Origin of the sequence: Coleofasciculus sp. G3-WIS-01, from assembly GCF_040223135.1 — a bacterium.
Lineage (GTDB): Bacteria > Cyanobacteriota > Cyanobacteriia > Cyanobacteriales > Coleofasciculaceae > Coleofasciculus.
The window spans coordinates 1-40,576 of record NZ_JAVJZI010000264.1 but is presented as its reverse complement, the minus strand read 5'-3'; the positions used below and the strand labels follow the sequence as shown (position 1 = coordinate 40,576).

At 45.2% G+C, this 40,576-nt stretch carries 33 protein-coding genes; 23 read left to right on the top strand and 10 right to left on the bottom strand.

Annotation, left to right across the window (positions count from 1 at the left end; genetic code table 11):
* Positions 1-214 precede the first annotated feature (214 nt).
* The 3 genes from RIM23_RS28365 (at position 215) to psb34 (ending at position 2,919) form a co-directional block, all read left to right on the top strand.
* On the top strand, positions 215-574 hold the full coding sequence (locus RIM23_RS28365; RefSeq protein ID WP_446371522.1) for a hypothetical protein: 360 nt from the start codon (positions 215-217) through the stop codon (positions 572-574).
* 57 nt (positions 575-631) lie between these two features.
* Complete coding sequence (gene thiO / locus RIM23_RS28360) at positions 632-2,575, top strand: glycine oxidase ThiO (RefSeq protein ID WP_446371520.1); 1,944 nt, start codon at positions 632-634, stop codon at positions 2,573-2,575.
* 164 nt (positions 2,576-2,739) lie between these two features.
* Positions 2,740-2,919 carry a photosystem II assembly protein Psb34 gene (psb34, locus tag RIM23_RS28355; protein ID WP_446371518.1) on the top strand — a complete coding sequence of 60 codons (180 nt, stop codon included), beginning with the start codon at positions 2,740-2,742 and terminating at the stop codon, positions 2,917-2,919.
* A 138-nt stretch (positions 2,920-3,057) separates the two neighbouring features.
* Here psb34 and RIM23_RS28350 read toward each other — a convergent pair whose 3' ends face one another.
* On the bottom strand, positions 3,058-3,855 hold the full coding sequence (locus RIM23_RS28350; protein WP_446371516.1) for a tetratricopeptide repeat protein: 798 nt from the start codon (positions 3,853-3,855) through the stop codon (positions 3,058-3,060).
* A gap of 196 nt (positions 3,856-4,051) precedes the next feature.
* Here RIM23_RS28350 and psbP point away from each other — a divergent pair, with 196 nt between their 5' ends.
* From psbP to RIM23_RS28310, 8 genes are all read left to right on the top strand, one after another.
* Positions 4,052-4,591, top strand: coding sequence for a photosystem II reaction center PsbP (gene psbP / locus RIM23_RS28345; RefSeq protein ID WP_446359029.1), 540 nt, complete (start codon positions 4,052-4,054; stop codon positions 4,589-4,591).
* 54 nt (positions 4,592-4,645) lie between these two features.
* Complete coding sequence (locus RIM23_RS28340; RefSeq protein ID WP_446371514.1) at positions 4,646-5,230, top strand: Maf family protein; 585 nt, start codon at positions 4,646-4,648, stop codon at positions 5,228-5,230.
* Positions 5,231-5,508: 278 nt separating this feature from the next.
* Positions 5,509-5,934 (top strand): hypothetical protein, encoded by a 426-nt coding sequence (locus tag RIM23_RS28335; RefSeq protein WP_446371512.1) that lies wholly within the window; start codon positions 5,509-5,511, stop codon positions 5,932-5,934.
* Between the two features lie 71 nt (positions 5,935-6,005).
* On the top strand, positions 6,006-7,490 hold the full coding sequence (locus tag RIM23_RS28330) for a hypothetical protein (protein WP_446371510.1): 1,485 nt from the start codon (positions 6,006-6,008) through the stop codon (positions 7,488-7,490).
* A 65-nt stretch (positions 7,491-7,555) separates the two neighbouring features.
* A complete protein-coding gene (locus RIM23_RS28325) occupies positions 7,556-7,702 on the top strand; it encodes a hypothetical protein (RefSeq protein ID WP_446371508.1) in 147 nt (48 codons plus the stop codon).
* A gap of 31 nt (positions 7,703-7,733) precedes the next feature.
* Positions 7,734-8,534, top strand: coding sequence for a hypothetical protein (locus tag RIM23_RS28320; protein ID WP_446371506.1), 801 nt, complete (start codon positions 7,734-7,736; stop codon positions 8,532-8,534).
* 66 nt (positions 8,535-8,600) lie between these two features.
* A complete protein-coding gene (locus tag RIM23_RS28315) occupies positions 8,601-9,353 on the top strand; it encodes a hypothetical protein (protein ID WP_446371504.1) in 753 nt (250 codons plus the stop codon).
* 82 nt (positions 9,354-9,435) lie between these two features.
* Positions 9,436-9,873 (top strand): hypothetical protein, encoded by a 438-nt coding sequence (locus RIM23_RS28310; RefSeq protein ID WP_446371502.1) that lies wholly within the window; start codon positions 9,436-9,438, stop codon positions 9,871-9,873.
* A gap of 347 nt (positions 9,874-10,220) precedes the next feature.
* Here the strand turns inward: RIM23_RS28310 and RIM23_RS28305 are convergent, their stop codons facing one another.
* From RIM23_RS28305 to RIM23_RS28285, 5 genes are all read right to left on the bottom strand, one after another.
* Positions 10,221-10,418, bottom strand: a complete 198-nt coding sequence (locus RIM23_RS28305) for a hypothetical protein (RefSeq protein WP_446371500.1) — start codon at positions 10,416-10,418, stop codon at positions 10,221-10,223.
* Positions 10,419-10,622: 204 nt separating this feature from the next.
* Positions 10,623-11,123, bottom strand: a complete 501-nt coding sequence (locus tag RIM23_RS28300; protein ID WP_446371499.1) for a hypothetical protein — start codon at positions 11,121-11,123, stop codon at positions 10,623-10,625.
* Between the two features lie 654 nt (positions 11,124-11,777).
* On the bottom strand, positions 11,778-15,269 hold the full coding sequence (locus tag RIM23_RS28295; RefSeq protein ID WP_446371497.1) for a tetratricopeptide repeat protein: 3,492 nt from the start codon (positions 15,267-15,269) through the stop codon (positions 11,778-11,780).
* Between the two features lie 94 nt (positions 15,270-15,363).
* Positions 15,364-17,430, bottom strand: coding sequence for an AAA family ATPase (locus RIM23_RS28290; protein WP_446371495.1), 2,067 nt, complete (start codon positions 17,428-17,430; stop codon positions 15,364-15,366).
* The gene (locus RIM23_RS28285) at positions 17,427-17,669 is read right to left on the bottom strand and encodes a hypothetical protein (protein WP_446371493.1); all 243 of its coding nucleotides are present in this window, start codon (positions 17,667-17,669) and stop codon (positions 17,427-17,429) included. Before RIM23_RS28285 ends, RIM23_RS28290 begins: the two co-directional genes overlap by 4 nt.
* Positions 17,670-18,175: 506 nt before the next feature.
* Between RIM23_RS28285 and RIM23_RS28280 the strand changes: the two genes are divergently transcribed.
* The gene (locus tag RIM23_RS28280) at positions 18,176-19,357 is read left to right on the top strand and encodes an SGNH/GDSL hydrolase family protein (protein ID WP_446371491.1); all 1,182 of its coding nucleotides are present in this window, start codon (positions 18,176-18,178) and stop codon (positions 19,355-19,357) included.
* Positions 19,358-19,679: 322 nt separating this feature from the next.
* Here the strand turns inward: RIM23_RS28280 and RIM23_RS28275 are convergent, their stop codons facing one another.
* Complete coding sequence (locus RIM23_RS28275; protein ID WP_446371489.1) at positions 19,680-21,056, bottom strand: DNA phosphorothioation system restriction enzyme; 1,377 nt, start codon at positions 21,054-21,056, stop codon at positions 19,680-19,682.
* Between the two features lie 223 nt (positions 21,057-21,279).
* The gene (locus RIM23_RS28270; protein ID WP_446371487.1) at positions 21,280-22,212 is read right to left on the bottom strand and encodes a cobalamin-binding protein; all 933 of its coding nucleotides are present in this window, start codon (positions 22,210-22,212) and stop codon (positions 21,280-21,282) included.
* 256 nt (positions 22,213-22,468) lie between these two features.
* Between RIM23_RS28270 and RIM23_RS28265 the strand changes: the two genes are divergently transcribed.
* The 4 genes from RIM23_RS28265 to ygfZ all read left to right on the top strand — a co-directional run bounded on the left by RIM23_RS28265 (position 22,469) and on the right by ygfZ (position 27,520).
* Entirely contained in the window at positions 22,469-24,052 is a 1,584-nt protein-coding gene (locus RIM23_RS28265; RefSeq protein WP_446371485.1) for a B12-binding domain-containing radical SAM protein, read from the top strand.
* Between the two features lie 359 nt (positions 24,053-24,411).
* Positions 24,412-25,704: an AAA family ATPase gene (locus tag RIM23_RS28260; RefSeq protein WP_446371483.1), complete on the top strand. Its 1,293-nt coding sequence runs from the start codon at positions 24,412-24,414 to the stop codon at positions 25,702-25,704.
* Between the two features lie 3 nt (positions 25,705-25,707).
* Positions 25,708-26,358 (top strand): RloB family protein, encoded by a 651-nt coding sequence (locus RIM23_RS28255; RefSeq protein ID WP_446371481.1) that lies wholly within the window; start codon positions 25,708-25,710, stop codon positions 26,356-26,358.
* A gap of 97 nt (positions 26,359-26,455) precedes the next feature.
* Positions 26,456-27,520 carry a CAF17-like 4Fe-4S cluster assembly/insertion protein YgfZ gene (gene ygfZ, locus RIM23_RS28250; RefSeq protein ID WP_446371479.1) on the top strand — a complete coding sequence of 355 codons (1,065 nt, stop codon included), beginning with the start codon at positions 26,456-26,458 and terminating at the stop codon, positions 27,518-27,520.
* A 148-nt stretch (positions 27,521-27,668) separates the two neighbouring features.
* Here the strand turns inward: ygfZ and RIM23_RS28245 are convergent, their stop codons facing one another.
* Positions 27,669-27,968 (bottom strand): (2Fe-2S) ferredoxin domain-containing protein, encoded by a 300-nt coding sequence (locus tag RIM23_RS28245; protein ID WP_446371477.1) that lies wholly within the window; start codon positions 27,966-27,968, stop codon positions 27,669-27,671.
* Between the two features lie 221 nt (positions 27,969-28,189).
* Between RIM23_RS28245 and chlP the strand changes: the two genes are divergently transcribed.
* Positions 28,190-29,413 carry a geranylgeranyl reductase gene (chlP, locus tag RIM23_RS28240; protein ID WP_446371524.1) on the top strand — a complete coding sequence of 408 codons (1,224 nt, stop codon included), beginning with the start codon at positions 28,190-28,192 and terminating at the stop codon, positions 29,411-29,413.
* Positions 29,414-30,016: 603 nt separating this feature from the next.
* Here the strand turns inward: chlP and RIM23_RS28235 are convergent.
* Positions 30,017-30,934 (bottom strand): Rpn family recombination-promoting nuclease/putative transposase, encoded by a 918-nt coding sequence (locus RIM23_RS28235; RefSeq protein WP_446371475.1) that lies wholly within the window; start codon positions 30,932-30,934, stop codon positions 30,017-30,019.
* A gap of 851 nt (positions 30,935-31,785) precedes the next feature.
* Here RIM23_RS28235 and bchL point away from each other — a divergent pair.
* The 6 genes from bchL (at position 31,786) to RIM23_RS28205 (ending at position 40,247) form a co-directional block, all read left to right on the top strand.
* Positions 31,786-32,652 (top strand): ferredoxin:protochlorophyllide reductase (ATP-dependent) iron-sulfur ATP-binding protein, encoded by an 867-nt coding sequence (gene bchL / locus RIM23_RS28230; RefSeq protein WP_446334843.1) that lies wholly within the window; start codon positions 31,786-31,788, stop codon positions 32,650-32,652.
* A gap of 216 nt (positions 32,653-32,868) precedes the next feature.
* Positions 32,869-34,272 (top strand): ferredoxin:protochlorophyllide reductase (ATP-dependent) subunit N, encoded by a 1,404-nt coding sequence (locus RIM23_RS28225; RefSeq protein WP_446371473.1) that lies wholly within the window; start codon positions 32,869-32,871, stop codon positions 34,270-34,272.
* A gap of 115 nt (positions 34,273-34,387) precedes the next feature.
* Positions 34,388-35,527 carry a DUF262 domain-containing protein gene (locus RIM23_RS28220; protein WP_446371471.1) on the top strand — a complete coding sequence of 380 codons (1,140 nt, stop codon included), beginning with the start codon at positions 34,388-34,390 and terminating at the stop codon, positions 35,525-35,527.
* Entirely contained in the window at positions 35,524-36,651 is a 1,128-nt protein-coding gene (locus RIM23_RS28215; protein WP_446371469.1) for an AAA family ATPase, read from the top strand. Before RIM23_RS28220 ends, RIM23_RS28215 begins: the two co-directional genes overlap by 4 nt.
* On the top strand, positions 36,652-37,410 hold the full coding sequence (locus tag RIM23_RS28210; RefSeq protein WP_446371467.1) for a hypothetical protein: 759 nt from the start codon (positions 36,652-36,654) through the stop codon (positions 37,408-37,410).
* Between the two features lie 608 nt (positions 37,411-38,018).
* Positions 38,019-40,247 carry a tetratricopeptide repeat protein gene (locus RIM23_RS28205; protein WP_446371465.1) on the top strand — a complete coding sequence of 743 codons (2,229 nt, stop codon included), beginning with the start codon at positions 38,019-38,021 and terminating at the stop codon, positions 40,245-40,247.
* The last annotated feature ends 329 nt before the right edge of the window (positions 40,248-40,576 follow it).

Sequence of the window (40,576 nt, the reverse complement as noted above, 5' to 3'; positions counted from 1 at the left end):
CCGAAAAGTTAAACAGTTTTAAGGTCACTGAAACAGTGCTTTTTGGACAGTTACCGACCGATAACCTTGGCGAGGCTAACTTTACCCCAGAAATGGGTGAAAACCGGAGGGGCAACCATACCCCTCCACCCCGAAAGGGGTATGCTTCTTAAACCACTACCGCGTGTTCCTCCCTGGTCTAAAGACACAGGGTTTCCCACAACGAAGGATTTTTATGAATAAATTAATTGGATTAATTATCATCGCAGCCGCTCTAGTGGGAGCCGCTTTAGGTTGGCAGGGAGTATCCCTTCCTTTTTTTGGAGAACTCTTTGGGGGAGACAATCCCACGGCTAACCAAATTGAGTCAGATCCAAACACGACAGGCAATCAAGCCGTAACACAACAACCTCAAGCTGAAACAGGAAATCAGCCAACTCAGCCAGCAGCCCAAGCTCCCACAACGATTAGAAGCGTTCCTCAAGCTCAAAATAATCAGGGTACAGCCCAAGCTCCTCAAACAACAATGGGTCAAGCAGATACAGGCGCGGGTGCAGCGACTGAGGATTCCGAACCGGTTACGGCTCTCTGGTAAAGTTGTTGACAAAATCTGTATGGACTGGCTAGGGCGCGTCTCAATTTTTATCTTCTAATGAACTTTTGCAGTGATATTTTAATTGTGGGCGGTGGCGTTATTGGTTTAGCACTCGCCCTAGAATTGAAGTGGCGGGGGGCGACAGTCACGGTATTAACCCGCGACTTTAAAGCCGCATCGACTCTAGCCGCCGCTGGTATGTTAGCCCCTGATGCGGAAGCCATTCCTGAGCCTCCCATGCGGGAATTATGTCGGCGATCGCGATCGCTCTACTCTCAATGGTGTACCAAACTCGAACAACTTACTGGTGTGGCGACAGGGTACTTGCCCTGCGGGATTCTCGCCCCAGTCTATGAAGAGATTTCAGCTTCTCACCCTGAAGTTGGCAACTGGTTAGATAAAAATACGATTCATTTATATCAACCCGGTTTAGGGGCAGATGTGATTGGTGGCTGGTGGTATCCCGAAGATGGACAAGTCGATAACCGCTCATTGGCGCAAGCCCTGGGATTAGCGGCTCAAGAATTAGGGATTGACCTGCGCGAAGGGGTAACCGTCGAGGCAATTGAGCAGCACAATCGTCGTGTTTGTGGCGTTAGAACCTCGATCGGGGAATTTCAGGCTGATCATTATGTATTAGCAACGGGGGCTTGGTCAAAGGAACTGCTACCTATACCCGTGTATCCCAAAAAAGGTCAGATGCTGTCGGTACAAATGCCAGCCAATCCCCATCAGCCCTTACCCCTGCAACGGGTGATCTATGGACCGGATACCTACTTAGTTCCGCGTCGGGATGGGAGGTTACTGATTGGTGCAACGAGTGAGGATGTGGGATGGCAACCTGATAATACACCATCGGGAATTCACACCTTGCTCTCACGGGCAATACGGTTATATCCGCCCCTACAGGATTGGTCAATTCAGGAATGCTGGTGGGGATTTCGACCGGCAACTCCAGATGAATGTCCGATTCTGGGAGTTAGCCCTTGTGAAAATTTAACATTAGCGACAGGACATTACCGCAATGGCATTCTCCTCGCCCCGGTGACAGCACAGCTACTGGCAGACTGGATCGAAAAGCAAAGGGTTGATCCGCTCTTAGACCATTTTCGTTACGATCGCTTTTATCATCAATCCTGCTCAAATTTAATGATTAGTTCTCCCATTACTCCCCTATCTCCCCAGAACACCTCAGTTACAGAACCCGCGACATCTGACCCGTTAATCATTGCCGGTCGCACATTTCACTCCCGTCTCATGACCGGTACAGGGAAATATAGCAGCATTGAACAAATGCAGCAGGGTATTATGGCGAGTGGGAGTGAGATTGTCACAGTAGCGGTGCGGCGGGTGCAAACCCAAGCCCCGGGTCATGAAGGATTAGCCGAGGCGCTGGATTGGACGAAAATCTGGATGTTACCCAACACAGCAGGCTGTAAAACCGCAGAGGAAGCCGTGCGAGTGGCGCGGTTAGGTCGGGAAATGGCAAAGTTATTGGGGCAAGAGGATAATAATTTTGTCAAGTTAGAAGTTATTCCAGACGCGAAATATTTATTGCCAGACCCGATTGGTACCCTGGAAGCGGCTGAGAAATTGGTGAAAGAGGGGTTTGCCGTTTTGCCTTACATTAATGCTGACCCCATGTTAGCTAAGCGATTGGAAGAGGTGGGGTGTGTCACGGTAATGCCCTTGGGTTCCCCTATTGGTTCGGGACAAGGGATTAAAACGGCGGCAAATATCCAAATTATTATCGAAGAAGCGGGAGTTCCTGTGGTCGTAGATGCGGGGATTGGATCACCAAGCGAAGCGGCGCAAGCGATGGAGATGGGGGCAGATGCTTTACTGGTCAATAGTGCGATCGCGCTAGCTAAAAATCCCGTGGCGATGGGGAAAGCCATGGGTATGGCGACTCAAGCCGGACGTTTGGCTTATCTGGCGGGGCGGATTCCAATTAAAAGTTATGCTAGTGCGAGTTCACCATTGACAGGGACGATTAGTTAGGGACTGCTGATTTCTGGGGAAGCTGGGGGAGCTGGGGAAGCTGGGGTTATTAGAGGGCTAGAACCGCTTTTTAGGGACTATAACAATTTCTTATCCAAACAGGAGAGTATTTATACTGAGAGTTTGTTACAATTCTATAAGATGAGTAAAAAAGGTTATCATTCATGCCCTATACAACAGAAGAAGGCGGACGTTTAAATAACTTTGCCCGTGAACCCAAAGTTTACCAAGCGGAACCACCAAGCAAAACAGAGCAGCGCAACTATGTATTCTTGGGAATTGCGGCTCTAGTTTTAGTCAGTGGATTGATGTTCGTCGCTTTCTCTGTATCAAGCGTTAGCTAATCTTTACGCTTCCCTGAATCGGGAACACCCCTGTTAATCCAGCGATTTTGGAATAACAATGAAGTGAAATCTGATCAAGGATTGAGCTAAAGATTAGTTCGATTTAGCATAACCTACCAAAATCAGTAGGATCAGGGGTTAGTTTCCCCCTCCCATCACTTGCAGCGCATTCATAACAGTTTGATAACTGTCTGATCTGCCTTGTTCTTGAAAAAGTTCAGCCGCTTTTTGCAAGTCAGCAGTAGCTGCATCGAGATTCTCCAATTTGAATTGAGTCAGCCCCCGATTGTAATAAGCTTCAGCAAAGGTGGGTTGCAGTTCAATGGATTGAGTATAGTCCGCGATCGCATCAATATATTTTTCTAAGCGATTGTGCGTTAGCCCCCGATTATAGTAAGTGCGGGCATTTTCGGGGTTGATATCCAGCGCTTTGGCGTAATCGTTGAGAGCTGCTTCAGCATCGCCCAACTCATCATAAGCATTCCCGCGACTAATATAGGCGGTGTCATTTTCTGGATCAATTTCAATCGCCTTGGTGAAATCCGCGATCGCTTTCTGGTAGTCCCGGCGGACAAAATGGGTATAACCTCGGTTACTATAAGCTTGACTAAAATCGGGATTTAACTTAATCGCTTGGGTATAGTCATAAATGGCGCCGTCGTAATTACCGAGACTATGATAAGCGTAGCCACGATTATAATAGGCATCTGCGTCTTCGGGGTTAAGTTGTAAAGCATCGGCGAAGTCCGAAATTGCACCAGCATAATCACCTTTTTCCAGTTTATCAACACCTTGGTTATACAGTTGCACGGCACTCAACTGCTCTGAGGAAGCTTGTACAACCCGGATTGGCTCTTGGGCGCGAACCGCTTCAGACAAACCCGTCAGGACAGTTACCAATCCTAAAATGGTCAGTATTCGATAGGTTGGGTTCATGGTGTTTTAGTTTTACTGCAATCTTAATCAGGTTAGCTTTAGAGTTTTATAGACGCCGACGCAAACCCCCCCAAAGAGGTTCCTCTTAAACGTCAACCCTTCTCAAGCCAACGTGACTTATCTTGATCAAAACTAAATCATAAAGTGTACCCGGAAGATGAGACAATAAAAACGCACCAATTCAAAGGATATCAAGATGCTCAAGACCATTGCCGCCATTTTGCTGCTAGTATTGAGCTTGGGTCTACATGGCTGCACTGACGGCGTTAGTGGACTTAAAAGCTATGTCGATACGGCTGACGGTTATGAGTTTCTATATCCGAATGGTTGGGTGCCGATTCAAGTCACTGACGGACCTGATGTCGTATTTCGGGATTTGATCGAGCAAACCGAAAATGTCAGTGTGGTGATTAACCCCGTTCCAGAAAATACAACCCTCACCGATTTAGGAACGCCTGGGGAAGTCGGTTACCAACTCCAACAAAATGTGCTTTCGGCGGCTTCTTCCCATCGTCAAGTTGAATTAGTCGATGCAAAAGCTCGCGAGACGGAAGGCAAAACCTATTATCTTCTCGAATATAGTGTCAAACTTCCTACTCAAAATCGTCATGACCTAGCCACAGCCGTCATCAGCCGTGGTAAGCTCTACACTCTGAATGCTTCAACCACTGAAGAACGTTGGGATAAAGTGCAAGACCTGTTTACCCAAGTCGCTAGTTCGTTTAATGTTTACTAGATTAGGGGTCACTTGTCAAGACAAATGTAACGAATGACGAATGACAAATAAGGAATGACAAAATTTGTTTTAGCCTCAGCTTCGCCAGCACGCCGCCGTTTATTAAAAAATGCTGGCATTGAACCCATCGTTTGTCACAGTGATTTTGATGAATCTCAGGTTAAAGTTACTGATCCGGTAGAGTTAGTCAAAACCCTAGCATGGCACAAAGCCAAAACCGTTGTACCTAAATTTGATGAGGCGCTAGTGTTAGGCTGTGATTCAGTGTTAAGCATTCAGGATGAGATCCACGGGAAACCGGCTAATCCCCAAGAGGCGATCGCACGTTGGCAGATGATGCGGGGTAAAGTGGGTGAACTCTATACGGGTCATGCCTTAATTGATGGATCACAGGATCAGACAATTGTCCGTTGTCGGATAACACGAGTCTACTTTGCCAATGTGAGCGATCGCGCAATTCAAACCTATGTGGCTACAGGCGAACCTCTAAACTGTGCCGGCTGCTTTGCCCTAGAAGGGCGTGGCGGCTTATTTGTCGAAAAACTAGACGGTTGTCACAGTAATGTTATTGGTCTAAGTTTACCTCTGTTGTATCAGATGCTGAGTGAGCTGGGTTATGAAGTGACAGACTTTTGGTAGTCTTATGTCTTATGTCTATGTGATAAATGAACTGTTAGGTCGGGGCGGGCGCGAGTTATATCAGGGTGAAAACGAAACGTTAGTGGTAAAACCCGCCCCTACAAAAGATGTTTCATCGGAACATCTCTGCTTCCTCTGCTTCAAGAGCGCTCTCATCTCCCCCAGCTTCCCATTCCCTGTTCCCTTGTGAGAAAATTTGTTCAGGTGAAGCGGAAGTTTGCTATAGTCAAAGCACTTTGAGTATATTGCTGAGCTAATAGAGCCCCAAAGGAGTTTCAATGACAACCAGCGAAGAATTCAAACAGAAACTAAGGGCGGGCAACATTGGAGATGCCTTCACCCTAGCTTTGTCGGAATCGGTTGAATTGGAAATTACGACTTGGGTGTCTTCCGCCAATTCGCCACAAACAGAGCAGCCCGGGGCTAATTCCTGTATGCGTACCCGGATCAATATTGTAGAAGGCTCCATCGATAATGAGGTAGGATCTCAATTTATTGGCAATGGTCCCTACACGGAACTACGCCAATTTCATACCCAGCAAGTTCAGGAAGGACGCCAGATTATCCAGAATAATCTAGAAAACTTGCAACAACTCTTTACCGTGTTGACTCGTGTATTATACCAACCCCAGCAGTCAACCCAGCAGCAACTTCGGGAGAGTAATCCGGCTCTGTCGCCTTCGAGCCAGGATAATTTACCCTAATCTTGAAGATAGAGGTTGACAAATCTGCCAGTTTCTGTAGTGGTAATCGCCCAAATTCAGGTGAGTGTATTATGGCGTCGAGTGAGGACTTTAGGCAACAACTCAAAGCAGGCAAGGTTCAAGAAGCGTTTGCTGGGGCTTTGGCGGAAGCGGTTCAGTTGAAAATTACAACCTGGGTAGCTTCTGATGCTGAGGATGGCGCCGAAACAGCTGCCAAACCGGGTTATCGCCTGCGGACTCAAATTAATACGATTGAGGGCGCGATCGCGAATGAGATTGGGGAGCAGTTTATTGGCAATGGTCCCTATCGAGAACTCCTCCCCTTTCATATAGAACAGGTGGAACAAGGCAATCAGCTAGTTGAGAATAATCTTAAAACTTTGCAAAAGCTATTTGAGATTTTAATCACGCTGCAACGCCACAGGACAGGGTTGAGTGAGGTACAATACCCACCCTTAGCCATCACCCAGGAAGAGACAGCCGCCCACCCGGATCAAGGAGTAGCAGTCGTCGCCGCCGCCGAATTGGCAACCCAGACGCCAGATTTGACGATTCAGGAAGAGGTATCTGCTGAATCGACTCCCTCTAGCGAGACAATGACAGCTTGGGAGCAAGAGGAAGAAGAAGATGATGATGAGGATGACTCGGTGCTAGATTTGCTCGAGTCCTTACCCCGTCCTCCACGCCCACCTCTAGACGATGAAGAGTCCTCTACAACTGAGGATGCGAGAGACGAATTCACTGAAGCAGAACCGCTATCGTCCAACCAAGCGGAGTTAGATGAGCAAGATTGGCAGGTTGTCAACGACGATTGGGGAACATTGGAACTTGATGAGGAGGAGTCGCACCCCTCGGCGGAACTGGATATCCCACCCCAGACAGACATTGAACCCAAACCCAGGGGATCAGAACCGGCTCAAAAAATGCCCAGTTGGCAATCCTTAGAAGAACTAAACCAGGATACTGACGACGATGCAGACTGGGATGACTGGGTAGTAGACGAACCGGAATTAGGCGATCACTCTTTTGCCCAGATGGATACCGATGAAGACTGGGGTGACTTAGTGGAAGACTTTGATCCCTTTGCTGCACCCCCACCCGTCGAGGAGTCTCCCTCGCCGTTAAATATTCAGGAAGATTGGGATGAATTTGCGGTTGAGGAACTTGAACCCTATTCCGATTTAACTGATGTTGATAGTGAGATTGAATGGCAAGACTTGAGTGAGAGCCAAGCGTCTGAGTCGGTAAGCTCAACGGCTGATCCTCTAGCTGGGTTAGATGCTTTACCTGAAGACTCTCAGGAAAAAGAAATGGATTCAGAATCATTAAGTGATCCTATAGATTTGTTGGCAGACCAAAACCAATCCGCCGAAAATGTGGATGAGCAGGATTATGGATTCGGGGAACTCTCCTTTGAAGAATTTTCTGTTGATGATTTTGATTCCCTCAGCCATCCAGAGGACGATTGGGAGGAGAAGCCCAAATCAACGAAGCAAGGAGAGCCACCACCGCCTCCACCCCCTAGCCGCTTTCAGGATAAAAACCCAGAACCCTAGCGCGGCGAGGGGGAGCAATGTAGAGACGCGCCATGGCGCGTCTCTTAGCAATGTAGAGACGCGCCATGGCGCGTCTCTTAGCAGGGGGAGCATTTAGGGACTTTCCGGTGGAACGTCTGGGTATTTGGAGCCATGCTGCACTAGAGCGATACAATGAAGTGTTGAGCCGCGAATGTTTCCATTTTTGGGAATTTCGGTGGATGATTGGATGAGTGAACAGGTGTTCTAGAGAGGTGTGGGTTGATGACCAATCGAAATCGACAAGATTCACAGGATGTACCCGCCTCTAAAACCCGAGGCAATAGTTCGGGTGTGAATCGAAGCCTAAATCACTTCTTGCAGTCCTTGGGCGACACGCTAATCGACTTCACGGCGCTAGAAGTGAATACGATGGTGGTAGAACATATTAGCGGTCATAAGTTTATTGCTTGGGAAGCGTACCGGGATATTTATCCGATTTCGCCGGAGTATTTAGAACAACAAGGTATCCATGAGTCGTTGCGCGATCGCTACCTGGAGTTACGCACCCGACTAGAACGGGAATACCGGGGGCAATTGAGTGATCCAACCTCTGAACTTTATGATCCGACAATGTTCAATGAGAATCACTCCAGTCTCGCTGATGATTTTGATCGCATCCCCACTCGTCTCCCCAATCCCATCGATCTGAAAAGTCCAGAGACAATTGTTACCATTCAAAGACTTTTGAGTAATTGTCGTTTTTTACGGGGTTTGCGTAAACTAGCTGAACTCAAAGCCGCCTTGGATGATCGGAATCAAACAGTGCTACGCTTAGTCTCTGTTCAACCCGATCAAGCTGATATAATTCAACGAATGATCACCACAGATACCATCTGCGCTCAAACAGTGATTCAACTCGATGGTGATGTGATCAACCGTTACGATCAATCCCTGTTTCACCATCCCCAGAAAGAGGTCATTCTGCAAATTCACCGAGAAGGGGTAATCGCCAGTGAACGACAATGGCGCGGACTGTTGGAGTTTATTATTGGTTTGGTCAAAGCTACATTGCATCGGTCATAAGTTATAGCGCTGTACACAGGGAACAAGGAATAGGGAACAGGGTTTAACTTTTTACTTTGAACTTTTATGAACCAGTATCCTCCTTTAGCCACGCCCTCTCACCTACCTTCCCCGCGCCAGAATTTAGCGATCGCGGCTTGTATTCAAATCGAGGTAGAACGCATTTCTCGCTCTCAGTTTCTGTTTCATGGGGTTCGCTTCACCTTAGATAAAGAAACTTTACGACACATTCAACAGGCTCAACAGATGGGAGATTCTCTTAAGCTTTCCCGTCAATTGCTCACAGATTTGCGGTATTACGCTCTCATTGATGACGAAAACCGTTGGCAATCAGGATTAACGTTTTGTACCTACTATAAGCGAGGAAGCTCCCAAGAGGCGCTGATGCGAAGTGTTATTGGCTTGGATGGTGATATTATCCATCAAATCCAGCGCAATTGTCTAGAACGTCCCAACTTTTCCCATCAGATTTCAACGGCACATTATTGGTTAATTGAACAAGTAATGCGTCAGTTGCGTTTCGGTAAATATGTTCCCTTAACTGGGCTGATTAATGGGCTGGCTTGGGGACTAACATTACTGATTTCTATGCTGCTGGTGATTCCCTTTATCCCCGTTTTCCTGAATAACCCTTGGATGCTGATTACTGTTTTAATCATGGTGGGATTATTTTACATTGGTTTTCGACGCCTATTTCATTTATTGCTGCCAAAAGCAAGGCGCTGGATAATGCGGCGAATTGTGGCTGGATTTCTCTCCTCAAAACCCAGATCCAAGCGGTTAGCTAGGCGACTCTTAAGCGGATTGTTTTCTTCTTGATGATCTTAGCGTTACCCTTCCCCATTCCCCACTCTTTATCCTTATTACAAGACTGATTTAGCCAGCCGATAAAAAGATAACGATGAATACTCAACTCACCACCTCGGAACTGAATTCATATCAAACAATTTTACCCAATGATGATCCAGCACAAGACGCGATCGCACTTCTCAAAGACCATAATGGGGATATTGAGGCATCCTTTGAGGAACTGTATCGCCAGAAATATGGTACAATCCCGGATTTTCCGGATAAATCCCTGTGGGAAGTGACGCTGAACCAGTTGCGTCAGGAATTGTGTGGTGATGATAGCTTTCGCACCAAGGTACAGGAGTACACCAAGAATCCCGGAAGTACACCCTTGCTGACGGGATTAATCGTGTATTTGGTGGGGTTAGCTGGATTTCCCCTTGATCCTGCGATCGCAACTGTGGTGGTATTGTATATTCTCAAGATTGGCTTAAATATTTTCTGCCAATATACAGAACCCTCCGATTCCAAGTCATTACCGGGCAAGTAGGGGCGCATGGCGTGCGCCCTCAAATGGCGTGCGCCCATTCCCGACGTGCGCCCTAGCCATTTGAAGGGTACGATAATGGGGGTGTAGGGGCGGGTTTTACAGATAACATGAGAGCACCCAACTGATAACTTGACTCGCGCCCGCCCTTTAAAAGAACCGGGGGAGCAGCCATTTGAAGGGTACGATGATATCGTTCCCCTACCCATCTGGTATTGGTGCGTCAATTCGATTTCCAGAGAATCTCTTAAGCTGTCATGCATTTAAATTGGGTATTAGTAGCGAGCAAGATGCAAAGCCTGCGGCATGGCTTCGCTTAACGCACTACAAGGATTTCACCATTATTGACATTAAGGTTTAAATGTCAAGCAGCTTAGGTTGAGCGAAGCACCATGGTAGAGACGTTCCGGCGGAACGTCTCTACCATAATCGGTATCGCAGGGGTGTAGATGCTGATGGTTGAGGCTTGAAGCCTTGCTCTTTGGTTTGTTCGGGTAAACTTTGTCACCTTGAGACTCCTCGACGACGCTTAAAGTGTCCTCCGCCACGCTCAGAGTGTCCCCCCACCACGCTTAAAGTGTCATCCGCCACGCTCAGAGTGTCCCCCCACTACGCTCGGAGTGTCATCCGCGAGGCTCAGAGTGTCCCCCCACTACGCTCGGAGTGTCATCCGCGAGGCTCAGAGTGTCCTCCCAGCACGCTTAGAGTGTCTCCCGCGAGGCTCAGAGTGTCCCCCCACCACGCTCAGAGCGTCATTCATCACTCTCAGCGTTTGACTCCTCCCCTGATGAACTCCCATTCCCTCTTGTTTTCACCCCTTTAAAGCGTTCTTTTAACTGCTCCGCCACGCTTTTTAAGCCCGGTGTGGTTTTCGATGCCATTTTCACGTAGTCATAGACGGTTAAGCTGGTTTTCATGGCTTCACTCCCCACGGCTATCAGGGTATCATCCACCTTTTCTGTCAGTTGCTCGAGTCGGATGAGTAACTCGGAAAGACGCAACGCCAGTTGATAGTCGCGCTCGAATTCCTCGGTGCTGAAGTTGGCGGGGAGAATGCCAGGGTTAGATTGGGCGGCGTTGAGGCTATTGTTGACAAAGGCTAAACTTTTATCGCCCATTTTATAGAGATCATGGCGTTCTTTGGGGCTGAGGTTAATTAGAAAGGGTAGCTTCTGTTCAATGGTTTGTAAGGCGATGTTGATTTCTTCGATATCGGTGTCTGAGAGGCTGGCACTAATATTTTGATAGGGCATGGTTGTGTTTCCTGATGTGAAGATTCCCGTTGCCCTGGCTATTGTTGAAGAGGGCAAGGATTCTTTTATTTTAACCGGATTTATGGGTTGACATTAACCCCTCTCCCACGCCAGCCCTCACCCCCAGCCCCTCTCCCAACCCCCCTCGTTCCCCCCTACAAGAGGGGGGATGACAGAGGATGCTTCGCTTTTTTTGCACGGGAGAGGGGAGCAAGAGGGGAGTAAGAGAATCCGGTTCCCCTTCTCCCTTGATGGATATTGCTGGTCATTAACTGAGGGGTCAGACCCCTCCCCAAACCCCTTTCCGAACCTCTCCCTAACCCTCTCCTACAAGGAGAGGGAAGCGGAATATCTTTTTTTATTTGGAGGGGCTTTGATGCTCCCCCTTCCGTGCAAAAAAAGCGAAGCATCCTTTGCCATCTCCCCTTGTAGGGGAGAACGAGAGGGGTGGGAAGGGGGCTGGGGGGTTAGGTTTTTCCAATTCGCCCGCAGTATTTTTGATGGGAGAAGGGGTTAGGGGATGAGGGGGAAAGGCTTGCCAGCATTGGTTTTTACCTTGGCGCGAATTCATACGATTAGGGTACGGCAATGCCGTACCCCTACGATACCCAGGCATAATTGATGGGGTAGGGGCACGATATCATCGTGCCCTTCTTAATCTGGGAGTTGTGCTAAGAGTTCCCGTACAACGTCAGCCCGATAGTCATCCTGATATTCTAGATATATCTCTAAGGCTGTCTGTAAATTCACCCTGGCTTCGGCGTAGTTTTCCTGGGCTATTGCCAGTAATCCTAATTGTCCATAAGTTTTAGCTTGATTGTAGCGATCGCGAAATTCAATCTTAATATCCAGAGCCTGCTGATAGTATAGCTTTGCCTGCTCATACTCCCGTAACTTTTGGGCAACATTTCCTAACTGGTGATAGGTGCCAGCTTGAGAATAGCGATCGCTAAATTCAATGTAAATATCCAGAGCCTGCTGATAGTATAGCTTTGCCTGCTCATACTCCCGTAACTCTTGGGCAACGATTCCTAACTGGTGATAGGTTGTAGCCAGTGCATTCTGTTTCTGTCTCTCCTCTAACCCGGTAAGCTTTTGGTAAAGTTCCAGCACCTGCTGATAAGTGGCTTTGGCTTGAGTATAATTCTGGGTGTTTAGGTAACAATAGGCTAACCGATCCTGTGCCATGACAATTTCCAGCCCAATTTCACCTGTGTGTAATGATGCCGGATATGCCGCTTGTGCCTGACAGACGAATTCTGAGAGTTTGAGATTACTCTGGATATCATTAATTCGCTCAAAGTATTCAGCCAAACAGAAAAAGATATCGACGGTTTCCTGCTTCTCTAAACAGAGTTGCAGCGCATTGTAGAGATTTTCATACTCCAGTTGACAGAAGAAAATCCCCAGTTGTCGTTCTTGCGCCTGCTTCGATTTCATCAACTCCTGATAAACACCCGCCAACACCAAATAATGACGTTTAAACCCCTCCCGCAACGCTTCCCGCATCGCTGCATCCTCTTCATTCAGCTTCATCCGCAAGAAATAAGGAAAAACCGGCTGAATCCTTAACAATCTCTCATTAGCCCCCCTTTCAAAGGGGGGTTGGGGGGATTGAGAGGGGCTGGGGGACAACAACCCCCAATTAATCGCCTCTTGAATCGCCCCATCAAACTCTTCAAACGGATAATCCTGAAACGGTGCTAACTGCTGCAACTCATTCACATATAGCCCCATCCCATCCCGCAAAATAAACCCACTAAACGGCGCTAAACACAACAACAATTGCTGCGCCGCCGCCGACAAATTCCGATGGGAATACTCCACACATTGAACAATACTCTCCGTCTTATCCTCACTCCCCGAATCCAACGCAATATCCGCCTTCTCCAACCCCGCGACAATCTCCGCCGGGGATTGCTGCTTCAGATTCGCCAACACTACCTCCATCGCCAAGGGATACCCCGCCAAGAGTTTCATTAATCGGATAAACGCTTCATCCTCCCGTATCTGCGGAATCCTCGATTTCGGTAAATACCGTTCTAATATCTTTTGCGCCAACTCCGAACGCGCCTGAACATCTAATCCCTGTAACCGATACACATTATCGCCAAATGTCCCTTGTAACCACTCCTCACCACTGCGGGAACCCAACACCACCCGCGTTTTTCCACCGACTAATCGGCTGATAAAGTCCTGAATTTCCTCTCGCTTATTCTTGGATAACGTATGTTTAATCGCCAACCGTTTCCCCGTCACCGATTCCAAGTTATCCAAAATCAGGATATGAGTCTCGGTTTTCAGTTTCTCTGCTAATTTCTGCACCTGCGCCGCCTGATTCATTGCCTGAAATCGGCTGAACTCGAACTTATCATAAACCTGCTTGCCTATCTCCCGCAGGATTTGCTTCAATGTCCAGGCTTTTGTGTCATAACCAAAATAAAAGATAGCTTCAGCAAAGTGAGTCGTTTGCCACCATTCCCGTAAATAATTCAGGAGGGTAGTTTTCCCGGTTCCCCCCATCCCCCGCAACAGTAAAATAGTATGGCGCAGCAATGCCTTTTCTATCTTGAGAATCTCCAAATCTCGTCCAACAAAGCCATAGGTGGGTGGAGTAAACCGATACTGCTGCTGACGTGCGGCATAATAGTCTTCTTCTTCCTGGGGCGTAAATTCCCGTAAATTCAAATTAACGGGCTGATTGGTATAAACCACAGGTAAGAGCCAGTCTTCTAAGTCGATAGTTTGGTTATAATAAGCTTTGCGTTTTTTATTGTTGTAGAGTTCGCGGCGTCCCAGTCGTAGGGCTTCCCGAATCGTCTTTTTAGCAAAGATTTGGTGATAGACGGTTTCGATTAATAAGGAGGCGGCGGTTACGGTTACGGAATAGCCCATCGCGACTACTGTATGCATCCCCGCCGCCATGAGGCGACTCCCCAAACTGGTTTCGCGGGCGTCATCTCCCCCCTTACGAAGGTGGGCTGGGGCATTTTCTCCCCCCTTACGAAGGTGGGCTGGGGCATTTTCTCCCCCCTTTTGAAGGGGGGCTGGGGCATTTTCTCCCCCCTTTTGAAGGGGGGCTGGGGCATTTTCTCCCCCCTTACGAAGGGGGGTTGGGGGGGATACTTCCCCACCACCTAATCCCGCCTTACTATCTAAAGACTCTGGCGACGCATTGGTTTTATCCCCCCCCGTCCCCCCCTTTGAAAGGGGGGGAGTAAGAGTAAGAGAAGCAGAAATCTGTTTCCCCGATTGACAAGCATTTAAAATACAAACCGGAATCCCTTTTCCTGTCAACAAATCCGCCAACTCCGACGCCTCCACCGGATCAGCCTTTCCCTGACTTTCTCCCTCCAAAAACAGAAACGCCTTCACCCCTTCATACTCAGTAATATCCTCTCGCCCCCACCGCGCCTGAAACGTATACCGCTTCCGTTTTTTCCCTTTCTGATATTGCTCATAACTCATCAACGAGCCATGAGCGTCAAAATGAATAATATGATAATATCCCGCTCCTTTCTCCTCCAACTTATCGGATAACGCCTTGTATGTAGCCGGACGCAATAACTCCACATTCACCCGTAACTTTGCCGTTTCAATCGCTTCAATTAAGGGACGGGAAATGGTACGATATCCTACATCCCTTTCTTCATCCGGTCGTGCTGTCACCAAGAGTAAATTAATCACCGGAAAAGCTGGCATACTTGCGCCAATGGGAACGGGTTTGGTATGCTTCCGCAGCATCAGACAATCCACCGCCAAAGGACGCGGTAAATCCGGAGCACGCAGCGCTTCCCAATGTAACGCTTGAAACTCTGGCGTCTGGCTTTCAATCTCTATTTGAATCTGACTTAAATTCCCCCGGATTTGCCGATACTCGCTATAGGCGTCAATATTGGTTCTAAATACCTGCTCAAATAATTGTTCCCCATAAGACTTGACAGATTCTTTCGCCTGTTCCGCCTTCACCGTTCCCAATTGGGGAAAAACTAACCATTGTTCAAAATACCATTCCAGAATCTGTTCTTGTTTCGGGGTGAAGGGGTCAGTAATCGCGATGGGATAATTCACCCGCCCATCAAAACTGAGAGTCGCGGTAAATCCGTTATCCGTTGATTCCTGTTCGCGAATCGTAATAATGGTCATTGGTTATGAGACTATTCAGGCAAATCTATACTAAACCGATAAATATCAAGACATTGAATAACCCTATACTATCCAATCCGGTTCAACACCTTCACTAAAACACATACTCCACTTCAACAATTTCTGTATATTCAAACTCATTCGGACTCGGTTTGACTAAATCATAACGAACCCCTCCTAGTTCCATCCAGTCGCGATCGCACTCGGGTTTGGGTGAATTGTAAACCAGGACGTATTCTCGACTGATATAGGGTTCCATCTCTTGCGCCACCTCCCCTCGCCATTGAGTCTTCGTGACTAACACGACTAACTGATTAGCTAAAGTAGGAAGGGTTTGAGCAATTTGGCGGCGGTAAATTTCATCTAAACTGCCAAAAGGTGAATCCATAACGATGGGAAATGTGCTACTATCAGGTCCCATCAGCGCCTGTTCATGAATCCAATCCCGCACCCGATCAATAATTCCACCAATAAAAGAAAGGCTAAGAATTTGGTTTTCTCCTGTAGACGCCGCCACGATTTCCTCGTTTCCGGTGGTGGTTTCCACCAAGGTTAATTCATAGTTCTCATTCACTTTAGGGAGATAGGGGGTAAAGGAAATCCCGGCAAAAATTTCCTGAACTCGCTTTTCTAACGACGTGCGAAACTGATTATCTAGTCGAGTTCTGACTTCGATTAACCGTTCAATGGCATCCTGAGTTGCAGCAATCCGTCGCTGCGCCAAGGCTTGTTTGGCTTCATTCATTTTATGCTTGGCAATTTGCTTGAGTATGGCTTGGATATCAGTGTTTAGCTGTTCAATTTGCTGCTGATTTGAACCCTTTTCTAAGGTTAAATCGCGAAAGATTGTATCGATTCCATCTAAGCGCTTTTGCAGTTGACTAATATCCTCATCTGGAAACGTGATCAGTTTCTTTCTAATATCATCGAGTTGGGTTTCAATGCGAGAGAGTTCTGCTCGTTCTTGGGATAGAATCATCTGTTGCTGATCAATATCTGTCCAAAATCCGGGGATTTGCCGTTTAATTTCACTAACCTGTACTCCTAAACGAATCGCCGTTTCTTCCACATCAGCTAATCCGGCTTTATCCATCCAAGCCGCCACCTGCTGATAGGCTGAGGTTCCTTCCGGTAATGGGGTACCACAGATACAGCGCTGGCTGTGCAGTAAATCCTGGACAAATTGCTGTTTAATCCCCACCGGAAGTTCGCCGCGCGATCGCAAGTCTTCGACAATGGAGTGAAAGTCTGTAATCATCTGCGATAGCAACACGGTATAGCCGCGTGTAGACAGGATACGTTTGAGGCTATCTTTTGCCTGTTTAAGCTGATCTCGATGTAATATTTGCTGGGCTTCGAGTTCATCCCGTAGCTGTTGCAACTCTGTCGCGCCACCGAGTTCTAATAAGCGACTACTCAAGGTTTGCTTTAATTCATCTTGGTGGGCTAATTCCTGGTCAATTTCCACTTGTCGATTTGCCAGGTGGTGACTTTTTTGTTCTAGTTGCTTTTGTTCTTTGAGCAGTTTTTTTGTTTCTGAATCGCCAATTAAGGATAATTCAGATTCTAAGCTTTTTCTGGCTTCCTTGAGATGCTTGATTGAACGATTTAACACCTCGACGCCGAGCAACGTCTTCGTCGCTTCAGCAATGTCGGCTTTTTTATCAGATCGGACAATTTGCTCGATCCGCTCCCCGTCAAAGAAAAAGTATTGATGTAAACTTGCAGGTAAGATGCGTCCTATGATATCCTCTGGCAGTTGTTGCGGTAGGAGCCAGCGACCATCATCATCGGCAATTTGCAGGTATAGTTCACTTTTACCCTGTTCCACCCCCGCTTCCGTCTTGTAAGCACGGCAGAGTCGCTTTGCCTGATAGCGTTTATTCTGATGCTCAAAACCAATTTCTACCCAACATTCTACCGATTCTTTCAGGGCAGCTTCGTTAATTGCCCGTTTGTTCACCAGTTGTTCTTCAGACGCAAACGCCGCCGTGAATTTCTCGTACAGAACCCAGGTGAAGGCATTTAATAGCGTAGTCTTTCCGGCACCGTTATTCCCATGAATCACCGTCGTATTGCGATCGCCAGTTGCCAGAGTGATTTCTGGTGTCTTCCCGTAAAACTGGCGAAAGTTGCACAGCCGGATTGACCTCAACTTCATTGTACTTCTTCCTTGACAATTCTCAAGATGTCATCATTAATATAGCGGGGGATCTTCATATAAAGCTTATCTTTTTCGGCTTGTAACACTCTCTCAATAATCTGACGCACCTCTGGCGACGCACTGGTAATCGGTTCTTGTACGTCAAATAACGCCCCATTTTGATTATAGGCGGAACGCTTTTCCGATAAAATTCTGGAGATTGCTTGAGTGGCTATGTCTGGATATTTAAAAGTCATCACATCGGGGGTTGACGAAACCTTAAACTACGATTATGTTCATTCTTTATTTGTATTTCTTCATGAAATCTTTAACTTATGTGTTCTATTTACTCCCAGAGGAAAATAATGTAATGTATACTTAATTTAAGCAGGGTGTTTGTTCATGAAGAATCATGCATTTAGTTAAACGATGGTCGCTTTGTTGGCTTTTAAGGAGTAGGATTAAAAGCTGACTTGAGAAGGTTGTTCATGGTCTGTGACGGTTACAGCTCACGGATACATGATTGTCGGTAAGACTAGGTGGTCGTTATTGTTCATCACTTTTCTACCTTGTTTTGATGTCACTCTCTACTATAACAACCTAAGACCTGATGGTGGGTAGGCTAGGTTAGTTATAACCCCATAAAGATTCATCACAATTCTCTGCATACAAACCTATTGAGGCACAGACGATACCCTAATTTTCCAGGGAGTCTATGCCACAACCTCATTGTCCACATTAGTAATGACTGTCAAGACCTCTCATGAAAAAACCAATCGTCGCTCTAGGATTTACCGTCCTTTCCTTCATGTTGCCCGCAGAGGGTTTAGCGGCTACATTCAGCAAACTGTATGTCTTTGGGGATAGTCTCTCAGATCCCGGTAACATTTACAATGCCACAACTGCCGCTAATATTCTACTGCCTGAACAACTTGAAATACCCGTTGAACCTGTGGTTCCCCCCTACGATGAGGAAGGACGTTTTTCTAATGATTTAGTTTGGAGCGATTATTTAGCACAGGATTTGGGAATAAACCTGATACCTTCTACAGAATTATCCGTGCTGTTTCCCGGTTCTGATATCCGTTCTCCCATCACAATCATTAACAATCAACCTCAAGTTAGCCCATTCTTTAATGGTGCAACGGCTACCAACAGTGTAAACTTCGCCTTCGGTGCGGCTCAAACGGGTACTCAAGGGGTGGGTGAGCTTGGTGAACTGATACCAGGAATATTAACTCAGGTTGATTGGTTTGAAGATGACCTAGCGGTAGCGGGTCAACAAGCCGATGAGGATGCACTCTATATTGTATGGGGAGGTCCTAATGATTATCAGCTTGTAGCTGACCCTGAGCCGATGCAGAGTGTGAAAAATTTAGCCACAGCAGTACAAACGCTCTATAATTTAGGGGCGCGTAATTTCCTTGTACCCAATTTGCCAGATTTAGGCAAAACCCCTCGCGCACTGAGCATGGGTGATCAAATATCCATGGCTCTGACCTCATTATCTCAGACCCATAACACTCTATTAGACGCAAGTCTGGCTAATTTGAGTCAATTGGAAAACATTGATATCCTACAGCTTGATGCTTATTCGATGCTGAATAAAACCATCGCCAACCCAGAAGCCAAGGGTTTCACCAATGTCACCGACTCTTGCATCGAACCCCTCAAGGATGATGGGAAATTAGATGGAACACGAGAGTTTAAAGTCTGTGACAACCCGGACGAGTATTTATTCTGGGATGGGATTCACCCAACCACCGTTGCTCATCGCCAACTCGCTACCGATGCACTCTTAGCCCTGGAGTCAGAACCCCAGTCGGTTCCTGAACCCGGTTCATCCGCCGCATTGGGATTTTTCGGACTCGGTTGGTTAGCCCACAAGAAATTCAAGAGATCCCAGCAGAAATCTAAGACAGAAGAGGAGAGTTTAACGACTTAATTATTGGGCTTAGTCGGGGCGGGTTTAGTCACATCTGGGTAAACCAGGAACGATATAGCAGTAGACACATCGATTAGGACTTTCCGAACTGTTGTAGAGACGCGCCATGGCGCGTCTCTACCAAATGATGCGTCCTAACCGCTATGGCGATTGCTATAACAGTAAAACCCGCCCCTACACCCTACCGATTGAATTATAGCAGTAGACACATTGATTAGGACAAAGGCACCATTGTAGAGACGCGCCATGGCGCGTCTCTACATAAATGATGTGTCCTAACAGCTATGGCGGTTGCTATAAATCGGATTTAGGGTGATGAACTTTATAGGTCCAGTAACCCATACCGTTTTTGAAGTTGCAGCAATTTCAGTCGCGCTTCTCCCGCATTATCAGCTAAGTCAGCAAACTCTAAAAACCGTTTCAACTCTTTTTTCAGTAAATTCCGTTCCACATCTAAGGTTTCTCGCCCTAAATCTGGAGGGAGAACAATCATATCAAATAACGTCGCCCGTTCCTTATCAGGATGCGGACGCAAAATCCGCCCCCGTCGTTGAATAAACTGGCGGGGATTCCCACTACTGGCAAGAATAACAGCGGTTTGAATCGCCGGAATATCTACCCCTTCATCAAGACAGCGAATCGCCACTAATCCCTGTAATTTCCCGGTTTCAAATTGATGACGTAATTCCTCTCGTTCCGTTAACGGCGTGTCTGCTGTATAGGTGTTAATCCGATATCCCAGTTCAATTCCTAATAACCGGGTTACGGCGGCTAATTGACGAGTGGTTTCCTGACTCACATTTCCTTCAACTGAACCATCTCCACAATAAAATAAGGTGTGATAAGTTTCTAACCGTTGTGCCATTAACTCTCGCAATGCGGTTAACTTATTAGCGGCTGACCCAATTAAACGGGCGCGTTGCATTAACAGGGCGGTTACAGTATCATTATTCGGGATGTCGCTATCTTGATTATCCATTAGCGCCCAGCCAATGCGTTTAGTAAACTTGGCATAGGCGATGGATTCGGTTTCGGTTAATTCCACTAATATCGGATAATAGAGATAGTTAACTAATGCCCCTTGGCGAATCGCATCGGCTAGAGTTAGTTCAGGTTGCAAGACTGAGCCAAAATAGTTGAATAAGCCTTGGGTTCCTTCCTCATCAAAATAGCGTTCTGGTGTAGCTGATAGGGCAAGACGTAAGCCAATGTTGCGTGGTAAACTTTCTTCTAAGCGTCGAGACCCTAAGTTATGGGCTTCATCACCGACAATTAAGGTTTTCGGGGGCAGGTATTTGAGTTGAGATTGTAACCCCTCTGTGATCAATGTGGCGTTGGTGGTGATAATCGTCAGAAAGGATTGATTACCTGATTGTAAGTTATAAAGGGCACAAGAGAGTTGATTTTGCCAATGGTGTACATTTTCAAACGCCAGAATCGGTTCTAGATTAAAATTTTGACATTCTCGTGCCCATTGGGTAACTAGATGACGATAGGGACAAACAACCAGTAAGACTTGTAAGCCAATTTGGTGATAGAGTTGGGTTGCGATCGCGAGTGCGGTAATTGTCTTGCCACTCCCTGTTGCCATCTTCAGGATACCGCGTCCCTGATTGCTAAACCAGTTGGTTACCGCTTGTTGCTGATAGGAACGCAGGTGCAGTGATGGAGGTATCCGGGGACAGCCTGGTGATATCATGTATTGAAGGCAGATGGTTCCAAGGGAAGACGTACCGTAGGGGCGCATGGCGTGCGCCCAATCGCATGGCGTGCGCCCAATTAATTTATGTGCAGCAAACCCGAAATAATAACGTTTTCGATAGATAAGATAACCTAGTCGGGGCGGGTTTAGTTACATCAGGGTGAGGTAAGACCTGTTAGTAGTGAAACCCGCCCCTACACAACATTCAAGACGTAGCATGCTACGTCTCTACAACGTCCCAAGCCTTTCCGCGATAGCCAAAATTAAATAATTCCGGATGCAGAATTTCTGCCAAAATTTCTAAGGAATCAACTAATCGGGGTCCTGGACGATTAAAATAGGCATTGCCATCAGTAATATAGACTCTCTTATTTCGTACCGCCTGTAACTCTGACCATTCTGGACGCTGGCTTAACTGCTGGGTTTCTTTACGGGTGCGCTCTAAATCAAAACCACAGGGCATAATAATCATAACCTGGGGGTCAGTTTTCAGTAGTGCATCCCATTCTAAATAGGGTGAATGCTTACCCAAGGCGGCAAATAAATGATGACCCCCCGCCATGTCAACTAATTCGGGAATCCAGTTTCCACTCGCCATTAACGGATCAGTCCATTCTATCGCGGCGACTGTGGGTTGATCGGCTAGGGATAGGTTCTGTGTCTTTTGCTGAATCGCCTCCACACGAGACTGGAGTTGACTGAGTAAGGGTTGCGCGTCTACGCCTAATGTAGCCGCTACTCGTTCAATATCTGCCCAAACCTCGCTAAGTTGATTCGGTTGTAAGGAAATTACTTTCGGCTGACTATGGGTGAGTTGAGCAACTGCTTTCTCCACCTCTGGAAAATTTACCGCACAGATATCACATTGATCTTGAGTAACAATATGGGTGGGTTGTAACTGTTCCAGGATATCGGTTTTAATTTGGTATATGCTCAGGGCGTCCTTGACTAAGCGACGCACATCCCGGTCAATTTGGGCGCTGGGTTTTTCTGCATCCAGTCGTGCTTCGGTACAAACTGGGCGGTTCTGGATTTCGGGAGGATAGTCGCATTCGTGCGATCGCCCAACAATTGCATCGGTTAAGCCTAAGGCGGCGACTATTTCGGTGGCGCTGGGGAGTAGGGAGACTATTTTTAGGTCAGAGGTTGGCATGATGGAGTGAAGATTATATTTTTTCAACGCAGAGGTACGCAGAGGGGTACGCAGAGGGGCGCAGAGGATTTGAGCGGTTTTGAGGGAAGGTTTTGTATAATTCGAGAAATGATAAGTTATCTCCTGACAAGTTTGATTTAGGGGGTAAAAGCACTCACTCGAAATTCATGACTTTGGATTTGTTAATCTAACCGGATTTTTGTGTTAAAACTTGTACTATTATCCGATGCCGAAGTTTAGGTGATTTAGTTCTAATATGAAAGCATTACTTGTCTATCCCCTTTTTCCCAAGACATTCTGGTCTTATGAAAAAATATTAGAGTTAGTCGATCGCAAAGTTTTACTTCCTCCTTTAGGGTTGGTCACTGTTGCGGCTATTTTACCACAGACGTGGGAGTTTAAACTGGTTGATCGCAATATCCGACCCGTCACTGAAGCGGAATGGGAATGGGCGGATATTGTGATTCTCTCGGCGATGATTGTGCAAAAAGGGGATTTACTGGCGCAAATCCGGGAAGCTAAACGGCGAGGGAAACGGGTGGCTTGTGGTGGTCCTTTCCCTACCTCTGTTCCCGATGAGGTTCAGGAGGCGGGGACTGATTATCTGATCTTAGATGAAGGCGAAATTACATTACCTCTGTTTGTTGAGGCGATTCAACGGGGAGATGAGACAGGAATCTTCCGCTCTAATGGGGAAAAACCGGATGTGACAACCACGCCAATTCCTCGGTTTGATTTATTGGAATTTGACGCTTATGATTCAATGTCGGTGCAATTCTCGCGGGGTTGTCCGTTTCAATGTGAATTTTGCGATATTATTGTCCTCTATGGACGTAAACCTCGGACGAAAACACCCGCCCAGTTATTGGCAGAATTAGACTATCTCTATGAACTGGGATGGCGGCGGGGTGTGTTTATGGTTGATGATAATTTCATTGGCAATAAGCGGAATGTCAAGTTATTGCTGAAAGAATTAAAGGTTTGGCAAGAAGCACACCAGTATCCTTTCCGATTTAATACCGAAGCCTCCATTGATTTGGCGGAAGACCCCGAACTCATGCAATTAATGGTAGAGTGCTATTTTGATGCTGTCTTTCTGGGAATTGAAACACCGGATGAGGATAGTTTACAGTTGACTAAAAAATTCCAAAATACCCGCAGTTCACTGGCGGAATCTGTGGATATTATTACTGAGGCGGGATTGCGGGTGATTGCTGGCTTTATTGTCGGCTTTGATGGCGAGAAATCTGGTGCCGGTTCGCGGATTGTCCGGTTTGCTGAACAGACGGGAATTCCAACGACAACCTTTGCCATGTTGCAAGCCTTACCCAATACAGCGTTGTGGCATCGATTGGATAAGGAGGGACGACTCCGAGGGAAAGATGGCAATATTAACCAGACGACTTTAATGAATTTTATCCCCACGCGACCTTTAGAAGAAATTGCCAGGGAATATGTCGAGGCGTTTTGGCAATTATATGAGCCAGAGCAATATTTAGATCGGGTGTATCGGTATTTTCTTAAACTGGGAGAACCGAAGTGTAAACCCCCGTTTAAATTGCCGAGTTGGGTGGATTTAAAGGCAGTGGCGATTGTCTGTTGGCGACAGGGAGTGAAACGGAAAACACGCTGGAAGTTTTGGCATCATTTGTTTAGTATGATTCGGCGAAATCCGGCGGTTTGGGAGCATTATTTAATTGTTTGCGCTCACAACGAGCATTTTATGGAATATCGTCATATTGTTAGGGAGCAGATTGAGGGACAGTTGGCGGAGTTTTTAGCACATGAGGAAAAGTCGAAAGCCTCTACAGAGAATCGGAAAAATCCGGTGATTGTATAGTAGAGAAATTACCCATAGCCTCTACTTGTAGTGGCATGACACAGCTAAAATTGTGGAATATTTTACTGATTTCTGGGCGCACGTCGGTCATTGGTGTCAACTTAAGCCACAACCCTTACCAATTCTCGTTTCCAGCTTTTAGCTGGAAATGCTATTCAGCGGCTCTGCCGCTAGTAGGAAATTACGTATAGCTTCTACTTGTAGTGGCATGACACAGCTAAAATTTTGGAATAGATTTTACTGATTTCTGGGCGCACGTCGGTGCGCCCCTACACTACTCCATCTAATTAAGTGTTCAATAGGGTTTTTGGTGTAATTTTTGAATGAGACTCGATAGTTAATGAAGTGAGACATCAGGTATGCTGGTTGAGTTCAGTGTAGAAAATTATCGTTCATTTAAAGAACGGCAAACCTTAAGTATGGTGGCTTCGGAAGATGAAGCGATGCTTAGTAGTAATAGTTTCCCTATGCCAAGAACGAAGGATCTACGCTTACTCACCAGTGCTGTAATCTATGGTGCAAATGCATCTGGCAAGAGTAATTTACTGCGAGCCATGCAGACATTAAGGAATATTGTAGTTAGTTCAGCCTCTCGAATGCAAAAGCGTGATAAGTTTGATGTTCAACCCTTTTTGCTTGATGCTGAATGTCAAAAGCGACCCACAGACTTGGAAGTCATTTTTATACATGATAAAATTCGCTTTGAATACGGAGTGAGTTTAGACGAAAACCGAGTTTATGAAGAATGGCTACTTGCCTATCCCAAAAAACGTGCTCAGACTTGGTTATCTCGTACTTATAAGCCAGATAATCCAGACTTCCAGGCAGATGATGGCTATGAATGGTCGTTTGGCGCGGGATTAAAAGGAGAAAAAGAACGAATTAAAAATTTTGTGCGTTCCAATTCGTTATTCCTCTCTCATGCTGCACAAAATAACCACCCTCAGTTAACAAAGTTATTTGATTGGTTTGAAGAAAAATTAAATATGATCAGCCCACTAATTAGTCCATATTTTTCTGGGCTATACACTGCTGATAGATGTGAAAAAGACAAAGAATTTTACCAAAAAGTCGTTAACCTTCTGATTCAAGCCGATCCGGATATATCAGATATAAAAATAGAGATGCGCCCTTTTTCTTTAACATCTGAGGGAAAAAAAGCTATAAATAACACCCCATTTCCTTATTGGGAACAATTCAAAGACATGAAAATTCCCGATATTAAAATTATCCATAGAACCATGGATTCTGAACAAAAAGTAACACTTAATTTAGAGGACGAATCTGAAGGTACAAAGCGTTTATTTGAACTTGCTGAACCTTTGGAGAGCGTTCTTGATGGAGAGATTTTAATGATTGATGAACTGGATAGAAGCCTACATCCATTATTGTCAACAGCCTTAGTTAAAAGATTTAATAATCCCAACAGAAATAAAAACCAGGCTCAATTGATATTCACGACTCATGATACGAGTCTTCTCGATGGAGAAATTTTCCGTCCCGATCAGATATGGTTTACAGAAAAAGATAAAAGTATGACTAAGCTCTACTCCTTACATGAATTTAAGCCTTGTGAGGATGAATCTCTACAAAAAGGTTATCTAAAAGGTCGATATGGAGCTATTCCATTTGTCGGTGGACTCAATATTTAAACCATGCCAAAGCAGCGAGGAAAGTCTGAACAAGAACTCAAGCGCAAAAAAAAGTTTAGGCGACCCAGTAAATTGATTCTGATTGTGGTTGAAGGTCAAGAAACCGAATACAATTATTTTTCTGACTTAAAACAGGATTTAAAATTACCGACAACTACGATAAAGGTGGTTTCCGGTTCTGGTGGCTCTTGTATCGATATCGTGAAAAATGCGATTAAGCTTTGTGAAGCAAACCAGAGAGATAATCAAAAGAAGGGCAAGCCAAGATACGATGAAGTATTTTGCCTATTTGATGGGGATAGACCAGAATATAAGCAAGCTATAATGGATGCTCATCGCTATTCAGTCTACAAAATTAAGCCAATTCTGTCGATTCCCTGTTTTGAGTTCTGGTTTTTACTGCATTACCGCTATACAAGTAGTCCCTTTGAGAATTATAAACAAGTGATCGCTCAGTTAAATAAAGAATTTAATAAAGTCGGTATTGAAGATTATGATAAAAGTAAATCAGGTTACTACGGTTTACTGAAACCACAACTCGATCAAGCTATTGCGAATGCTAAAAAATTAGAGGGTGCTGCTTGTACTAACCCATTAACACAAGTACATGATATAGTCATTTACCTGCAAGTACAGAAAGGTTTTAGCGGTTAAGTTTTTCTAAAATTCCCAATGACTGTTTTCTATGTTCATCTTTTACTCTACAATTTTTATGAACCAAGCCGTATTGGGTTAACTACAGATTTGACGTATGAGCCAAGCCTTACAAGAGATGCAGCGTAGTGCAGGAGCAACGTTTGAGCCAGTTGCCCAAGTGAAAGTGCCAACCAGTTTCGGTAATGATGCAGCCGCTATACAAGCAGCGCGTCAAGGGGTGGCTTTAGCTGATCTATCCCATTGGGGACTGCTGAAAATCTCTGATGACGATAGACTGCGCTTTTTGCATAATCAAAGTACCAATGATTTCCAGAAACTGAAACTAGGACAAGGTTGTGATACGGTTTTTGTTACCTCAACTGCCCGTACTATTGATCTGGTAACCGCTTACGTTACTGAAGATGCGGTATTACTGTTAGTATCTCCCAATCGGTGTCAACAGTTACTAGAATGGTTGGATCGCTATATCTTTCCCATGGATCGGGTGGAATTGGGAGATATCTCGAATGAGACTGCTATTTTTAGCCTAATCGGACCCGAAAGTGATACCCTTTTGACCAAGCTAGGTGTCCAGTTGCCGATTGGTGAGGGATATGGTGGTCATCAACATCTAAACCTAAATGATATAGATGTGCGAATTGCTAGAGGGAGTGGTTTGGCACTCCCTGGATATACCTTAATTGTCCCCACCAGCGATGGGGCAAAGCTATGGCAAACCTTAACTACAGCCAATGCTACACCAATGGGCGATCGCGTATGGCAGCAGTTGCGAATTGAACAAGGGCGCCCACTTCCCGATTACGAACTGACAGAGGATTATAATCCCCTAGAAGCGGGCTTGTGGACTACAATTTCCTTTAATAAAGGATGTTATATCGGTCAGGAAACGATCGCGCGGTTAAATACTTACAAGGGTGTCAAGCAGCAGTTGCGGGGAGTGCGTTTACCAGCACCTGTGGAACCGGGAACCGTAATCACCGTGGATGGGGAAAAAGTAGGTAAGTTAACCAGTTGTACTCAAACGGAACAAGGTTGCTTTGGTTTAGCCTATATCCGCACCAAAGCTGGAGGCGTTGGGCTTAAGGTTAAGGTGGGAGAGGTTGACGGTGAAGTTGTGGATGTTCCCTTTTTAACCCACGAGTACCATGGAAATCAGTAGGGGCGGGTTTAGCCTTTAATTGTTGTATCCTACCGATAACCTTTCAACAAAACCCGCCCTTGTTTGATTCTGTCCTTCTCGAAACCGCTATTTACCCAACAGGCTGATCTTGGAGTTGGGTTTCGTTCCTCAACCCAACCTACAAAGGTCAATGATATTTCCGATAGAGCATCGCCTTCACCGGCTGTCCTTCTTTGAGATGACGTTGCACCACTGTTGGGACTTCATCGGGGTGAACGCGACAATACCAGGTTTGTTCGGGCAGAACCACGACCATCGGACTATTGCCACATTCTCCTAGACAACTACTACCCCTGACTGTAACCCCATTGACAGGTGAGGCTTGAAACGCTGCCAAGACTTTTACTGCACCTTGTTGGCGACAAGTGCGGTGCTGACAGACAAGTATTTGTCTTGTCTGTGTTGGCGACAAGTGCGGCGCTGACATACCAGTATTGGAGTGAACAGTTGTCTTAATTTTAACGACACATATACCTATCTCTTGACAAATGACACAAGACAAAGGAGATAAGACAAAATATTAAGCTTTGTTACGGCGAATTGTTAAGCTGTATTTCAAATTGAGCCGCGATCGCACCTAAGTGATGAAATCAGCCAGACGTCCGTGATACCATGCCATCCGTACCTCGAAAACGATTGGGAGAAAACATGCCTGCACTAAGGGTTGCAGTTGTTGGTTCAGGACCTGCTGGCTCGTCTGCCGCAGAGACTTTAGCAAAAGCCGGAATCGAAACCTACTTGTTTGAGCGCAAGCTAGACAATGCTAAACCCTGTGGCGGAGCCATTCCGCTCTGTATGGTTAGTGAATTTGACCTGCCACCTGAGATTATCGATCGGCGAGTCAGAAAGATGAAAATGATCTCGCCATCGAATATAGAGGTGGATATCAACCTGGTAAAAGAAGACGAATATATTGGCATGTGCCGCCGCGAAGTCCTAGATGGCTTCATGCGGAACCGCGCTGCCAAGCTGGGTGCAAATTTAATTAATGGCACTGTTCATAAACTCGATATTCCCACAAGTAATACAGAACCCTATACCCTTCACTACGCCGACCATTCCGATGGGAGTCTCAGTGGCGTACAAAAAACCCTGAAAGTAGACCTGGTGATTGGTGCTGATGGCGCTAATTCCCGCGTGGCTAAGGCAATTGACGCCGGGGACTACAATTATGCGATCGCGTTCCAAGAGCGGATTCGCCTACCAGGGGACATGATGAACTACTACGAAGACCTGGCAGAAATGTATGTGGGTAACGACGTTTCTCCTGACTTCTACGCTTGGGTCTTCCCCAAATACGACCACGTTGCCGTTGGCACGGGTACGATGAAGGTTAACCAAGCCAAAATTAAAAAGCTACAGGCGGGGATTCGCGCTCGTGCAGCCAAGAAACTCCTCGGTGGTGAAATTATCAAAGTAGAAGCACACCCAATTCCAGAGCATCCCAGACCTCGGCGAGTTGTTGGTCGGGTGGCGTTAGTTGGAGACGCCGCCGGAACAGTAACGAAATCTTCCGGTGAAGGGATTTACTTTGCTGCCAAATCCGCGCGGATGTGCGCCGAAACCATTGTCGAAACCTCCAATGGTGGAACTCGCATTCCCACGGAAGATGACCTCAAGCTTTATCTCAAGCGTTGGGATAAGAAATATGGCATCACCTATAAGGTGCTGGATATTCTGCAAACCGTCTTCTATCGCACCGATGCGACTCGTGAAGCATTTGTGGAGATGTGTTCAGATCTGGATGTGCAGCGACTCACGTTTGACAGTTACTTGTACAAAACGGTTGTACCTGCTAATCCTTTAGTGCAGCTTAAAATTACTGCCAAAACCATTGGTAGTCTGTTGCGCGGAAACGCTTTAGCACCGTAATCATACCAAATCCGGGTTAGCTATCCCCGTTATAACCTAGTCCGCGCAGGCGGACGAAAGGGCAAGTGTAGCAGCGATTTCAATCGCCGTGGCAAAAGGGGTGATAAAGGCGGATTTGGTATCATTCCTCTTGTCATAACCCCAAGGGCGGCGGGAACGTGCATTCGCTTTTAGGATGCTCTCCTAGCCGCCCCCATTGTAAATGTCAGATGACCTTAAATATTAAGTTCTGATAAAGCTAATCGAGATATCTATAAAGTTTTTATAAAGTTGACCGATTTTTATTGTCAACCACCTAATTAAGGGCTTACTATAAAAGTGCTGGTAAATTCAACTCACTTATTCAACCAGCGAATTCTATACAGAAGCACTAACTGAACTGTCTATCTAATCCTAAATCTATTCCTTGGGAGTCCCCTCTTTTATAGTAAAAGGGGGGATTCTTAGTTGTGGCTTTCTTTATTGACAGAGGGTTGAGTAAGGCGCTGACTGGTATGCTGGTGGGCAATGCCCACCCTACGGTATATCAAGGTTTCGTTAACCAAAAAATGCTTATTTCAGTGCCATTGTACTGAGGGTGAACCTAGATTCTCGTACACCTGATTAAGACGGCGAATGTTCGTTTAACCAACGTTCCAAATCCTCCAAAAGATTCAAATCTAAAATATCCTCAGTTAAATTTTCCAAATATTCTAAAGGCAAGCTTTCAACTTGGGTGCTTATTGCCACCGGGAGTTCTCCAAAACGCTTGTTAAGTAAACGCATAACTAGAGCGATCGCTTCTTGAAAACGTCCTTTTGCTTCCCCTTGTTCTGCCGCATAGGTTATCCGCCCTTTCTCATCTTGCAACATGATTCCCCGGCGCTCCACGACTTCTAACTCTTCTACGGTCATTTTGGCTTGGTTAGCAATATTTAAAGCCAGTTCTATCTCAGACACGTCTCCCAAACTATCAGGAATATTATCTAGACTAGCCGCTTCTTTTAGAAAGTAAATCCACTTATCGCTTAAACTGGTTAACTCTGACAATGTTTTATTGAATTTCGGTAGCTCGACGAAGATTAGCTGCAATTCTGGATCAGGATATTCAAAGTTTTTGTTTTTTTCCTGAAAAACAAATTGATTGATCACATCTGGAGTATTGTTAAACAGGATAAAATCCGTAATTGTTACGGCGATTACCGGATTGAGGATCAGGTAATTTTCCCCAATTCCTAACTGATTACTATAAGCTTTACTCAGATTGTAAACGATTCGTTTGCTAAAAGCTGTCACCCGCGCTATTTGCATTTCAATAATAACAACAGAGCCGTTAGCTAAAACAGCTTTTATGTCTAAATAAGTATCTTTTAAGGTTATTGCCTGACCTGGATTATAAGGGTTGGCAATTGTCAAAGATTGAATAATTTTCTCTCCATTATAAATAATGGCATTGAGAAAACTAATTAAAACCTCTTTGCTTTGTTCTGAACCGAAGATTTTTTTAAAGGCATAATCGACCTTGGGGCTGATAAATTTCATGGTTTTATCCCGGTTAAGCCTGAAGTTAAAGGAGCGCTAGTAATCTTATTTTAGTAGTAAACAAGCGTCGTGGCTTTTCTATTGGGTTGTGGTTATCCTGATGCTATTTAAAAACAATAGGGAACCTGGCGCGTGCGTAGGGGCGGGTTTCACTATTATCTTTTTGGTTGCACAAGGGATGTGACTCGCGCCCGCCCCGCCTTTCTCCGGTGAACAATCTCAACACCATTGGTTTTTCGAGCATAGGTATATTTATATTGCAACCATAGACTTTAACCTATGCCAGTGGTTGCCGATCGCGGCGAGTGTAATCACTGCCACAAAAATTAATCTTTATTTACAACCATCTTGCCCAAGGAAAGCCAAACCCGCGATCGCAGGTTCTCTGACTGACGTAAATCTAGGGTTTTTGGGGATCAGGGGATCTCAGGCTTAGGGGATGCGATCGCGCCAAACCCCATCTATATACCCCATTTCCCGTCAGCGTTGAGCTGGAGTCAGGTTGCTAACATCAGCCAGCGTAGTCAGGCTTGAAGTCAATTACCCATATTTTTTGCTTTTGTTCACATTTATATAAATAAATTACACAAAACTGTAATAATTTGCTTAAACTGGCTTCAGAGTCACTCTGAACCCATAAAAGCTTTTAGACATTCATAGGCGTCATTATATAGATACTTAAACCCCATCCCATCCCCACACCCCCTTTCCTTTCCAGAGGAGTTATGTCAATAATGCGATTAGCAGGCAGCAAGCAACGGCTGGCGACTCAGCCCAAGCCTCGATGCCAGCTCATTTAATAGCTACGACAACATTCCAGTTTTGATCCAAACGATAGGAGACGACGAAGCGTGAAACTCTCAGTTTATGGAAAAGGCGGTATTGGTAAGTCCACAACAAGCTGTAATATCTCCGTAGCTTTAGCCAGACGCGGCAAAAAGGTGTTGCAAATTGGCTGTGATCCGAAACATGACAGCACCTTTACCCTGACAGGCTTTCTCATTCCCACGATTATCGATACGCTTCAGGAAAAGGATTATCACTACGAAGACGTTTGGCCCGAAGACGTGATCTATAAAGGCTATGGTGGCGTTGATTGCGTCGAAGCGGGTGGACCTCCAGCCGGTGCGGGTTGCGGTGGCTATGTTGTCGGTGAGACGGTGAAGCTACTCAAAGAACTTAATGCGTTTGACGAGTACGATGTAATTCTGTTTGATGTTCTCGGTGACGTAGTTTGTGGGGGATTCGCTGCGCCTCTGAACTATTCCGACTACTGCATGATCGTTACCGATAACGGCTTTGATGCTTTATTCGCGGCGAATCGAATTGCGGCTTCCGTGCGTGAAAAAGCCCGTACCCACCCCTTGCGTCTAGCGGGACTCATCGGGAATCGTACCTCGAAGCGGGATCTGATCGATAAGTATATTGAAGCCGTACCCATTCCCGTGTTGGAGATTCTGCCTTTAATTGAAGATATTCGCATCTCTCGGGTTAAAGGGAAAACCATTTTTGAAATGGCAGAAACTGATCCGTCTCTGACACCTGTGTGTGATTACTATCTCAATATTGCCGATCAAGTATTGGCACGTCCAGAAGGAGTCATTCCCAACGACTCCCCCGATCGCGAGTTGTTCTCCTTACTGTCTGACTTCTACCTGAATCCCCCACAACCCAAGGTAACGTCAGAGGAAGAAGAACTTGACCTGATGATGGTTTAATTAGTCATTGGTTATTGGTCATTAGTCATTTGTGGTTAGGTTTGTAGGTTTGTAGGGGTGAAGCATTTGGGGGACTATCTGTTGTCACTGTCACATCAATGCTTCTTCCCAAATGCTTCACCCAAACCCGAGAACCAAAAAATAAGGAACAGTTACGAAAGACAACGGACAAATGACAAATGAAAATTTTAATAAACGAAGAGAGGAGAATTAATTATGACAGCGCTTCAAAACCCCCAATCGCTAGAGTTTGAATGTGAAACTGGAAATTACCATACATTTTGCCCGATTAGCTGTGTGGCTTGGCTCTATCAGAAGATTGAAGATAGCTTCTTCTTAGTGATTGGGACTAAAACCTGTGGTTACTTCCTGCAAAATGCCATGGGGGTGATGATTTTTGCTGAACCCCGTTATGCGATGGCGGAATTAGAAGAAGGAGATATTTCCGCCCAACTGAATGACTACGAAGAACTCAAGCGGTTATGTTTACAGATTAAGCGCGATCGCAACCCTAGTGTAATTGTCTGGATTGGCACTTGCACCACGGAAATCATTAAGATGGATTTAGAAGGCTTAGCGCCGAAGCTCGAAGCAGAGCTTGGGATTCCCATTGTTACAGCGCGGGCGAATGGGTTGGACTATGCGTTTACTCAAGGGGAAGATACAGTCCTCGCGGCGATGGCTCACAAATGTCCCAGTAAAGCACCAAAGGTAGAAGCAGAAAAAGAAGAACGGAATGCGATTTCCAAACTGCTCAACTTTGGACGCCAGAAAGAAGAGGTAGCGGCGGAAGAATCGGAGTATGTGGATCATCCTCCCCTGGTATTATTTGGATCGTTACCTGACCCCGTGGTGACAAATCTTACCCTGGAACTGAAGAAGCAGGGGATTAAAGTTTCTGGTTGGTTACCCGCCAAGCGCTACACCGAACTCCCCGTGATTGAAGAAGGGTATTATGTCTCTGGTGTCAACCCCTTTTTAAGTCGCACCGCCACAACCTTAATGCGTCGCCGCAAGTGTAAATTAATCGGCGCACCGTTCCCTATTGGTCCCGATGGAACTCGTGCTTGGATTGAGAAGATTTGTTCGGTGTTTGGTATTGAACCGAAAGGGTTAGATGAACGGGAAGCGAATATTTGGGAAAACCTGGAAGAATATGTCAAGTTAATACGCGGTAAGTCGGTTTTCTTCATGGGGGATAACTTACTGGAAATTTCCCTGGCTCGTTTCTTAATCCGCTGTGGGATGACTTGTCCAGAAATTGGCATTCCCTATATGGATAAGCGGTATCAGAAGGCGGAATTGGATCTGCTGGAGAAAACCTGCCATGAGATGGGAGTACCGACGCCAAAGATTATTGAGAAACCAGATAACTACAATCAAATTCAGCGGATTTATGAGTTGAATCCGGACTTAGTAATTACCGGAATGGCACATGCGAATCCCTTAGAAGCGCGAGGAATTAATACTAAGTGGTCCGTTGAGTTTACATTTGCTCAGATTCACGGCTTTACCAATGCGCGGGATATTCTGGAGTTAGCAACTCGTCCCCTGCGGCGCAATAACAGCCTCAAGGATTTGGGTTGGGATAAGTTGGTGAAGGAAGAAGCGAAGGTTTGATCTCTCCTCCTTTGAGATCTCTCCAACCCTCCGGATTCCGGGGGGTTTCTAATGTGTTACTCTATATCTTACAAGTACGAGAACGAGTGAATATGAACTCACAGGAGGAAATACTGTGACAGAATTGAATAACCAAGACTTAGAACCAGAATCACTTGATGAAGACACGTTAGACGAAGCAGACAATGATGACGAAGAAGATGAACGACGTAGCTTTCGCTACAATCCAGATGAAATTAATATTATTACTAGAGAACCAACAATTGAACAGCTTCTGAGACGAATTGATCAACAAGCACTTAATTTAGCACCGGATTTTCAGCGTCAAGCTAATATATGGAAACCGGATGTTAAAAGTAGACTCATTGAATCCATATTGATCCGCATTCCATTACCGGCTTTTTATATTGATGCAACTGACGAAGAGAATTGGTTGGTTGTAGATGGAATGCAGCGGTTATTTGCTCTAAAAGAATTTGTCAAGGATAACAAGCTTACGCTGAGTGGATTAGAGTATCTTAATGATCTTGAAGGGAAAATATATGATGAATTGATACCCAGATATCAGCGACGCATTCTTGAAACACAACCAACAGTTTATCTAATTCAAAAAGGTACACCTCCTGAGGTAAAATACAATATATTTAAACGTATTAATACAGGTGGAACACCTCTTTCGCCTCAAGAAATACGCCATGCGCTTAATCCAGGTCAAGCAACTAAGTTTTTAGCTGAACTTGCGGGAATGAAAGAATTTACCCAAGTTGTTGACCTTAGTAAATCTAAAAAAATGCGAATGGATGATCGAGAATTCGTCTTAGGGTTTATTGCCTATACACTTTTCTCTTATAAAGACTATCACGAAGGAAATAGAGATGAATTCTTAAGTGAAGCATTATTTAAGGCTAATCAATTAACAAATGAAGAATTGAATTCTATAAAAGAGCAATTCAAAAAATCTATGATAGCTGCACATGAAATATTCGGCGAAAATGCTTTTCGTAAACTATCTAATAAAAATCAAAGGAAATATCCATTAAACAAAGCAATATTTGAAGTGTGGTCAGTGAATCTTGGTAAACTAGGCGATAATAAAATCCAAGAATTAAAAAACAAAAAGCAAGAAATAATTGATTCAGTCCGTTACTATATAGACAATGATCAAGAATTCAACTCATCTATTTCTCAGGCAGCGAATAAGGTTGACTATCGATTTAGGACTGTTGAAAAAATAATTCAGGATGTATTGTCATGATTCGTCAGCTGCACTTAATCAATTTCAAACCTTTTTCTAATCAGCTTCTTGAGTTTAGACCGCTAACCCTACTTTCTGGTCTTAATAGTACCGGTAAATCTTCTGTTCTTCAATCGCTACTGCTACTGCGTCAATCTTATCAACAGGGATTATTACCAGCAAAAGGTTTGGCACTAAACGGTGATTTGGTTTGCATTGGAACAGGGCAAGATGCGCTTTTTGAGGGAGCAGGAAAAGATCCAATTGAATTTGAAGTTGTTTGGGATAATGATGAAAGTGGTAGATGGCGTTTCAATTACGATCGAGAAGTAGAAGTATTAAACCTTGATTCGGAACCTGTCAAACAAGAAGTTTATGAATCAAGTCTTTTTAATAAAAATTTTCACTATTTACAAGCTGAAAGAATTGGTTCAAGACCTTTTTTTGAAATGTCCGATTTTCAAGTGAGGCAGCTTGGCAAACTTGGAACTAGAGGTGAATATACCTCTCATTTTCTTTTTTTGAATGGGCGTAAAGAAATTCCCAACAGGAAATTAAGCCATCCAAAAGTAAACATTAAAGGTCAAACAGGTAAAATAGGAGAAAAATCACTTGATTTAATAGATCAAGTCGAGGCATGGATGGGAGAAGTCAGTCCAGGTACACGTATTAAAATTGACCCTAAACTAGATGTAGATCTGATGACATCCCAGTATTTCTACGGAGATAGCAATCCTTACCGTGCTACTAATGTTGGTTTTGGAATTACTTACACTTTACCCATTATTGTCGCCGTACTTTCATCTCCTCCAGGTACACTAATTCTACTGGAAAATCCAGAAGCTCATCTTCATCCCAAAGGGCAATCAAAAATGGGTGAATTATTGGCAATTGCCGCTAGTTGTGGTGTTCAAGTTGTCATAGAAACTCATAGTGACCATGTTTTAAATGGAATTCGTCTGGCTGTTAATGGTAGAAAATTAGATCATAAGGATGTACAAATTCATTATTTTCAGCAGACAGAAAAACAAGGGCAATATTTTATAGAAGTAGTTTCCCCCAAGATTCGAGCTAATGGAAGAATTGATCACTGGCCCGATGGATTTTTTGATCAAATGGAGAAAGATTTGATGGAGTTAATTTGAATGCACTTCTTGATCAATGAATGCTCTTTTATTGGGCAGGCAAAGTATGATGAAGATGCTGACAACCTCATGAATGTATTGCTTGAAATCATCAAGGAACTAGAACCCATTCGAGGTAAAGAGCCTATACTCACTCATAGTTGTTTCTTTGGGTGTAATATATCTCAAACTATTAATGTAAGTAAATGGTTATATAAAAAAGCAAAATCATCTATAGGGGAAAAACAAGAAAATAGTCGATTGTTATTGATTAAATTAAAGAACAATGGCCCTTTTATAGATGAAATTTTAGACGAAAAAGTGGACTATTACGAATGCCAGTTTAATAATCAAGATGTTTTGGGTAGTTCATTGGCAGGAGCAGCTTATCTGAAAGGAACTTTAATAAGCCTACAAAATGCACCTGATTTTTTAGTTGAGTACATTCATGTAAAGTTCAGTATAGATAGCGATGTAAGTGAAGATAGAGAAATTCTTAACCTAACTAATGTAACCCAAGCAAAGAAGTTACGACCGAAATATATACCCAGTCCTAAGCACGCTCCAGGTGGTTGGGGTACGCTCATGGATTTAACGGATGAAGAAGCACAACAAGTTTTGGATACAGGAATTGTCAGTGGTAGACAAATTTATGGATATTTCAATGGGCAATTCTATGAATTTCAATCAGACAATGTGGATGGCTTTCATGGATATCCTGTTTCTGAAAATGAAGTGCCTTTTAATGTTATCAAGCAAATAAAAAATGAGGAATTTTAAGTTCTCCGGATGCTTGGTGTAAGAAGTAGCATATTATACATATTGTGCGATTGTTTATTGTTATTTTATTGACCTGATTCAACGTTGACGCTTAACTGCATCCATCATTAACTCTCCATTATGTCATCCCTGAGATTTCGTCATACAATTTTAGCCGTCTCTTACAATTCTCAATCAAACGCTTACCGATCCAAATAATTTCATTAATTATGTCAAATCTGACATGATACGACTATAGCACAGGTAGGGTGCTGACTTGATTAAGGTGTTCGGCATTTAAACCTTAATGTCAACAACTGCTAGCATCGTTGTAATGCGAGCATCTTGCTCGCTACCCATTCCCAATTTAAATGCGTGACAGCTTAACCAGGAACGATCGCGTCCGGGAAAATTTAGTCCGCCTGTCAATAGGAACCAATGATTATGTCGCAAAAAAAACAGTCTACGCTCTCTTTAGAGATAACTAATTCCTAAACTTCTGCTAAGATATTACGGATTTATTAATCAAAAGTAGTATATAAACAAAGAACTTGATAAAGTTATACATTAATTTAAACTATCAACAGAGTTATTCTCGTTGATGGTATATTCAGGTCTGAGGAGTCAGTATGTCAAAAATCCCATTTCAGATAAGTGTAGCCTTAGCGACATTAATGACTGGTGGAATCGCCAGTGCGACGGTGCAAACACCGATTGAACCGATGGAGTTTGATCGCACCCCCACCACAATGCCGATCGCGCAAGCTCAATTGCTGGATCAATTGTGGCAACAGGTGAGCCAGTTACGGGGTGTGGGTAAATATCGAGAGGCAATCGCGATCCTAGATCGGATTGTGCAGATTCAGCCAGAAGCGTTCTTGGCATGGTACTGGCGCGGTGAGATATTCAGTAGTTGGGGACAGTACGAAAGCGCGATCGCATCCTACGATGAAGCGATTCGACTTCAACCCAGTTATCTTTTAGCTCAGTATCAGAAAGGACAAGCCTTATACGAACTCCAACGCTATCAGGCGGCGGTGACAACATGGCAACAAGCCTTAATCTTAAACGCTGAATCGGAGTATGAACAAACCTTAATCACCACCGTCATCCCCAAGCAAATTGCCCAAGTGCTGTCTTATGAGTTGCGACAGTATAATCAGGCGCTCTCCATCTATGATCAACTCTTGCAAACGAATGAGCAGATGGCGTCAGTTTGGGTAGAACGCGCCGCCGCATTGTATAAACTCGAACGCTATCAAGACGCGGTAGCCAGTTGTGACAAAGCCTTAGAACTTGAACCGCGAAACGCCCTCGCCTGGAAACGACGGGGATTAGCGCTGTATCAATTAGAACGTTTCGACCAAGCGATCGCGTCTTTAGAACGGGCGGCGAGTTTTAACGGCACAGATTTGGAAGTAACCACCTTACTCTCTATTCTTACCACCTCTGGCGAATCTACCACCGAAGTTCGTGGCGCCCAACAGCGACTTTTAGCGCTGCAAACCGAAATTCGCACCGCCGAAGCCCGATTAGAGACATTGCGGAATGAACGCCAAACCCTAACCGCCCAATTTGAATCCTCTCAATCTCAAGTCAATCAATCGCAACAGCGATTAGTCGCCCTGGGCGAAGAAATTCAAACCGCCCAAACTCAACTCCAATCCTTCCAAGTCGAAATCCGGGAATCTCGACAACAGTTAATCGCCATTCGAGAAGAAATTGACACCGCCCAAACCCAACTCCAATCTTCTCAAGCGGCGGTGCGACAATCTCAACAACGGTTAGTTGAAGTGCGACAGGAGATTACCAGGACCCAAGCCCAACTGACATCCCTACAGAGTGAAAGCCAAAGCTTAGAAGCTCAACTGGTGGCGGTACGGGAGGAAATTGAAACTGCTCAAGAACGCTTGGAAGCCTCCCAAACGTCTGTGCGTCAATCTCAACAACAGTTAGTTGAAGTGCGAGAAGAAATTAACACCGCCCAAGTCGAATTGACATCACTCCAAAGTGAACGCCAAAGTCAAGAGGCGAGACTGGTGGCGATACAGGAGGAAATTGAAACATTTCAAGAACGCCTGGAATCCTCTCAAGCCTCTGTGCGCCAATCACAACAACGGTTAGTTGCAGTGCGACAAGAGGTTACCACAGCTCAAGCCAGAGTTGAGTCTCTACAGAGTGAACGCCAAAGCTTAGAAGCCCAACTGGTGGCGGTACGTGGCGAAATCGAAACCGCTCAAGAACGCCTGGAAGCCTCCCAAGCGTCTGTGCGACAATCTCAACAACAGTTAGTTGAAGTGCGACAAGAGATTACCAGCGCCCAAGCCCAACTGACATCCCGACAGAGTGAACGCCAAAGCTTAGAAGCCCAACTGGTAGCAGTACGGGAGGAAATCGAAACCGCTCAAGAACGCCTAGAATCCTCTCAAGCGTCTGTACGTCAATCTCAACAACAGTTAGTTAAAGTGCGAGAGGAGATTAACAGCGCCCAAGCCAGAGTTGAGTCTCTACAGAGTGAACGCCAAAGCCTAGAAGCCCAATTGGTGGCGGTACGTGGGGAAATCGAAACCGCTCAAGAACGCATGGAAGTCTCTCGCCGCGAACTCCGCACCGTACAACAACGCCTAAGTACACTGCAAGGGGAAATCCAAACCACGGAACAAAGAATAGCGACGGCTCGAACTGAACTGCGTCAGTTAGAAGAGCGCAAGACAGTGGAAGCTGAGACATTACAGACTCTACAAGTTCAATATTGCAGTTTGCAAGAAAATTTAAGTGAATTGGAAGTCGCTATCCGTCGAATTCGGGGAGAGACCGCTGCAGCGGTTCAACGTTGTCAATTGTCGAACGTCGAATAATATCGGTAGTAGGGGCGCAAGGCTTGCGCCCCCTTCAATGGTCAAATTTATTCCACAATTTTAGCTGTACCACACCAGTAGGGGCACGACATGTCGTGTCCCTACTAATTTCGGTGTCGTGCCCCTACTAATTTCGGTGTCGTGCCCCTACTAATTTCGGTGTCGTGTCCCTACTAATTTCGGTTCAACATTGACATCCTCCCCCGGCTAAAGAGCGCGGGGGATTCCTCACCACGCCACCTTTAGCCGGGGTGGTCGCTGATTGGGGTTGACGCTTCGCTGAAGGTTGCCTCCAAATGAGGTCTTACACCCTCTCCACGTCCGTTTAT

Bases quoted from the DNA above. Each gene is read 5' to 3' on its own strand.
- RIM23_RS28330 (WP_446371510.1), top strand. From the start codon at position 6,006: ATGGCGTCGAGTGAGGACTTTAGGCAACAACTCAAAGCAGGCAAGGTT.
- RIM23_RS28285 (WP_446371493.1), bottom strand. From the start codon at position 17,669: ATGACTTTTAAATATCCAGACATAGCCACTCAAGCAATCTCCAGAATT.
- psb34 (WP_446371518.1), top strand. From the start codon at position 2,740: ATGCCCTATACAACAGAAGAAGGCGGACGTTTAAATAACTTTGCCCGT.
- RIM23_RS28290 (WP_446371495.1), bottom strand. From the start codon at position 17,430: ATGAAGTTGAGGTCAATCCGGCTGTGCAACTTTCGCCAGTTTTACGGG.
- RIM23_RS28275 (WP_446371489.1), bottom strand. From the start codon at position 21,056: ATGATATCACCAGGCTGTCCCCGGATACCTCCATCACTGCACCTGCGT.
- RIM23_RS28255 (WP_446371481.1), top strand. From the start codon at position 25,708: ATGCCAAAGCAGCGAGGAAAGTCTGAACAAGAACTCAAGCGCAAAAAA.
- RIM23_RS28280 (WP_446371491.1), top strand. From the start codon at position 18,176: ATGAAAAAACCAATCGTCGCTCTAGGATTTACCGTCCTTTCCTTCATG.
- RIM23_RS28365 (WP_446371522.1), top strand. From the start codon at position 215: ATGAATAAATTAATTGGATTAATTATCATCGCAGCCGCTCTAGTGGGA.
- RIM23_RS28210 (WP_446371467.1), top strand. From the start codon at position 36,652: ATGCACTTCTTGATCAATGAATGCTCTTTTATTGGGCAGGCAAAGTAT.
- RIM23_RS28325 (WP_446371508.1), top strand. From the start codon at position 7,556: ATGGCGCGTCTCTTAGCAGGGGGAGCATTTAGGGACTTTCCGGTGGAA.
- RIM23_RS28235 (WP_446371475.1), bottom strand. From the start codon at position 30,934: ATGAAATTTATCAGCCCCAAGGTCGATTATGCCTTTAAAAAAATCTTC.
- RIM23_RS28225 (WP_446371473.1), top strand. From the start codon at position 32,869: ATGACAGCGCTTCAAAACCCCCAATCGCTAGAGTTTGAATGTGAAACT.
- RIM23_RS28245 (WP_446371477.1), bottom strand. From the start codon at position 27,968: ATGTCAGCGCCGCACTTGTCGCCAACACAGACAAGACAAATACTTGTC.
- ygfZ (WP_446371479.1), top strand. From the start codon at position 26,456: ATGAGCCAAGCCTTACAAGAGATGCAGCGTAGTGCAGGAGCAACGTTT.
- RIM23_RS28215 (WP_446371469.1), top strand. From the start codon at position 35,524: ATGATTCGTCAGCTGCACTTAATCAATTTCAAACCTTTTTCTAATCAG.
- RIM23_RS28350 (WP_446371516.1), bottom strand. From the start codon at position 3,855: ATGAACCCAACCTATCGAATACTGACCATTTTAGGATTGGTAACTGTC.
- RIM23_RS28300 (WP_446371499.1), bottom strand. From the start codon at position 11,123: ATGCCCTATCAAAATATTAGTGCCAGCCTCTCAGACACCGATATCGAA.
- RIM23_RS28340 (WP_446371514.1), top strand. From the start codon at position 4,646: ATGACAAAATTTGTTTTAGCCTCAGCTTCGCCAGCACGCCGCCGTTTA.
- RIM23_RS28260 (WP_446371483.1), top strand. From the start codon at position 24,412: ATGCTGGTTGAGTTCAGTGTAGAAAATTATCGTTCATTTAAAGAACGG.
- thiO (WP_446371520.1), top strand. From the start codon at position 632: ATGAACTTTTGCAGTGATATTTTAATTGTGGGCGGTGGCGTTATTGGT.
- chlP (WP_446371524.1), top strand. From the start codon at position 28,190: ATGCCTGCACTAAGGGTTGCAGTTGTTGGTTCAGGACCTGCTGGCTCG.
- RIM23_RS28295 (WP_446371497.1), bottom strand. From the start codon at position 15,269: ATGACCATTATTACGATTCGCGAACAGGAATCAACGGATAACGGATTT.
- RIM23_RS28265 (WP_446371485.1), top strand. From the start codon at position 22,469: ATGAAAGCATTACTTGTCTATCCCCTTTTTCCCAAGACATTCTGGTCT.
- psbP (WP_446359029.1), top strand. From the start codon at position 4,052: ATGCTCAAGACCATTGCCGCCATTTTGCTGCTAGTATTGAGCTTGGGT.
- RIM23_RS28205 (WP_446371465.1), top strand. From the start codon at position 38,019: ATGTCAAAAATCCCATTTCAGATAAGTGTAGCCTTAGCGACATTAATG.
- RIM23_RS28315 (WP_446371504.1), top strand. From the start codon at position 8,601: ATGAACCAGTATCCTCCTTTAGCCACGCCCTCTCACCTACCTTCCCCG.
- RIM23_RS28320 (WP_446371506.1), top strand. From the start codon at position 7,734: ATGACCAATCGAAATCGACAAGATTCACAGGATGTACCCGCCTCTAAA.
- RIM23_RS28335 (WP_446371512.1), top strand. From the start codon at position 5,509: ATGACAACCAGCGAAGAATTCAAACAGAAACTAAGGGCGGGCAACATT.
- RIM23_RS28310 (WP_446371502.1), top strand. From the start codon at position 9,436: ATGAATACTCAACTCACCACCTCGGAACTGAATTCATATCAAACAATT.
- RIM23_RS28270 (WP_446371487.1), bottom strand. From the start codon at position 22,212: ATGCCAACCTCTGACCTAAAAATAGTCTCCCTACTCCCCAGCGCCACC.